This window comes from Delftia sp. (assembly GCF_059499305.1).
Window position 1 is genome coordinate 1 of record NZ_JCABYI010000009.1, and the last position, 55,732, is coordinate 55,732.

A 55,732-nucleotide genomic window follows, 5' to 3' on the forward strand; every position below is an offset into this window, starting at 1 on the left:
AACGGGGCTGTATTACAACCGGCATCGGTATTACGATCCGGTGGTGGGGAGTTATGTGAATCAGGATCCGATCGGGTTGGCAGGTGGGGTTAATAAAAGTATATACGCGACGAGTCCCATAATATTTACTGATCCTTTGGGATTGGCTCCTGTGAAAACTTGTGCAGAAAGAATTTTGCAAGCAGCGAAAAAACTAAACAATCAAGCAAGATATTCAAGTAAATCTAGCTATGGTTTTGGAGAGGATAAAAATAAATGCAACCTCTTTGTTCATGAAGTGCTCGAGGATGCAAGTGTTAAGTCACCTTCTCGTTACAAGTATGGGATTATACCAAGAGGCCCAATAAGTGCAGGAGATTGGGCTGATGAGAAAAATATCATACCAAATTTTGAAATAGTTAATTCACCAAAACCTGGGGATATTGTTGCAGTAGCATACCCTTACCCAGATGCGAGTGGGCACGTCGCAGTTGTCACGGAAAATAATACTACTATTGGTGCAGGATCAGAAAATGGGTCTCATTCAACCGGCTGGCCTTGGAATGGTGGTGCTCCTAAGGGAAATCCTGTCTACAGAAGATGCAAAGATTAATTAATGTGATTGAAAAATTTATCTATCTAACAATCGCGCTGTTTGTCATGCATATGGCGTCTTTGTTGATTTTCTTATTAATTCCGACGAAGATGGAGTTATCTGCCATCGAAGGTATGCGCATATCTAAAATATTTGAGAAATTAGGCGATCCACAGTATTCTCTTGAAGTTAAAGGTATTTTTGCCTGGCAAATAAATCATAAGATAATAAGGAATAATATAGAGATTAGAACTAGTGGGCTTGAGGTTGACTTGAATGCCTTCCCTAGATCAATAAAGATTGCAAATACATTGGGTGATCACACCCAGTATTTCAAGATTTCAAAATTTTCAAGATTCGATGAGATAAATGGAGGTTTCGTAAGAAAAACAATCATAACGGTATGGCCATACGGTGATTTCCTAATAAATAAAGAGATTATTGAAGCCAAAGATCAGAAGCCATCTTGATTTCTCAGTTGTCCAGATTCTTCGAATCAATGATTTGAAAAAGGTAGGATTCCAATCCATGCAGATCACTTGGCCATGTTGGACATTCACGACGGGCAGACCACAGAAATGCTGGCGGGCATGCCGCGTGATTTGTAGCAAGACGCTGCCCAACATCTGCGGCACACCAGTGGACCACGGCCTGCTGCCCGGCGCCCAAGGCCATGCTGGGTGAACAGGCCTGCTCAACGGCATGAAGGTAAAGCTGCAGAAACAGGAAAAAGAACAGCACGCCCGCATCGCCATCCACCACTACCAATGCGACCACCTGGGCACGCCCATGGCCCTGACCGACCAACGGGGGCTAGTCACCTGGGCGGCAAAGCTGGACCCCTTGGGGCAATGTGCTGCAGGAATACAACCCGCAGGGCATCCACCAGGCGATCCGGCTGCCGGGGCAGCACCATGACAGGGAAACGGGGCTGTATTACAACCGGCATCGGTATTACGATCCGGTGGTGGGGCGTTATGTCAATCAGGATCCGATTGGATTAAATGGAGGTATTCATATGAGCGAATACTGCCATTCGAATCCAATAAGTAATATCGACCCCGAGGGATTATTCTTCCTAAGTCTGACTACTTTTGAAGGAGCAAAAAGAGGAGTTGCTTTATCTGAAGCAATAAAAGCAGGGCAGCCATTCAGAGAAATAACTGCTCCAGCAATAATTGGTTCTGCTACTGCCCCATATATTGGTGCCATCGGAGTAGATGGCAACCGCAGGACTTGTTTCTTGCTACCGCTTACCTGGCACTCTATACCACTACACAACTAAAGAAGCCGCAAAAAAGATATCGCAGGATGGGGTTATTAATATTGGGAAAAAATTTGTATGGGAAAGGTGTTTATGCAACAAGGTTTAACAATCCGATTATCGCAAAAATACAAGGCGCAGCCAGCACTGAGGCAAAAATTGTGATCTGCAATACAGCAGGATTTAAACCAACGCCATTCCCAGGAACTTTTAGGACTGGCGGGACAACTGTTCCTGTTAAATAAATACAGATGATGAAAATAATAATTTCATATATCTTTGGATCTTTAATTTTTATGTTTTTTATATATTTCCCATGGAAAATTTATGGACAGGAAGGAATATTTTCTTATTATTTTTCATGGAGGATTGTTTTAATTCCAGTATACATATTGATTTCGTTGGTATGCATGGAGCATTTTTATAAATTAATTAATAAATTTAAATGAATTTAAATTACTCTACAAGAGTTTTTCCTTGATCTGCCCGACTTCTTCGGTCACTGACTTACAGGAAGATGAGCTCCAGTCTGCGAGGTTCCATGAAAATGACTTGATTTACTGAAATTAGTTGATAGCTCTGCTGGGCGGGGTTGCAGAGCACGCCATCAAAATACGGCAGGACACGCGAAAGGAAATAAAAGGACAGTAGGAGGTGCAACGAGGGCCATTTGCCATCCAGCGACTACGTGGGCACGCCACTGGCCGTAACGGACTCGAGCCACAAGCTGAATCGTTGAGGCAATGTGCAGCAAGAGTAAAAACCGCAGGGGATCCACTAGGCGATCCGGCTGCCGGGGCGGCACCATGACAGGAAGACGGGGCTGTATTACAACCGGCATCGGTATTACGATCCGGTGGTGGGGAGCTATATCAATCAGGATCCGATTGGATTGATGGGAGACAATAATCACTATATCTACCCTGTAAATCCCACGGGGTGGATAGATTCATTAGGCTTACAGCAAGCCTGCGTTGTTAATTTTCCAGATTATCCGGTTGAGTACGCCGAAGGTAAAACAAGCACATGGCTTGGTGGGCATAATGGTGTGTTGACATATGATACTTCAGGGAAGACACAATACTTTGAATACGGTAGATACAACCCAAATGCAAAAGGAATTATGGGCTCTAAACTACCCCAAGACGACGGAAACGTTCGGCAAACTCCAATGCCTAATCTAAAAATAGGCAAAGATGGTGTTCCAACAGATGAGTCCATGAAAAATCTGGAGGAGCAGCTTTCAAAGGGATCAGGCAAAGGGACTCCGGCAAAGTTAACCTGTAGTTCTGCCGATCCTAAAAAAGTTGCTGACTACGCAAAAGAAATTTCAGAAAATAAAGATAGAGAAAAATATAATTGGAATCCATTCAATTCCAATAACTACCGCTCTTTTGCAAGAGATGTCGCCAAAGCAGGTCAATAATTTTATGAAAATAAAAAAATCATTTATCTTGATAATTGCGCTAATTTTGGTGATTATTTATTTGGCATACTCGGTTGTCGATAAATCAATAACATTATCTTACTCAAATCAAGGCTGTGAATCAGCGCGTGCAGATATTGATAATGTAATTTCACTCATCGAGCGCGAATGGAGAGGAATGGATATGGAGCAGGTTGCATATAAGTTAAAGAATTCATCCATCAATAAAAAAGCAGTTAACCCTCAAATAAAAATGGAAAATGATATAATATGGTATAGTGATGTTAGATTTATCTTCTCTTCGGGTCGATTGGCAAAGGTTGAATATTGAAAAATGAGATTATGTTTATTGTGAAAATAAATTCCAAATTATATTGCCATCAATAGTAGTCATATAAATATTTACTTCTTCTTAATACAGCAACTTCCATGAAAACATTGGATGGTGGCTTTTTATTAAGTACTCATAGTTCAAGCGAAAATTTAAAGAATTTTTCAAATTTTTGCGCTTACTTGTTCTATTAAGTTCACCCTCGCTCATGCGATTAAGATGTACGGTCCCAGGAAGTCATGGTGCATCTTCAGCCTGGAACAGGAGAAAGCACTATGGCAATCCGCCTGCATGGCAGCGCCCGCACAACGCCGCGTATCCGCGCAGAGCTCCAGCTAGCGACCGGCTCCCATCGGTCCTTGGCCAAGCTCTACGGCATCAATCCCAAGACCGTGGCCAAGTGGCGTGCCCGCACCTCGGTGCTCTACGAGCCTATGGGTCCTCGGGACAGAGCAAGCCGGCATCTTTCTCAAGAGCAAGAACATCTGGCAATTGCGTTACGCAAGCAAGGGCATTTGTCGCTGGACGATCTCATGGGACAGCTCCTGGAGACAGCACCCAAGCTCAGCCGCAGCGCCTTGCATCGATGCCTGCAGCGTCACGGAATCAGCCGACAACCCGTAACGCACCTGCCACGAAGGCACGGAAAGTTTGAAGAAACGACGCTGGGCTTCGTGCACATCGACAGCGCTGAAATGAAGATCTCCAGTGGCAGACAGCACATGTTTGTCGCCATAGATCGCGTCACAAAATTCACGCATGTCGCGTTCTTTGACAGGGCCACGAAAGCCAATGCAGCACAGTTCCTTCGGCAGGTGCTTGTGGCCTCCCGTACCGCATACATACCGTTCTGACGGACAACGGCATGGCCTTTACGGGACAAGAACGCTTCAGAGGCGGCGTCACCGACACATGCATCGGTCACATCTTTGAACGCATCTGCAAGTTCAACGGTGTCGATAAAAGGCACACCAAGCCGTACCACCCCTGGACGAACGGCATGGCCGAGCACGAACCGGACCATCAAGGAATCCACGATAAAGGCGTACGAGTACGAGGGACTGGAGCAGCTACGGGAGCATGTCCAGGCCTTCGTTCAAAGCTACAACTTCGGCAAACACTTGAAGGCGCTCAGGTGGAAGACACCATTCCGGGCGATTTGCGAGGCATGGGAAAAAGATCCAAGCCGCTTTAGACTTCATCCGCACCATCTCACTGTGGGACTGAACATCTTAAGCCAGGAAATAGTACAACCGGGCGAGAATAGTGATCTAGGAAAAATTACAGAACAAGCTTGGAAAGATTTCAAAGGCAATAAAATCAATGCGTTCAAAATTACTTGCGGATGCGATTGGACTGATTTTCTTTCTTGCATTACCCATGCCGGCTTTCGCTTTTGCAACCGATGTGGTGTTGTATTATTTTTGGGCAATATCTTTCGTATTTTTGGTTTGCATTGTTGGATCTATATATTTTCATTCAACAAGGAAAGCAATATACGCATCAATTTGGATAATAAGCGTATTTTCCTCTGTTTATTGTGAAGTTCCAAGAAATATAAAAATGCTGGTGACGATTTATTTGCTCATTGGTCCGATAATTATTCTTGTGTTGATTTTTTGTAGAAGTAATAATAAGCAGCAGAGCGATAGAGAAAATAACACCTGACAAAGATCGTGAAAAATAATTTCCAAGATAGTACTGATGATGGTGGTGTATGGATCATAGAAAAAACTCTGGCGCGCTTAATGCAAGAAAAGACTGGTAAACTCCATGAAGATTAAATTGGTAATTATTATTTTAATCTTGCTGAGTGGATATTTTTTCTTCAGAAAAGATGGTTTTAATTATCATATAAATAAAGATTACGACTTTGTTTGTGTATTTCCGCCATATACGCCAAAATTAGTTGTTCTTGAAGATCTGAGAAAATATTCAAGTGATTTAAAGGATGATGTGGCGTACGAAGAATCAATGGACGATGGTGTTTTTACTTATTTCTTTATAAAAAATAGTGAAATAATTTCTTCTGGAGAAGAAATGGTGAGGAATAATTCGGTGGGTGAATATGGTTGTTTGGGTAGATGAAAATATTACCGCGATTTAACTTTCCTTGAAGTAAAGACTTGTGCCAATTACCATAGCCTTTTTTAACTAACACACTCGCACAGTTAAGCCAGTCTTTAAATATTGCATCCATTCTGGAGTGGGTGTGCACAGATTTTTTCTTTGCTGATGTTGGACTAGCTGTTGTTGCAAACAATAAATTGCTCTTTTTGGCCGGAGCGCTACTGTTATGCATGTTAAATTATCCAATAGTCACGGTAATTTTTGTGGCGGATGTAGATTGGTTAGGTTGTAAGGAATAGAGGCTTCACTGGAATTTTTGGGGTTTCATTCTTGGGTCTTGCGAAATAAGCGCTTGTTTTATGAGTATTGTATATATAAGCCCATGAAGAAAATAATAAAAGTATATTTCGGATCATTCGTTGTGGTTACACTTTTGGGACTTATTTTTCTTATTTCTTCAGTCGAAAATGAAAAGGAGAGCTTCTTCTCTTCCTATGATATGTTGGATGAAGATGGGCAAAGATATATCTCTTGGGTTCCTGTTTTTTTACCAAAAACTGCCTTTAATATCAGAATATATGCTGATGTGGAAACTAATCATTTTTATATGTTCTTTCAGTTGGAAAAAATTCAATCTATTGCTTTCCAGAAAAAGATGAATATGAAAGCATCAAAAAATGGAGTGGCGCTGCTTCAAAAAAAGGGCGCTGAGAAATTAAAATCAGGCTGGTGCGCTTTTCAGGATATTTCGAATGGATTTGGTGAAAATCTATATCTGGTGGGGAAAGTAAGCTCTAGTGAAGAAATTTATTATGTGACGAAGGCGACAACGGCTACTAATTTGAATTCGACTGAATACACTTCGGAAATGGCGAAGAAATATTGTGAGCATGGCGATTTCAAGCCTGAAATGCAATATCTGGACATCAGGTAATTGACGCGGGTGAATCTATAGGATGTGATTTTTGCCGTCAAAAGACCGCTTCAGCCTTGCATCGCTCCTACAAAAAAACGCTTGAATACGCACCCCATCCTCGCTGCCAAAGCACAGCACAGGCCTCATCGTGAATTAAATTCACAGATGGTGTTCCAGCAGACCGTCTAGTCCCGCGCAGCCCTTGAATCCATGATCCCGCCATCGACAGACATCGGATTCCTTGCATGCGGCAACTTTTTCCATCGCTTTCCACGGCCTCGGGCGCGGCCCTTCTGGCGCTTGTGATTTCCACGCCAGCCATGGCGGATTCGACGGTGCCGGCGGGTTCGGCTGAAGCCTCCAACTGGGCTGCCACGTGGCAGGCCAGCCCGCAGCCAGTCTGGGGGGCGGACTTCCTCTTTCCTACCAACCTGCCCGCCGTTCTGCAGGACCAGACCGTGCGCCAGGTGGCGCGCATCAGCCTGGGCGGGCCGCGCCTGCGCATCGTGCTGTCCAACGCCTATGGCGGCCAGCCTGTGACCGTGGGCAGGGCGACCGTGGCAAAGCCGTTGCCGGAGGGCGCCATTGACGCTGGCAGCCTGCAGGCCGTGACTTTTGGCGGCAGCGCGCAAGCCACCATTGCCGCAGGCGCATCCCTGGTCAGCGACCCTGTGGCCTTGCCTTTGGCGGCGCTGTCGCAGGTGGCCGTGAGCCTGTACCTGCCCGGCGCCATGCCTGTGCAGAGTTTTCACTGGGATGGGCGTCAGACCGGCTGGATCGTGGCGGGCGACCAGTCCGCGGCTGCGGCGCTGCGGACTTCGGCTCCTGGCACGCTCAGCAGCACGGCCCGCCCGCTGTTGGCGGGCATAGAGGTCGAGGCAGAAGCTGCGGCGCCGGTGGTGGCGGTGATGGGCGACTCCATCACCGACGGTGCCACGGCCAGCCTGGACAGGGACAGCCGCTGGCCGGATTTCCTGGCCGCGCGCCTTGCGCCGCACGGCGCGGCGGTGGTCAATGCCGGCATCTCGGGGGCGCGCCTGCTGTCCGATGGCATGGGCGAGCATGCCCTGGCGCGGCTGGAGCGTGATGTGCTGGCCCAGCCCGGTGTGCGCAGCCTCATCGTGCTGCTGGGCATCAACGATATTTCCTGGCCCGGCACGGCCTTTGCGCCGCGGGCGCAGCGCCCCACGCTGCAGGACATGGCAGAGGGCTATCGCCAGCTGGTTGCCAGGGCGCGCAGCCACGGCCTGCGCGTGATCGGCGCCACCTTGCCGCCTTTCGAGGGCGCCTTGCCAGGCACGCCGCTGGACGACTACTACCAGGACGGCAAGGACGACCTGCGGCGGCAGGTGAATGCATGGATACGGTTGGGCGGCGCCTTCGATGCCGTCATCGACTTCGACGCCGTGCTGCGCGACAGCGCCCACCCGGCACGCATGGCGGCGCGCTTCGACTCGGGCGACCACCTGCATCCTGGCGACGAAGGCAACCGCGCCATGGCCAAAGCGGTAGACCTGAACGCCATATTGCCCGGCCTGCCGCAGCGCTAGTGCGTCGCGGCGGCGGGGGCTGGCTTCCATATAAAATGCAAATGGTTCTCATTTGTCATACGTCCCCGGCGTGCCTGCGCCCTGGGGCACAGGGAGGGGTACTGTGGCCGCCGCCGAGTTTGCGCTTCAGCAACAAGTCGAAATTCTCTACACCGATCACCACGGCTGGCTGCGCGGCCTGCTGCGCCGCAAGCTGGGCAATGCCTTTGATGCGGCCGATCTGGCGCACGACGTCTACCTGCAGTTGCTGCGCACGGGCCGCGTTCCCCCGGCCGATGAGCGCCGCCGCCATCTCACCCAGATCGCCAATGGCTTGGTGATCGACCTGTACCGGCGCCGCCGCGTGGAGGCGGCCTACCTTGAAGCCCTGGCCCTGCTGCCCGAGCAGATGGCTCCCTCCGAGGAAGCCCGCGCCCTGGCGCTGGAGGCGCTGGTGGAGATCGATGCCGCGCTGAACGGCCTGCCGCCCAAGGCGCGCAAGGCCCTGCTGCTGTGCAAGCTCGACGGCATGGCCTACCGAGATATCGCGGCCGAGCTGGGCGTGTCCGTGTCCTCGGTGGAGAAATACATCGCTGCCGGCCTGCTGGCCTGCTACCAGGCGCTGCACGGCGCCGTGTGCTGAGTGGCCGGCATGTCTTCATCTCCGGCATCGGCTGCGTCAGCCGCATCCGCTGACGCCTGCGCAACTGCGTCCGCCAGCGAGCCGCTGGAGCCGGCCATCGTCCAGCGCGCCGCCGAATGGATGGCACGCCTGTGGGCTGACGACGCCAACGACGAAGACCGCGCCGCCTGCGCCCGCTGGCGTGCCGAGCATCCGCGGCACGAGCTGGCCTGGAGCCGGCTGCAGGCCTTTGACGACAAGCTGCGCAGCGTGCCCGGCGGCATTGCACGGCATACGCTGGCGGACACCTCCGCTGCGTCGCCGGCGCCCCGGGGCCGCCGCCGTGCCATGCAGTTGCTGGGCCTCATGGCCACGGCCGGAGGCATTGCCCATGTGGTGCGCGGCACCGATGCATGGCAGGTCGCCGCCGCCAGCCATGGCACGGCGCGTGGTGAAGTCCGAGAGATCACGCTGCCGGATGGCACGCAGGTGGTGCTGGCCTCGGCCTCGGCCATCGACCTGCGCTTTGACGAGGCCGAGCGCCTGATCCTGCTGCGCGCCGGCGAAATCCTCGTCACCACCGCGCCCGATCCGCAAAGCACACCCCGCCCGCTGCGCGTGCGCTCGCGCCACGGCACGGTGCAGGCCCTGGGCACGCGCTTCACGCTGCGCCAGGAAGAAGAGCATTCACGCGTGGCCGTGTTCGAGGGCGCGGTGGAGGTGCGTCCTGCCAGGGCGCCGGGCCAGGTGGTGCGCGTGGATGCGGGGCAGGGCGCCGTCTTCACTGGCGAGCAGGCCCGGGCTCCGGTGCCTGCGCAGGAAAGTGCCGCCGCCTGGGCGCGCGGCGTGCTGGTGGCCGACAACATGCCGCTGGGCGAGCTGGTGGCCGAACTGGCGCGCTACCGCACAGGCCTGCTGCGCTGCGACCCACAGGTGGCAGGCCTGCGCGTCACGGGCGTGTTCTCGTTGCGCGACACCGACCGCGCCCTGCACAACCTGGCCCTGGGCCTGCCCGTGCAGGTGGTCTCGCGCACGCGCTACTGGGTCACGGTGCAGGCGGCGGGCTGAGGCTTCTTTCATCGCGGCGCCTTCCCCGTCTCTCGGAATCCGTTACCGGCTGATTCAACTTTCTGCCCCTGGGGATTGAGGGTTTGGCGTTCTCGTTCGGAAGACAGGCAAGAGCCCTTGTTTTCTGTTCTTTTCTGTTCCGCCATGCCTTCCAGGAGAACCCATGCACTCACCCGAGGCCGATGACGCCCAGGCCGGCCCCGGCCCCATTGCGCAGACGCTGCAGCCCATCCGCGCGCAGCTTGTTCTTGCCGCGCTGCTGTCGTTTGCGGGCGCCGTGCTGGCGCTGGCGCCGCTGGCCGGCATCGCCCACATCGCGCGGCTGGCGCTGGCCGATGGCGGCATGGTGGCGGCAGATGCCTGGCGCGTCATCGCGCTGTGCCTTGTCTGCCTGTTCGCGGGCATGGCCCTGGTGTCGGCGGGCGAGCTGGTTGCCCATCTGACCGACAACCGCCTCACCCACGGGCTGCGCCTGTCGGCCATGCAGCGGCTGGCGCGTGTGCCGCTGGGCTGGTTCACCGAGCGGGCCTCGGGCCAGGTCAAGCAGGCCATGCAGGACGACGTGGCCACCCTGCACGAGCTGACCGCGCACTTCTACACCACGGTGGGGCGCGGCGCGGGCACGGTGGCCGCTTCTGCGGTCTACCTGGTGGCCATGGACTGGCGCATGGCCCTGGTCTCGGCGCTGCCGTTCGGCATCTTCTTTCTGGTGATGCGCCATGCCATGCAGGCCAGCGGCGCCCACATGCCGGCCTTTGGCGCGGGACTGGCGCGCATCAACAACGCGGTGGTGGAGTTTGTGCACGGTATTCCCGTGGTCAAGGCCTTTGGTGCCAGCGGGCGCGCCCATGGCAGCTACCGCGAGTCCGTCGATGGCTTTACCGATGCCTTCCTAGGCTTTGCGCGTCCGCTGGTGTCGGCGCGCGCCAATGCCAATGCGCTGATCGCGCCCGTGGCCGTGCTGGGGATGGTGCTGGCCTTTGGCACGCTGTTCACGGCCCTGGGCTGGATGGCGCCCGTGGACGTGCTGCCCTTTGCCCTGGTGGCGCCGGGCATCAGCGCGCCGCTGCAGCTGCTCAGCTTCAACCTGCATGCGCTCAACCACGCCACGGGCGCCGCCCAGCGCGTGCAGGCGCTGCTGCGCACGCCCGTGCTGGAGCAACCGGCCGCCGATCAATGCAGGCTGCCCCAAGGCTGCGAAGTCCGCTTCGAAGGCGTGGGCCATGCCTACGAGGCGGGGCATGACGTTCTCAAGGGCATGGATTTCACGCTCAGGCCCGGCACGGTGACCGCCGTGGTCGGTGCCTCGGGCGCGGGCAAGTCCACGCTCGCCCGGCTGTTGCTGCGCTTCTTCGACCCGAACGAAGGGCGCATCACGCTGGGCGGGGTGGACCTGCGGCAGATCGAGACCCGGCAGCTGTACCGCCACCTGGCCTTTGTGTTGCAGGACGTGCGCCTGGTGCATGCCAGCGTGCGCGAGAACATCGCACTGGGCCGGCCCTCGGCCAGCGCGCAGGAGGTGGAAGAGGCGGCGCGCGCCGCCCACATCCATGAACGCATCCTGGCGCTGCCGCGCGGCTATGACTCGGTGATCGGCGAAGACGCCCAGCTGTCCGGGGGCGAACAGCAGCGCCTGAGCATTGCGCGCGCCGTGCTGCTGGATGCGCCCGTGCTGGTGCTGGACGAGCCCACGGCCGCTGCCGATGCCGAGAGCGAGGCTGCCATTCAGGAAGCCCTGTCGCGCCTGGCCGCCGGACGCACCCTGCTGGTCATCGCCCACCGGCTGGACACCGTCATGCATGCGGACCAGATCCTGGTGGTGGAAGGCGGAGCCATCCTCGAGCGCGGCCGCCATGCCGAGCTGCTGGCGCTGGGCGGACGCTACGCACGGCTGTGGGCGCTGGGCGGGTACGAATCACAGCCCTCCCAATCCCTGCCTTCCACCCCCGCCCTGGCCCCGGAGCTGCCCCCATGCTGAAGACCCTGATGCAACTGCTGGGCGACGACGCCCGGCTTTTCCGCCGCTATGCCTGCATGGCCGTGCTGCATGGCCTGCTCAGCGGCCTGGTTGTCACCGCTCTTGTGCCCGTGCTGTCGAGCCTGCTGGCAGGCGATACGCGCGGCGCCGCAGCCTGGCTGGCCGTGCTGCTGGCGGGCGTGGTGCTGTGCTGGGCCTGGCAGCGCCAGGTGGAAAAAGCCGGCCTGGGCCTGGGCGCCGCCGTGCTGCGCGTGGCGCGCCATCGGCTTGGCGACCATGTGGCCCGCCTGCCCGTGGGATGGTTCACCCCCGAGAACACGGCCCGGCTCAACCACGTTGTCTCGCAGGGAATGATGGAGGTGGCCCAGCTGCCGGCCCATGTGTTCACGCCCGTGTTCAGCGGCGCCGTGGCGCCCGTTGCCGTGGTGGCCGCGCTGTGTGCCATGGACTGGCGCATGGGCCTGATTGCACTGCTGGCGCTGCCGCTGCTGGCCGGCGTGCTGCTGGTCACCGCGCACCTGGGCCGCCGTGCCGACGAACGCCTGCAGCGCAGCATGGCCGGCGCCAGCCAGCGCATGGTGGAGTTTGCCCAGGCGCAGTCCGTGCTGCGCGCCTTCAATGGCGAAGGCGGCGGCACGCGCTGGCTGGAGCAGGCCCTGGGCCGGCAGCGCGCATCGGGCGCGCAATCCATTCGCCTGGCGGCGCTGTCGGGCGTGCTCAACGGCTGGGCCGTGCAGGCCGTGTTTGCGGCCCTGCTGGTGGCCGGCGCGCTGTGGCTGGACGAGCGCCTGGGCGGCGTTGCAGCACAGGGCATGGGCATGGGAATGGAAGCCGCCATCCCCGTGATCGTGGCCCTGCTGCTGGCCTGCCGCCATGTCGATCCGCTGCTGGAGGTGGCCGGCTACGCCGACTCGCTGCGCGCTGCGCGCGTGCAGCTCGATGCCGTGCGCGACATCCTCGCGGTCCAGCCGCTGCCCGAGCCTGCCGTGCCCCAGGCGCCGCGCGATGCCTCGGTGGAGCTGCGCGATGTGGTGTTCCGCTACGCGCCGGGCCAGCCCGAGGTGCTGCGCGGCCTGAGCCTGCGCGTGGAGCCGGGCTCGATGACGGCGCTGGTGGGGGCCTCGGGCTCTGGCAAGTCGTCCGTGCTGCGGCTGGTCGCACGCTTTTTCGATGTGCAGCAGGGCAGCGTTCTGGTGGGCGGCATCGACGTGCGCCAGATCGCGGGCGAGCGGCTGGCCGGGCAGATCAGCCAGATCTTCCAGGACAGCTACCTTTTCCAGGGCTCCATTGCCGACAACATCCGCATGGGCCGCCCGCAGGCCAGCGATGCCGATGTGATGGAAGCGGCCCGCCAGGCCGGCGTGGCCGAAATCATCGAGCGCCTGCCGCAGGGCCTGGACACGCCGGTGGGCGAGGGCGGGGCGCGCCTGTCGGGCGGCGAGCGCCAGCGCATCGCCATCGCGCGTGCGCTCATCAAGGATGCGCCCATTTTGCTGATCGACGAGGCCACGGCCGCGCTGGATGCCGAGAACCAGGCCGCCATCGCCCAGGCGCTGGCGCGGCTGCGCGGCCGGCGCACGCTGATCGTGATTGCCCACCAGCTGTCCACCGTGGCCATGGCCGACCAGATCATCGTGCTGGACCAGGGCCGCGTCAGCGAGCAGGGCACGCCGCAGCAGCTGGCACAGGCGCAAGGCCTGTATGCGCGCTTTCTGGCGCGGCGGCACGCCGCCAAGGGCTGGCGCATTGCGGGAACGCGCACGGTAGCGGGCACGGGCACGGGCACGGGCACGGGTGAGGACCTCCGTTGAGCGAGCCTGCGAAGCCAAAGACCGGGACGCAGGTCCCGCGCCTGGCGCCGTGGCTGCTGCCGTTTGCCGCGCTGTGCTGCGCGTCCGTGCTCACCGGCGCGCGGCAGGTGGAATGGGGGCAACTGCTGTCGCTGTCGGGCGATGCCTGGCTCACCCTCACGGCCAGCCGCCTGCCGCGCCTGGCAGCGCTGGTGCTCACGGGGGTGGGGCTGTCGGTGTGCGGCGTCGTGCTGCAGCAGATCGTGCAGAACCGCTTTGTGGAGCCTGCTACCTGCGGCGGTCTGGACGCGGCCAAGCTGGGCATTCTGGTGTCGCTGACGGTGGCGCCCGCCTCGGCCTTTACCTCGGGCGCGTGGGGCGTGGCCTGGCGCATGGTGTTCGCGCTGGTGTTCTGCCTGGGCGCCAGCCTGCTGTACGTGGCCATCATCCGCCGCATGCGCCTGCGCAACCTGGTGCTGGTGCCCGTGGTCGGCCTGATGTACGGCAGCGTGCTCAGCGCCATTGCCGAGTTCCATGCCTTCCGCCACAACCTGCTGCAAAGCATGCAGGGCTGGCTGCTGGGCGACTTCTCGCGCGTCGTGCAGGGCCACTACGAGATCATCTACCTCATCGTGCCCATCGTGGTGCTGACCTATGCGTTTGCGCACCGCTTCACCGTGCTGGGCATGGGCGAGGGCATGGCCACCAGCCTGGGGCTGAGCTATCCGGCGCTGGCCACGCTGGGCCTGGTGCTGGTGGCGGTCACCGTCTCGGCCACGGTCATCACCGTGGGCGCCATTCCCTTCGTGGGCCTGGTCATTCCCAACCTGGTGGCCATGCGATGCGGCGAGAACCTGGGCCGCACCCTGCCCATCGTCGCGCTCAGCGGCGCCTCGCTGCTGCTGGCCTGTGACATCGTGGGCCGGCTGATCATGCACCCCTTCGAGGTGCCGATCGGCCTGACGGCGGGCAGCGTGGGCGGCGTGCTTTTCCTCGTGCTCATCCTGCGCAGAAGGCCGTGATGCGCAAGGCCTTGCCTCACACCACCGCATGGATTGCGGCTGTCGTGGTTGCCGTGGTTGCCGTCGCGCTGGCGGCCTGCTTCGTGCTGCTGGGCTCGGGGCTGGACTTCGGCTACGTCATTGCACGGCGGCTGACGCGGCTGTCGGCCATCGTCATCGGCGGCATCTGCATTGCGCTGTCGTCCATCGTCTTCCAGACGCTTGCGGGCAACCGCATCCTCACCCCCGCCATCATGGGCTACGAGGCGGTCTACCTGCTGCTGCAGGCGCTGCTGGTGCTGGCCATGGGCATGCAAAGCCTGGTGGTGCTGGGCCCCAGCGGCAACTTCTGGCTGTCGGTGGCCTGCATGCTGGGCTACTCCTGGGCCCTGCACCGCTGGCTGCTGGGCGGGGGCCGCGACAACGTGTACTTCCTGCTGCTGCTGGGCCTGGTGCTGGGCATGGTGATAGGCACCTTCACGCAGTTCGTGCAGCTGCGCATCAGCCCGGGCGAATTCTCGGTGCTGCAGGGCTACAGCTACACCTCGTTCAACCGCGCCCGGCCCGCGCAGCTGCTGTGGTCGGCACTGATCGTGGCCGTGGCCTGCGTGATCGTGCGGCGCAGCCTGCCCGTGCTGGACGTGCTGGCCCTGGGGCGCGAGCAGGCCATCTCGCTGGGCGTGCACTACCAGCGCCAGCTGCGCCTGCAGCTGGCGCTGATTGCCGCGCTGGTGGCGGTGTCCACCAGCCTGCTGGGGCCCACGGCCTTCATGGGCATCTTCGTGGCCCACATCAGCTATGCGCTGGCGGGCACGGCGCGCCACCGGGTCACGCTGCCGCTGGGCTGCGCCGTGGCCGTGGCCATCTTCCTCGCGGCGCAGCTGGCGGTGGAGCATGTCTTCAACTACCGCACCTCGGTGGGCATCCTGGTCAACCTGGTATGCGGCAGCTACTTCCTCGCGCTCATGGTGCGCGGGTGCGGGCGGGCCTGAGCCGGCCCCGGCCTCCCAAAAACACCCAACGCAATGCATCCCATTTTTCAGGAGAGAAAGCCCGTGACCCGTCTGTTCCGCGTTCCCCATCACGCTCCCATGTTGGCCCTGGCTGCTGCCCTGGCCCTGTCGGCCTGCGACCGGCCCGCCAACCCGTCGGCACAGGCCGCAGCGCCGCAGGCGGCGGGCGCCGGCGAGTTCAAGCCCGTCACCGTGCAGCACCAGCTGGGCACGACGGTGGTGGAGCGCCCGCCGCAGCGCGTGGCCGCGCTGGACATGAACGAGGCCGACTTCCTCGACCAGCTCGGCGTGCCCATTGCCGGCATGCCCAAGGACTTCGTGCCCCACTTCCTGGCCCGGTACAAGGACGATGCCAACGTGCAGGACCTGGGCTCCATCGTCCAACCCAACCTGGAGCGCGTGCATGCGCTCAAGCCCGACCTGGTGCTGATCTCGCCCATCCAGGCCAGCGCCTACCAGGAGCTTTCGGGCTTTGCGCCCACGGTGCATTTCGACGTGGACTTCAGGAACAGCGGCACCCGGCACCTGGACACCGTGCGCGATCACCTGCTGACCTTGGGCCGCATCTTCGGCAAGCAGGACCTGGCGCGCGCCAAGGCCGCCGAGATGGACGACAAGGTGGCCCAGGCCCGGCGCGCCACCGAAGGGCGCAAGGAGACGGCCCTCATCGTCATGCACAACAACGGCGCCTTCACCTCGTTCGGGCCGCAGTCGCGCTACGGCTTTGTCTTCAACGCGCTGGGCGTCAGGCCCGCCAGCACGGCGGCCGAGGCCGACCTGCACGGCCAGCCCATCTCCAGCGAATTCATCCAGCAGGCCAACCCGGACATCCTCTACGTGATCGACCGCACGGCCATCATGCAGCGCCGCCCGGGCATGGATGCTGCCGGCATGGACAACCCGCTGCTGCGCCAGACCAGCGCCTGGAAGAACAACCGCGTGGTCTTCGTCGATTCCGAGGCCTGGTACGTCACGGCGGCCAGCGTGACCTCGGTGAAGCTCATGGTCGATGACGTGCTCAAGGGCTACGGCGATGCGCCGGCAGCGGGCGCGGGCCCGGTGGCCGCTGCGGTTGCAAATTGATCGCATTCTCGATTGAGGGTTTGGCTTTCTCGTTCGGAAGACAAGGTGAAACACCCAACGCCTACCCGAATCGAAAGGAGTCCCGCATGGCACTACGCCATCCATCCCGCCCCGCGCACAACGGCGCATCGCGCCCCCTGCCGCACCCGGCCTTTGCCTGCAGGCACACGGCCATCGCCGTGCACATGCTCTGCATGGCGGGCCTGGCACTGGGGGGCCTGGCCGTGGCCATGCCGTCCGCGCTGGCGCAGGCGGCTGCCCAGGGGGCCGCATCTGGAGCCGCCTCCGGGGCGGCACCCGGCGAGGCCCGCCGCGCCTTCAGCATCCCGGCCGGCCCGCTGGGCCAGGCGCTCAACGCCTTTGCCGCATCGGCCGGCGTGGAGCTGACGGTGGATTCCAGCCTGCTGCAAGGCCGCAGCAGCGCAGGCCTGTCGGGCAGCTACAGCGTGGCCGAAGGCTTTGCCGAGCTGCTGCGCGGCCAGGGCCTGCGCGCCCTGCGCGAAGCCAACGGCAGCTACACCCTGGGCCGCGACCGCAACGCGGCAGCGCCCGTGGACGGCGGCGTGCTCATGCCTGCCGTCACCGTGCGCGCACAGGCTCAGCAGGCGCCGGAAGCCTATGCCGGCGGCCAGGTCTCCACGGGCGGCCGCATGGGCCTGCTGGGCGACAAGGACTTCATGGAGACGCCCTTCAACACCATCAGCTACACCGAGAAATTCATCGCTGATCGCCAGGCCCGCGACATCACCGACGTGATCTCCGCCGCTGACCCCACCGTGTTCAGCACGGGCATGACCGGCATCATCAGCGAGAACTACTCCATTCGCGGCTTCAGCTCCAGCATTGGCGATGTGACCTTTGGCGGGCTGTTCGGCGTGGCGCCGTTCTACCGCGCATCGCCAGAAATGTTCGAGCGCGTGGACGTGCTCAAGGGCCCCTCGGCCCTGCTCAACGGCATGCCGCCCGGCGGCTCGGTGGGCGGCACGGTCAACCTCGTGCCCAAGCGCGCGGGCGACGAGCCGCTGACACGGCTGACCACCTCCTTCATGTCCGATGCGCAACTGGGCGCCCACATCGACCTGGGCCGGCGGTTCGGCGAGCGCAAGCAGTTCGGCATCCGCTTCAACGGCGTGCTGCGCGACGGCGACGGCGCCGTGAACCACCAGGAAAAAGAGACCCGGCTGGCCTCGCTGGGCCTGGACTGGCGCGGCGACCGTGCCCGCCTGTCGGCCGACCTGTACAGCAGCGAGGACCGCACCGACGGCCTGAACCGCGGCATCAACCTGGCCGCAGGCCTGCCCGTGCCCAGGCCGCCCAAGGCCGACACCCTGCTCAACCCCAGCTGGGCCTTCTACGACACCAAGGACAAGGGCGCCATGGTGCGCGGCGAACTCGACCTGGGCGACCGCGTCACGGCCTATGCCGCCGTGGGCACCAGCAAGACCCGGTACCGCTCCACGGGCGCCTATCTGATCCAGGTCTTCAACACGGCCGGCGACTACCGCACCAACCTGGCCGACCTGGGCTTCGAGATGGACAAGAAGTCGGCCGAAGCCGGCCTCAAGGGCAAGTTCAACACGGCCGGCGTGGGCCACCAGTGGGCGCTCAACGCCACCTACTACACGCATACCGACAAGCAGTTCGGCCGCCGCAACGTGCTGGCCCAGGACTGGATCACCAACATCTACCACCCCATCTGGGGCCCGGCCACCAGCTTCAACGCCCCCCCTATCTCGCGCACCGAACTGCGGCTGACCAGCATCGGCGTGGCCGACACCCTGTCTTTTGCGCAGGACCGCGTGCAGCTCACCCTGGGCCTGCGCCGCCAGCAGGTGCTCAGCGACACCTTCAACGTGGCCACGGGCGCGCGCACCTCGCGCTATGACGAAGGCGCCACCACGCCGGCCGCCGCGCTGCTGGTGAAGGCCAGCGAGCGTGTCTCGGTCTACGCCAACTACATCGAAGGCTTGAGCCAGGGCGCCACCGCCCCCATGACGGCGGCCAACGCGGGCGAAGTGTTCGCGCCCTACAAGTCCCGGCAAAAGGAGCTGGGCCTGAAGCTGGACCTGGGCGACTTCGCCCACACCTTCAGCCTCTATGAGATCCAGCGGCCCAACGGCTACACCGATCCCGTCTCCAACGTCTTCTCCTTCGGCGGCGAGCAGCGCAACCGGGGCGTGGAATGGGGCTTCTTCGGCAACGTGGCCACGGGCGTGCGCCTGATGGGCGGCATTGCCTACGTACAGCCCAAGCTCACCCGCACGGCAGGCGGCGTGAACCAGGGCAAGCTGGCGGCGGGCGTGCCCAGGCTGCAGGGCAAGCTGGGCGTGGAGTGGGACCTGCCCGCCGTGCAGGGCCTGACGCTGACGGCCAACGCCACCACGGCGTCCAGGCAGTACATCAATGCCGACAACTCGCTGTCCGTACCGGGCCGCACCGTGTTCGACATCGGCGCGCGCTACGTGACCACGGCGGCCGGCCATCCGCTCACGCTGCGCGGCAGCATCACCAACGTGGCCAACAAGGCCTACTGGGCCACGCCGCTGTGGACCAGCCTCGGGCTGGGCGCACCGCGCACCTTCATGCTGTCGGCCACGGTTGATTTCTGAGCGATGACAGGGCGGCTTGCCTTCCATCAAGCCGCACCGAGCCTGCGCTGCCGCCCTGCGGGCTATAAACTAGCCCGGTCGGGCGGCAAAGCGTGCCAGCCCCCTTGCCCTCCCGCCGTATACCAGGATGACAGACGCCTATGGACAGCCGCAATGACAGCATGGACCTGAGCGACGACAGCGTTTTCGAGAGCGCTGCGGAGTTGTTCCGTGCCATGGCGGCGCCCGTGCGCCTGAAGATCATCAGCGTGTTGTGCAATGGCGAGAAGAACGTGACCGAGCTGCTCGCCAGCATCGCCACCACGCAGCCCAACATGTCCCAGCACCTGAACACGCTGTACCAGGCCGGCGTGCTGGGCCGGCGCCGTGAAGGCGTCAGCATCTACTATTTCATCGCCAACGAGCAGGCTGCGCAGATGTGCTGCGCCATCTGCACCCAGGTCGCCATCGAGCAGGGCTGAGTGCCGCAGCCTGGCAGGGGCGACTCGGCTAGGATGCCATCCATGCCGCCCACACCCACCCTGGTCCAGCCCCTGCCGCTCGATGCCGACGGCATCCTCGCGCTGGCAGCGCGCTCCATGTTCCAGCTGTTCTCCACCATGAGCCAGGGCATGTTCCTGGCCGACAGGGCGGGGCGCATCGTCTGGGTCAACGAGGGCTACCAGCGCTTCCTGCCCGACCTGGGCGTGGCCTCGGTGGATGAGTTCCTGGGCCACATGGTCGAGGACGTCATCCCCAACACCCGCATGCGCCGCGTGCTGGAAACCGGCGAGCCCGTGCTCATCGACCTGCTCACCAACCGCGCCGGCACCTTCGTGGTCAGCCGCATCCCGCTCAAGGACGATGCGGGCGCGGTCATCGGCGCCATCGGCATCGTGCTGTTCGACCAGCCGGAGACCACGCTGCAGCCCCTGATCAGCAAGTTCGCCGTTCTGCAACGCGACCTGGACGAGGCCCGGCGCGAGCTGGCCGCCCAGCGCAACCGCAGCCTGCGCGTGGCCGTGCAGGGCGAGCGCCGCGCCAAGTACAGCTTTGCCAGCTTTGTCGGCAGCAGCCCGGCGGCCGTGGAGGTCAAGCGCCAGGCGCGCCGCGCGGCCCAGTCGCTCAGCCCCGTGCTGCTGCTGGGCGAGACCGGCACCGGCAAGGAGCTGCTGGCCCATGCCATCCACGCCGCATCGGCCCGCAGCGGCGGCCCCTTCGTCACCGTCAACATCGCCGCCGTGCCGGACGCCTTGCTGGAGGCCGAATTCTTCGGCGTCACCCCCGGCGCCTTCACCGGCGCCGACCGCAAGCCGCGCGACGGCAAATTCAGGCTGGCCGACGGCGGCACGCTGTTCCTCGACGAAATCGGCGACATGCCCCTGAACCTGCAGGCCAAGCTGCTGCGCGCGCTGCAGGAAGGCGAGATCGAACCGCTGGGCTCCAACCAGCTCGTGCGCTTTGACGTGCGCGTGGTCGCCGCCACCTCGCGCGACCTGCCGCAGATGGTGCGCGACGGCCGCTTCAGGGAAGACCTCTTTTACCGCCTGCACGTGCTGCCCATCCGCGTGCCCCCGCTGCGCGAACGCAGGCGCGACATCCCGGCACTGGTCGAAGTCCTCTCCGAAGAACTGGCCCTGCGCAACGACATGCCCCCGCCCGAACTGCTGCCCGACGCCCTGGCCCTGCTGGCCGGCCAGACCTGGCGCGGCAACATCCGCGAACTGCGCAACGTGCTGGAGCAGGCCGCCATGCGCAGCGAAGACACCGCCATCAACGCAGAGCAACTGCGCGAAGTGCTGCGCTCATCCGGCGTGGAACCCGCCGCCCCCGCGCCCGGCCCAGAGACTGCACCCGCCCCGTCCTCTGCCCACAACAGCCCCGCCGACACCGACCTGCTGCGCCCCCTGGCCCAGCAGGTGGCCGAGCTGGAGCGCAAGGCCATCACCGCCACCCTGGCCGCCAACAGCGGCAACAAACTGGCCACGGCGCGCCAGCTGGGCATCTCGCGGGCCACGCTGTATGACCGGATGGCGGTGCTGGAGCTGCAGGGCTGAGTCACCCGCCGCCTGCAAGCCGTACCGTCGCCAGGTATCGGAGCGATGCTTTGCTGGCATGCCCATACCGCTTGCTGCCCGATGAATATTCGGCGTTCAGAGCTTTCTTGGCGTGCTTCTGGGCAACCGGGGTCTGTAGGTTCCACGGCGCAATTGCGGTGGTGAGAGTCCTAGGGAAGTTGCAATAGATGCTTCTTGCGGCATGGTGATGGGAGTACTACTTTGGCTGATAGGCACGGCCCCCGTTTGCCACCCACAATCTATGGCTCATTCCATAGTAGCCAATGACTCCTTGCGTCATCTGCTTTTTTGCGGCATCCGTGCCGTGCATCCGGTAGATGTTTCTGATGTGCTCGGCCTCGCGGATGTATTGGCTTTCCATGGCGGCATTGAGGGATGGGCGCAAGGGAATTCTTGCAGCAGGTAGCTCGTCTAGCATGGACCTGATCGAGGTCAGGAGATGTTGGTGCTCCACCAATTGTTCAGGCACTGGGTGGCCGCATGCTGCCAGTGCCAAGTCGACGATCCGGCTTGCGTATGGAAGGCTGGGGCGGCGGTCCTCCAGCATGGCGCGGTATTCAGGGGCTGGGGCCAGCGCCGCTAGGAGTGCACCCCAGTTGGACTCTCGCCAGCCGTAGCAAAAAAGCAGATCGTGTAGCAGCGATCTGTCAAAGGCATTGAGGCTGGTGCGAAGAAAATACAGCGAGTCCAGCGGCTCGCAGCGTACTTCGGGGTACAAGGACAGGAACTTGCGGTAGGTGCTGCCCCCGTGGTGGATCGTCTTGAGCAGACGAAGAATTCCACCATTGCTGATCTGCAGGGTTTGAAAAGGTGCAATGCTGATGAATCCAAGGGCATCGCCTGCGAAATAGCGTGGCGTCATGTCATGGGAATGGCTCTGGGGTAAAAATAAATCATCCTCAGGAGATAATTTTGTGAAAATTAAATATAGTAAAAAATGGATATTTATCATCCTGGGGATGGTAGTGTTTACGGTATTGCTTTTGCTGTTCATGATACCAAAGAAACAAGGTGAGAGCATCAGCCCGCGCGGTGTTTACAGGGTTGAGTACTATTACGTGCCATTAGCCCAGAAACTGATTTATCACCATATGAAAATGCCCATGACTGTGCGTCTTTATGAAGTAAAAACAGGTAGACTTATTTCTGAAAGCGCTGTGGTGGATCTTTGGCTGAATGGCTCAATATATTGGTATCTTGAACCGCCAATGAATAGCATCATGGTGGGAAATGATGTGATATTTGAAAATATTCCAAGGGAGTGCCAAGATTGCCCAAGATTAACTCTTGAGCAAATGACAAATTAGGTCATCGTTGCCAGTAGATACGGACTACCGCCCACAACACATCCCGCTGCGCCGCCGTCACCACATCCAGTCAGCTCTAGTCCCCTGCTCTGAGCTGCACCTGCCAGCGCGGCATCAGCGCGTGCAGAGCCAGCGCCACATCTTCCGGCCCCGGCCGCAAGGGCATGCCTGGCGGCAGATCCACCGACTGCCACATCTCCCGCCGCAGCACGGCAGCGCAGCGCAGCGCCGCACACACCACCAGGCGCCATGCGGATCGGCCCTGCCCGCATCCGGCTGCCCCGACCAACAGGCCCGGCCCGATGGCGCGCGGGCGGCGTACTTCCAGCGTGCGGCGAAGCGCAGGCCGGGGGTGAAGTGGTGGGTGATGTGCATGGAATAAGGGCAAGCGTGCATTCACAGAAACGATCAATCGCCATTGCATCGTTGGAATCGCTTCTTGTTAACACCCTTTGGTGTAATTCGTGGGCTCAAGTACACCCATGAGCGACACGTCAAATATCCGTTGTGCGAACTTGAATGCCTTTTGCCTGCGCTTGGGCAGGACCAGTCGGAAGGGCGACAACTCGGGCTCCCCTTTGGAGTTGATCAATCGACTTGGCCGGACATCGAGTTATTGGTCTGATCGCTTGAGAGGGAGAAAGCCAATAGGCGCGAAGCTGGCGCGGGAGATAGAAGAGGCGCTGAACCTGCCGAAATATTCCCTTGACGGGGATGAAGAACACAGCGACTTCGTTCAGGTCTCGCAGCTCAGCATTGGCGTGTCCGAAGAGCCGGATGAAGAGAGCACCCTTATGGCGGAGCTTGGCGCCTTGCAGTTCCGGCGCGATTTTTTGCGGTCAGTCGGTGTCAGTGCTGTGAATGCCGCCCTGGTTCATGTGGCAGGAACCAGCATGGAGCCAACGATCCGGGATGGGGCCGTGCTCTTGCTCAATCGTGCGGATGGAACGCCGCGCCGTAGCAGCGTCTATGCATTCGCGTGGGAAGGGCAGATGCTTGTGCGGCGCTTTCAGCGGGTGGGCGATGTTTGGCATGCAGTGGCTGACAACGCTGATAAAAGCGAGCACCCGGATATCGTCATTGCCGGGAAGGCAGAGGGCCTGGTGCAGAGGCATATGGGTTGGGGCCAAGCTCTGAGTCTGTCGTTGCTTGGTGGCTGACTCTTTCATCCGTCGCGGACACTTGAATGCTTTGTGCATGCGTTTGGGATATGGCAGTCGCAGAGCCAAGCGCTTGGCTCTCCCTTGGAACTGATCAACCGGCTTGGCCGGTCGCCCAGCTTTTGTAAATCACCGTCTCGCGACATTGCTGTCATTGAGCAACCGCACCCGCTGCGGCGAGAATGGCATCATGCCGACAGAACGGAGTGACATATGACAAGCCGGATATTGACGGTTGGACTTCTTGCGACGCTGTGCGTTGCGACAGCACAGGCACAGACCCCGCCGGACCTTGCCGATCTTGTCGGCGCGCGCGGCGCCGGCGGGGAAACCCAGATGCAGGCACGTGGCTACCAGCAGGTGCGCGCCACCCGCGTGCGGGAACAATCCTGGACCTTCTGGTGGAGCGACGCGCAGCGTGCCTGCGTGGCGATTTCCACCGACGATGGTCGCTACGCGTCGATCAACCGCATCCCTGAGCAGAACTGTCGTCCTGGAGGCGTGGCAGGCGACATACCGCCGCGCCCGCACCAGCCGGACGCGCTCACACTCATCTGTTACGGTCAGGGCGAGCATGCAGTATTCTCCAGCCACTCGGGCTACGAGTGGAACGACAGGCGCAAGCACTACGAGCCCACGCAGCGCGTGGAGTCTGCGAACGAGCAGTTCCAGACCGGCGTGCAGTTCGAGTTCCGCGATGGCCGGGGACGCATCCACCTGAGCGACAAGATGATTCCGCCCCTGAATTCCGGCGGCGTCGACGGTTGGTGGCAGCTGGAGGATGTGCAGATGTCGCCCGACCGCATCACGGCGCGCTATCAGGTCAACGGCCTCAACAGGCTCAGCGTGAACATCGACCGGCGTACCGGCATGGTCGAGATCAAGGACAAGCCCGGCTTCGTCGGCAAATGCGACCAGGGAGACTGGGGCGCGGGCCGCAAGTTCTGAAGATGGAGGCCTCCACCCCTACAACCGACAGCGGCCCTGTGCGCAGCACGCTGTCAATCCGCTTGACCACATTGCTGTGGGCAGTGCTTGTGCTTTGTTTCGTGGCGGGCCTGCCGATCCTTCTCGGTGCGAGTTGGCTCTCGCTGCCTGCTTTGCTACTAGCAGCCGCGCTGATCGCGGTTCCGCTGGTCTGGACTTGGCGGCGGATCTCGCGTTCGTCCAGGGCACGGTCCTGGGCTGCAAGTTGGCTGCATGGCACCGTCGGATTGTGGTTTTTGTTGTGCGGATTGGCGGCAGCACCGGTGTATGTCCTTGCCGTCATGACGGAGACACGTCCAGCCATCGTGCCCACCGTCACCATGTCCAACGGACCCCGCACCGTCGTGCTGCAAGGCATGCAGCACGTGGGTGCCGAGCGGTTCTTCAAGACCATCGTCTACGACCTTGAGAAGGCATTAGCCGACGGTTATGTGTTGGCCTACGAAGGCGTGGCCAACAGCGATCCGGAAGCCGACGCCTGGTTCAAGAAGGTCCTGACCCAGGGTAAAGACCTTGGCGACAGCTACCGAGAGCTCGGCCAGAACTGCGGTCTCGCCTACCAGATCGACTACTTCGGGCCGGTGGTGGCTGATGCCAAGGCCCACCCCGAACGGCACGTGACCATGGACGTGGACACGCGAGCGATGAAGCAGGAGTACGACAGATTGGTGCAGAGCGACCCAGCCTTCGCGGCAGCGATGCGCCAACGTGAAGTGCAGCAAGCCACCGACGCTGAAGACGATTCATCGGACGTCGTGGCGCGTGTGATCGAATGGCAGAAGTCTGGCGATGAGCGGCAGGTCACGCTCGCCGGCACACTGTGCCGCGGGTTCATGACCTATGTGATGCGCCGTTCCGGCCAGGGCGGCGGCGGTGACCTGGACCCGGTGGTGCTCGACTTCCGCAATCGCCACCTTGCAAGGCAATTGCTGGATGACAAGCGCCCGAAAATCTACGTCACGTATGGCGCTGCGCATCTGCCAGGCGTGATGGAAATCATGCAGCGTGAGCCAGGCTGGAAGGTGGAGTCGGTGAAGTGGATGCGCACCATCTCGGCGCCTGAGCATCTGGAGGGGCGGCTTTAACCTGGCGGGGACGCATGGCGCCGAGTGTATTGGTCGAGACTGCTGTCCGGTCTTGAAAACAGACAACACCCGCGCAGCATTTAGCCTCGATTCGCGTCTCTTGATGCACCAAGCGCGCTGATGCTTGTGCGGAGCAGGCGGCCTGTGCGGCGGCTCTTTTCCGCAGCGGTCGCTCGCGGCTTAGTGGGGTACGACTGCTGATGGCCGGTAGTGCGCGTTCGTCGGCGAAGTCTGGAAGACCGCAACCGCCGCAAAGCCGACACCGACAGGCCCGCGACGAACGACTGCAACGGGTCGATAGCCGTCGTTGGGTTGTCGCCGCTGAACGTCGTCAATCAGCCTGAAGCGGTCGCTCGAAAGTCTTCGCGCGACAACCACAAGAAAGGCAGTTGATGAAAAACCTACTGCGAGGGGCAGCGATCACGGCGTTGCTGGCAACTCTGGGTTGCAGCCAGCCGCCAAATGGCCGGTGGGAAGCGAGGCAAAGCGTCGATGTTCTGCTGAAAAAGGGCCAACCGCAGACGGTGGCATTTGTCCTCAACGCAGGGGACGTTTGCGCATTCGGCCAGCAGTGGAGCTTTGAAAAGGAACTGCGCTACAAGGAAGTGATCTGCCCCCAAGGCAAGGGCTGGATCACTTCCGACACGCCGTTCAAAAAGCTGGGCGGCTGAGTTGGCGATGGGGCGAGTGCTCGCAGCGCCCCTCAGAAGCTATGCATCAACCCCGCAGTCACCCCCGTAGCCACATCCTTGTTCTGCCCGCCCTGAAACCCTCCACTCCAATGCGTGCGGTCCAGTTCCGCATACAGCTTGCTGCGGCGTGAGAGCTTGTATTCCGCAAACAGCAGGGCGCGGGTGTAGCCGTCTGCGGCGCGGCCGCTGCGTTCGCGTTCCACGCGGTACAGGGCGGCGGTCAGGTCCAGCGTGCTGCGGGCGGACCAGGTGGCGCCCAGCGAGTGCACGCGCTGCACGGTGCGGGCGGTGGTGGCGTTGGTCTGGCCGTCGCTGCGCGCGGTGTTCAGCGCAAGGCGCAGCTTGTCCCATTGGTAGCTGGCGCCCAGGGTGGCGGCTTTCAGCTCCCACTGGTCTGCGGTCTTGAAGCGCTGGTAGGCGCCGGAGACGGTCCATGTCTTCGTGCCATAGGCCAGGCCCGCGCCGGCCGATGAGCGGGCGGAGCCGCCTTGCGCCGTCTCGCCAAAGCTGTACATGGCGCGGGCGGTGAGGCCGCCGAAGCGGCCGGTGTACTTGACCGAGTTGTCCAGCCGGTACGAGCCGGTGGTGGCGCCCGCGCTGCCGTATTCCACGCCCAGGCCGTGGCTGCTGAGCGCGGCGGTGGCGATGTTGGGGTTGAAGGAGGCAAACCGCATGCCCACGGGGTCCACGGGGCTGATGGCCTCTGCCAGCAGGTTGGTCTGGCGGCCGGCCGTGACCTGGCCCCAGCTGCCGCCCAGGCCCACGATGGCCGCGCGGTCGAAGAACTTGCTGGAGTTGGCGGTGGTGCCGGTGTCCAGGTTCAGGCCGGTTTCCAGGTTGAACAGGGCGTACATGCCGCCGCCCAGGTCTTCGCGGCCCCGAAACCCGAAGCGGCTGGTGGTGTTGACGCCGCTGGACAGCGCGGCGCCCGAGGTGTTGCTGGCCGCGTTGGCAGCGGTGAGGCCGCTGGTGTAGCGCACGCCGGTATCGGCAATGCCGTAGAGCGTGATGCTGGATTGCGCAAGGGCCGACAGCGGTGCGGCGGCGAGGGTGATCAGCACCAGGGTTTTGGTGTTCATGGGTGTGGCGAGGGTGAGAGGGCTGGGCAGCGGCATGCCGCAGCAGTGCCGTTGCAGCGCCGCTGGAAGGAGGTCGAACCGGGGAGGGGGAAGGCCCCCTGTGTGTCGAGGGCCTTGAGTGCCTAGAGAGCCTAGAGGGCCTTGAGGGCTCGGGGGCCTGCCGTCAGGGCTTGGCCGCCGGCTCCATGCCGGTGCTGCGCACGATGGGCGCAGCGGCGGGGGCTGCCAGGAAGCGGATCAGGTGTCGCGCCGTGTCAGGGCTCTTGGCGCCGGTGGCCACGCCTGCGGAGAAGAAGACGCGCTGCTGCACTTCATCGGGCAGGGGGCCGACGAATTCCAGCTCCTTGAACGGCAGCAGTTCGCTGACCTGCTGGAAGCCGATGTCCGCATCGCCACGCAGCACCACGGCGCCCACGCGCTCGCTGAGGATGCGGGTGGCCTTGCCCTTCATCTGCTCGGCCACGCCCAGGCGCGGGAACAGTTCGTTGGCCAGGTAGGTGCCGCTGGCGCTGGCCGAGTAGGCAACGGATTTGGCGTCCAGCAGGGTCTGCCTGAGCGCGTCCACGGTGCTGATGTCGGGCTTGGGCGTGCCCTTGCGCACGCTCATGCCGATCATGGAGCGCGCCAGGTCCACGCGGCTGCCCGCTTCCACCTTGCCTTGCGCTGCCAGGTTGTCCAGGGCCGAGTCGGCGAGGATGACCACGTCGAACTGCTCGCCCCGCGCCAGCCGGCTGGGAATGGAGTCCTGCGCATTGCCCATGGAGGCGCCACGCGAGGTGACGACCTTGTGGCCCGTGGCCTGCTCGTACAGGGGTATCAGCTGGTCATAGGCGGCAGAGAAGCCGCCCGAGGTGACCACGCGGATTTCATCTGCGGCGGCGGTGGAAGGCGCGGCAGCGCCCAGGGCCAGGCCCAGGCTGAGGGCGCCGCCCAGCAGCGCGCCCAGGGTGCGGCGGCGCAGCGTGGATGGCACGGAGGACTGCAGAGAGGACTGCAGGGGGGTGGAACGGATGGCGGTCATGGTTTGTCTCCTGGTTTTTTATGGTTGGGGAACGGCTAACGGCTGCCGAGAGAATCAATCGGCGGTGATTTTTCGCTCGCGGATGATGCGGCCCCACTTGGCGTGCTCGGCGGCAATGAACTGGCCCAGTTCCTCGCGGGTGCCCGGGGCGGCGGTCTGGCCGTGCTTGAGCAGGTTGTCGCGCACTTCGGGGGTGTTCAGCACCTTGACCAGCTCGGTGTTCCAGCGGTCCAGCAAGGGCTTGGGCGTCTTGGCGGATGCCACGAAGGCGTACCAGTTGGTGGCGTTGAAGCCGGGGAAGCTTTCGGCCACGGTGGGCACGTTGGGCAGGTAGGCCGGGCGCGTGAGGCCCGTGGTGGCCAGCGGAATCAGCTTGCCCGATTCGATGTGGGGCAGGGCCGTGGGCGGGGCCGCGTAGAAGGAGGTCACGCGGTTGCCCAGCACATCCTGCAGGGCGGGCGCGCCGCCCTTGTAGGGCACGTGCAGGGTGTCGATCTTGGCGACATCGTTGAGCAGTTCACCGGCCAGGTGCGATGCGGAGCCGGGGCCGGTGGAGGCGAAGTCCAGCTTGCCGGGTTCGCGCCTGGCCTTGGCCACGTATTCGCCCAGGGTCTTGATACCCGTGGCGGCCGGCACGACGAGCACGTTGGGAAAGTTCACGCCCATGGTGATGGGGGCCAGGTCCTTGAGCGGGTCGTAGCCGATCTTCATGAAGTGCGGCGCAATGGCCAGCGGGCCGATGGAGCCGAAGAGCAGCACCGAGCCGTCGGACGGACCATTGGCCACCTGCGTGTGGGCCAGGTTGCCGCCCGCGCCGGGCTTGTTTTCCACGACCACGCTCTGGCCGATGTTCTCGCCCAGCTTCTTGGCGATGATGCGCGCGGCAATGTCGGCCGAGCCGCCTGCAGCAAAGCCGACCACCATGACCACGGGTTTCTTGGGGGGGAAGTCCTGGGCCTGGGCGGTGCCCACGGCCAGGGAAAGAAGGGCTGCCAGGGCGCCGCCCGCGATCAGTCTGCGTTGGTGCATGTCGTCTCCGTTTGTTGGTCTTGCCTGCCCGCAGGGGGCAGCGTTATCAAGGGCGCCATCCTATGCAGGGGCTGCTATTCTGTGAATTGCAACTTTTGGAGGGACTGTTGCATGCAGCGCATCAAATTCGACATGGGGGAGCTGATCGCCTTCGTGACCACGGCCGAGAAGGCCAGTTTTCGCCTGGCCGCAGAAGCGCTTTTCCTGTCGCCGCCTGCCTTGAGCCGGCGCGTGGAGCGCCTGGAGTCGGTGCTGGGCGTGCGGCTGCTGGAGCGCACCACGCGGCAAGTGAAGCTGACCGAGGTAGGCCATGAATTCCTGCAGGAGGCGCGCCGGGCCCTGGCCGGCCTGGACGAGGCCGTGCAGCGCGTGGATGACCAGGTCAAGCTGCGCCGTGGCCGCGTGACGGTTGCCTGCGTGCCTTCGGTGGCCACCAATCTGCTGCCCCCGGTGCTGAAATCCTTTGCCGTGGAGCAGCCCGATGTGCAGGTGCACGTCATCGACGAGAGCGCGCACCAGGTGGTGGAGGCCGTGCTGCGCGGGGAGGCGGATTTCGGCCTGAGCTTCACGGGCAGCCAGGAGCCGTCGCTGCGCTTTGAGGCGCTCACGCGCGAGCGCTATGTGCTGGCCATGCCGCGCAGCCATGCCTGGGCCGGGCGCAGTCAGGTGGAATGGGCCGAGCTGGCGGGCAAGCGCCTGGTGTCCGTCTCCCACCAGAGCGGCAACCGGCTGCTGCTGGACCAGGTGATGGCCGGCCTGCCAGAGCAGCCCGTGGCTTGGCACGAATGCAACCACGTCACGGGCGCCCTGGCCCTGGTGGAAGCGGGCCTGGGCCTGGCCGCCGTGCCCCAGCTGGCCCTGCGCCAGGACCATGCCCAGGTCTGCGGCGTGCCGCTGACCGCGCCCGATGTGTGGCGCACGCTGGGCCTGCTGCAGCGGCGCGATCGCATGCTCGGGCCTGTGGCGCAGGCGTTGCGGGAGTGTCTGGTGCAGGCCCAGGAAGCGGGCCGCTGAGCGGGAATGCCGGTTCGGCAACGGCCCGCTTGTGCGCGATGCAGATGCCCGCCTCGCTTGTGACCCGGATGCTCCCCCGAACAGCACCGACGGGGCAGGTTTAAAGCTTTATATGAGTTTTAATCATGTAATTGTGAGATAAAACCATTTTACTTCATTGATTTGGCTCCATATCATCCGCTCCCATTGTTCGTTTGCATTTTGGGAAGCAGTCATGGCCATCACTTCACCTCGGACCGCATGGTCGCCACAACCGGCTCCCGCGTTGAACCCCGGCCATCTTGCGTGAGAGCAGCAATGACACGTCCACTTCGTCTGGTCGCCGTATCCGGCGGACTGCAGCGCCCCTCCAAGTCTGCCGCCCTGGCAGAGCATCTGTCTGATCTGATCGCCGACGAAGTTCCGTGCGAACAACGCCTGGTGGAACTGGGCCAGCTCGCGCCGCAGCTTGCCGGCGCGGTGTGGCGCTCGCAGTTGCCCGAGACGGTGGAGCGGGAGCTTGCGGCGGTGGAGGAGGCGGATGTGCTGGTGGTGGCCACACCGGTCTTTCGCGGCGCCTATACCGGACTGTTCAAGCACTTCTTCGACTTCGTCCACCAGGACGCCTTGATCGACAAACCCGTGCTGCTGGCGGCCACCGGTGGAAGCGAGCGCCATGCCCTGGTGATCGACCACCAGTTGCGGCCGCTGTTCAGCTTCTTCCAGGCACGCACCCTGCCACTGGGTGTCTACGCGACCGACAAGGATTTCTTGGACTACCGCCTGCACGACGAGGCACTGCTACAGCGGGCCGCGCTGGCGGTTCAGCGGGCATTGCCGCTGGTCGAGCTGAGGCAGCGCACCATGCCCCATCTGGCCGAATCAGCGGCTGTTGCCTGAAGAAAACAACGGTTTTCTCTCCATTCCCATGGGCCACCCGAACTCATGAAGCTGCTGGCCGGCCAGGACGTGATGGTGGGCCAGGCGCAGGGGAACATCCCAGGAATTCATGGTTTGCCCTGTATCGGATTCAGGCAGCTGTCTTGGAAAAAGACACTGAATCTGTTCAATGGCCAGACACTTTCGGCCCTGGCACGGGCTGCCTGGCCCCGGGGGGCGCAAGGCCGTCCCTGTCTTGGTGCCGCCTGGGTGCCGCCTGGGCGTGCCTGGCACAAAGCATGCATGGTCCCTTTGCAAAACGGCAGGCCCAGCCAGGCCATCAAGCCGCAAACCCCAAAGGAGACAAACCATGCACCGCCGCCCCTTCCTCCATTGCACCATCGCACTCGCCGCCATGGCCGCTGCAGCTCCTGCTGCACTGGCCCAGCAGGGCGAGATCCGCATTGCCCACGTCTACAGCAAGACCGGCGCGCTGGAGGCCTATGGCAAGCAGACCCAGGCCGGGCTGCTGATGGGGCTGGAGTACGCCACGGGCGGCAGCATGGCGGTGAATGGCAAAAAGCTGGTGGTGATCGAGAAGGACGACCAGGGCAAGCCCGACCTGGGCAAGAGCCTGCTGGCCACGGCGTATTCCGATGACAAGGCCGATCTGGCCGTGGGGCCCACGTCGTCCGGCGTGGCGCTGGCCATGCTGCCGGTGGCCGAGGAGTACAAGAAGATTTTGCTGGTGGAGCCGGCCGTGGCCGATTCGATCACGGGCGACAAGTGGAACAAGTACATTTTCCGCACGGGCCGCAACTCCAGCCAGGACGCCATCAGCAATGCGGTGGCCATCGACAGGGCGGGCGTGACGATTGCCACGCTGGCCCAGGACAACGCCTTCGGCCGCGACGGGGTGAAGGCCTTCAAGGACGCCATCAAGAAGGGCAAGCTGGCGCATGAGGAGTACCTGCCTGCCGCCACCACGGATTTCACGGCAGGGGCGCAGCGGCTGATCGACAAGCTCAAGGACCAGCCGGGCAGGAAGATCATCTGGATCGTGTGGGCCGGGGCGGGCAATCCGTTCAAGATCGCGGACATGGATCTCAAGCGCTACGGCATCGAGATCGCCACGGGCGGCAACATCCTGCCCGCCATGGCGGCCTACAAGAATCTGCCGGGCATGGAGGGCGCCACGTACTACTACTACGGCATTCCCAAGAACCCGGTGAACGAGGCGCTGGTGTCCATGCACTACAAGCAGTACAAGACGCCGCCGGATTTCTTCACGGCGGGCGGTTTCTCTGCGGCCATGGCCATCGTGACGGCGCTCAAGAAGACAGGTGGAGACACCAAGACCAACACGCTGATCAAGGCCATGGAGGGCATGAGCTTCGACACGCCCAAGGGCCAGATGACCTTCCGCAAGGAAGACCACCAGGCCCTGCAGAGCATGTACCACTTCAAGATCCGCGTGGACCCGGCGCTGGCCTGGGGCGTGCCCGAGCTGGTGCGCGAGATCAAGCCCGAGGAGATGCAGGTCCCCATCCGCAACGGCCGCTGAGCAATGTTGCGCACAGAGGATCTGACCATCCGCTTCGGGGGCCATGTGGCCGTCAACGGCGTGAGCTGCGCTTTCGAGCCGGGCACGCTGACGGCCATCGTGGGGCCCAACGGGGCGGGCAAGACCACGTATTTCAACCTGATCTCGGGGCAGCTCAAGGCCACGGCCGGGCGCGTGCTGCTGGGCGGGCGCGAGCTCACAGGGCTGGCCCCTTCGGCGCGCACGCGGGCCGGGCTGGGGCGGGCGTTCCAGCTCACCAATCTGTTCCCGCACCTGAGCGTGCTGGAGAACGTGCGCCTGGCCGTGCAGGCGCGTGACGAGGGACCGCACCGGCGCGGCCTGAACCTGTGGAGCATCTGGAGCGACCACCGCGCGCTCACGCAGCGGGCGCTGCACATCCTCGACCAGGTGGCCCTGTCCGCCCGGTGCGACGAGGCCGTGGCCGCGCTGCCGCATGGCGACCAGCGCAAGCTGGAGGTGGCCTTGCTGATGGCGCTGGAACCCCAGGTCTATATGTTCGACGAGCCCACGGCGGGCATGAGCCATGACGAGGCGCCGGTGATCCTGGACCTGATACGCAAGCTCAAGCAGGACCGCAGCAAGATCATCCTGCTGGTGGAGCACAAGATGGATGTGGTGCGCGAGCTGGCCGACCGCATCATCGTGCTGACCAATGGCACGCTGGTGGCCGATGGGCCGCCGGCCGAGGTCATTGCCTCGCCTGTGGTGCAGCAGGCCTACCTGGGTGTGGTGCCGGAGCAGGGCGCCGTGAAGGAGGCCGCATGACGCTCGACCACAGTTCCCACCCCAACCTGCTCGAACTGTCGGGCGTGCACACGCATATCGGGGCCTATCACATCCTGCATGGCGTGGACCTGGCCGTGCCGCGCGGGCAGCTGACCATGCTGCTGGGGCGCAACGGCGCGGGCAAGACGACCACGCTGCGCACCATCATGGGCCTGTGGCGGGCCAGCCAGGGGCGCATCGCCTTTGGCGGGGCCGACATCACGGCCCTGCCCACGCCCGCGATCGCGCGGCTGAACATTGCCTATGTGCCCGAGAACATGGGCATCTTCGCGGACCTGACGGTGCAGGAAAACCTGCTGCTGGCCGCGCGCGGCGCCTCGCGCGCTGACCGCATGGACGCGCAGCGGCTGCAGTGGATCTTCGGCATGTTCCCGGCCGTTGAGAAGTTCTGGAACCACCCGGCCGGCAAGCTGTCGGGCGGGCAAAAGCAGATGGTGGCGGTGGCGCGCGCCATCGTGGAGCCGCGTGATCTGCTGATCGTGGACGAGCCCAGCAAGGGCCTGGCACCGGCCATCATCGAGAACATGATCGCGGCCTTCGCTCAACTCAAGGCGGGCGGCACGACGATTGTGCTGGTGGAGCAGAACCTGGGCTTTGCGCGCCGCCTGGGCGACCGCGTGGCGGTGATGGACAACGGCCGCGTGGTGCACGCGGGCGGCATGGCCGAGTTCTCGGCAGACGCGGCGTTGCAGCAGTCGCTGCTGGGGCTTTCGCTATGAACAAGCTGAACAGGCTGGATGTGGATTTCAAGCCGCTGCTGCTGGTGCCCGTGCTGGCCCTGGTGGCGCTGCCGCTGGTGGGTTCGGGCTCGACTTGGCTGACGCTGACGGTGGCGGGGCTGGCCATGGGGATGATCGTGTTCATCATCGCCTCGGGGCTGACGCTGGTGTTCGGGCTGATGGATGTGCTGAACTTCGGCCACGGCGTGTTCATCGCGCTGGGCGCCTTCGTGGCCACCAGCGTGCTGGGCGCCATGGGCGACTGGACGGGGTCGGACCAGCTGTGGCGCAACCTGCTGGCCGTGCTGCCGGCCATGGTGGTGGCCATGCTGGTGGCGGGCGCCATCGGGCTGGCGTTCGAGCGCTTCATCGTGCGGCCCGTGTACGGCCAGCATCTCAAGCAGATCCTGATCACCATGGGCGGCATGATCATCGGCGAGGAGCTGATCAAGCTCATCTGGGGCCCGCAGCAGATTCCGCTGCCGCTGCCTCAGGGCATGAAGGGCGCCTGGCTGCTGGGCGATGCCGCCGTGGAAAAGTACCGCGTGGTGGCCGTGCTGGTGGGGCTGGCGGTGTTTGCCCTGCTGGCCTGGACGCTGTCGCGCACCAAGATCGGCCTGCTGATCCGCGCGGGCGTGCAGGACCGCGAGATGGTGGAGGCCCTGGGCTACCGCGTGCGCCGCCTGTTCGTGGGCGTGTTCGTGGCGGGCTCGGCCCTGGCCGGGCTGGGCGGGGTGATGTGGGGCATGTACCAGCAGAGCGTGGTGCCGCAGATGGGCGCGCAGGTCAATGTGCTGATCTTCATCGTGATCATCATCGGCGGGCTGGGCAGCACGGGCGGGGCGCTGATCGGCGCGCTGCTGGTGGGACTGATGGCCAACTACACGGGGTTCCTGGTGCCCAAGGTGGCGCTGTTTTCCAACATCGCGCTGATGGTGGCCATCCTGCTGTGGCGGCCTCAGGGCGTCTATCCCGTCGCGAACCGCTGAAGGAGTGATCGACATGCTCAACCGATTGCTTTCCGGCGACATGCCGCGCAGCCGCGTGCTGGCGGTGCTGCTGCTGTTGATCTTCCTGGGGCTGGCGGCGGCGCCGTTCGTGTTCCCTGGCGTGAAGGCGCTGAACGTGGCGGCCAAGGTGCTGATCTTCGTGGTGCTGGTGGCCAGCTTCGATCTGCTGCTGGGCTACACCGGCATCGTGAGCTTTGCGCACACCATGTTCTTCGGCATTGGCGCCTATGGCGTGGCGATTGCATCGTCGCGCATGGGCGCGGGCTGGGGTGCGCTGGCGCTGGGCCTGGGCGCGGCGCTGCTGGTGTCGCTGCTGCTGTCGCTGGCCATCGGCCTGTTCTCGCTGCGCGTGCGGGCCATCTTCTTTGCCATGATCACGCTGGCCGTGGCGGCGGCGTTCCAGACGCTGGCCTCCCAACTGTCGGAATGGACGGGCGGGGAGGACGGGCTGAGCTTCAAGCTGCCCGAGTGGCTGTCGCCCAGCTTCGAGCCGTTCGAGAACGAGGTGCTGGGCGTGCTGATCGACGGGCGCATCATCACTTACTACCTGCTGTTCGTGCTGGCCGTGGCGCTGGTGCTGGCGCTGCTGCGCATCGTCAATTCCCCGTTCGGCCGCGTGCTGCAGGCCATCCGCGAGAACGAGTTCCGTGCCGAGGCCATCGGCTACCGGGTGGTGGTGTACCGCACCCTGTCCAGCGTGCTGTCGGCCCTGTTCGCCTGTGTGGCCGGTGCCATGCTGGCGCTGTGGCTGCGCTATAACGGGCCAGATACCTCGCTGTCGTTCGAGATCATGATGGACTGCCTGCTGATCGTGGTGATCGGCGGCATGGGCACCATCTATGGCGCGGCGATCGGCTCGGTGCTGTTCCTCATCGCCCAGAGCTATCTGCAGGACCTGCTGCGCGTGGCCAGCGAGGCCGCGCACAGCCTGCCCTGGCTGGCCGCGCTGCTGTCGCCCGACCGCTGGCTGCTGTGGCTGGGCGTGCTGTTCGTGTTGTCGGTCTACTATTTCCCCACGGGCGTCGTGGGGCGTCTGCGTTCTTCCCGCGCCGGAGCCTGACCAGGGCCCCAGGCGCATTCGTGCATCAGAGAACTACCACAAGGAGATGGGCATGTTGAAGCGTGAAGAGATGGTGTCGTCGATTCCTGCAACCCCGTGGCGCTGGGCCGTCACGGCGCTGGCGGCGGCCGCGCTGGCGGCCTGCGGCAGCGGCGAGCATGAACCCAGCAATGACCTGCCCAAGGGCTTTACCGAGCTGGGCGCCACGGTGTATCCGGCCACGGCCACCGGCACGGGCGCCACGGCGGCCACGCAGGACTTGCTGACGGGCGGCCTGGGCAAGACGGGCCTGGGCGCGGCAGCCGCGCCCCTGTATGCGGACCCAGCCAATCCCACGGCGGCGGAGCTTCGGCGCAATGCGCTGTACTCCAACTACCGGGGCATCCTGGACCCCACGGCGGGCGGCGGCTACGGCACGCTGTACGGCCCCAACATCACGGCAGACGGGCAGGTGACTGCGGGCGAAGGGCTGATCCCCGGGCGCGAGTACCTGGCCGTGCTGGACGACGGCACGGGCCGCAAGCAGACCATGGTGGCCGTGCAGGTGCCGGACAGCTTTGACCGCAACCGGCCCTGCATCGTGCTGGGCCCGTCCTCGGGCTCGCGCGGCGTGTATGGCGCCATCGGCACGGCGGGCGAGTGGGGCCTGAAGAAGGGCTGCGCCGTGGCGCTGACCGACGCGGGCAAGGGCGTGGGCCTGCACAACCTGAGCGACGACACCGTCAACAAGCTGGACGGCACGCGCGCCACGCGCACGGACGCCGGCAGCCTGTCCTTCTTTGCCGCACGGCTGACCGATGCGGCGCGCGCCGCCTACAACGCGGCGTTTCCCAACCGCATTGCCATCAAGCACGCGCATTCCCAGCAGAACCCTGAAAAGGACTGGGGCAACGACACGCTGGCCGCGGCCCGCTATGCGCTGTACGTGCTCAATGCCCGCTATGGCACCACGCAGGACCCCGTGCCCTTCGGCAAGGACAACACGCTGGTGCTGGCGGGCTCGGCCTCCAACGGCGGCGCGGCCGTGCTGCGTGCGGCCGAGCTGGATACGGACGGCCTGATCGACGGCGTGGTGGCCTCCGAACCCGTGACCGAGATGCCCACGCGCCAGGGCTACACCATTGCCGTGGGCAATGCGACCATGCCCAACCCGGGCCGCACGCTGGCCGAGTACACCACCTACGGCAACATCTACCAGCCCTGCGCGGCGCTGGCTCCCGATGCGGCGCTGACCGAGACCTCGATCTTCAACTACATAGGCCTCACCGCCATGACGGCGCGTGCCGAGGCACGCTGCACCAGCCTGGCCGCCAAGGGCCTGGTCATCGGCGCCACCACGGCCGACCGTGCCGCCAATGCGCTGAGCAAGCTGCGCCTGTACGGCTGGACGCGCGACCACGACCGCATGCACAACGCCCACTACGCGCTGGGCAACGGCCCCATCCTGTCGGCCATGTACACCATGGCCTATGGCCGGTTTGGCGTGGATGCCAACCTGTGCCGCACCAGCTTTGCGGCCGCCAATGCCACGGGCGACGTGGTGCCCGCCACGGGGGCCGCGCTGGCCCAGAGCTTTGCCACGGCCAATGGCACGGCCAACGGCACGCCCGCCACGGTGGTCTACAACGACTCGGTGGGCGGGGCCAAGGCCTGGCAGTTTGCCGTGTCGCCCTCCACGCGCGTGGCCGACTTCGGGCTGGACAACGCGCTGTGCCAGCACGCGCTGGTGACGGGCTTCGATCCGGTGACCGGCTTCAACCTGTCCGAGAGCAGCGTGCCCACGCGCGCCCAGAGCGACGCCGTGCGCGCCGGCATCAACGAGGTGCTGCACACAGCCAAGCTGCGCGGCAAGCCCACCATCATCGTGGCGGGCCGCAGCGATGCGCTGGTGCCGGTCAACCACAATGCGCGCGCCTACACGGTGCTCAACCGTGGCCTGGATGGCTCCAGCACGCGGCTGCGCTATATCGAGGTGGTGAATGCCCAGCATTTCGATGCCTTCCTACCGTTCTCCGGCTTCGACACGCGCTTCGTGCCGCTGCACCCGTACTTCAACCAGGCCATGGATGCCGTGTGGGCCAACCTGCGCAGCAGCACCGCGCTGCCGGCCAGCCAGGTGGTGCGCACCACGCCGCGCGGCGGCCAGCCGGGCGCGGCGCCCGCCATCACGGCGGCCCAGGTGCCGCCCTTCGTGGCGCGGCCCAGCACGGCCAACACCATCGAGGTCAGCGACGGGCTGATCCGCATTCCTGAGTGAGCCAGGCCCTGGAGCGGCCGGCTGCCACGGCGGCCGGCCGCTCCTGCACAGAGATTTCTTCCATGGCTTCCACAGCATCACCCTCGTCCGCATCCCCTTTTGTTGCCGTGCCGGATTCCCGCTACGCGCACTGCTCGGGCTATGAGATCCACTACATGGACTGGCAGCCTGCGCCCGGCGCGGAGCCTGCAGGTACGGTCATCGCCTGGCACGGGCTGGCACGCACGGGGCGCGACATGGATGCGCTGGCGCAGTTCCTGGCGGGGCAGGGCTGGCGCGTGGTCTGCCCCGACACGCTGGGCCGGGGCCTGAGCCAGTGGAGCCGCGCGCCGCGCGAGGAATACCGGCTGGGCTTCTACGCCCGCATTGCGCGCGGGCTGTTCGATGCGCTGGAGCTGGAGCGCGCGCATTGGGTGGGCACGTCCATGGGCGGGGCCATCGGCACGGTCTGCGCCTCGGGCCTGTTCGAGCCTTCGCTGCGCGCCCGCATTGCGACGCTGGTGCTCAACGACAATGCGCCGCAACTGGCCGAGTCAGCGCTGGCGCGCATCAAGGCCTATGCGGGTGAGCCGCCGGCCTTCGACACCGTGGGCGAGCTGGAGGCCTTTTTTCGCCAGGCCTACCGGCCCTATGGCTGGCTCGGCGAGGCCGAGTGGCGCAAGCTCACCGAGACCAGCGTGCGCCGCCTGCCCGATGGGCGCGTCACGCCGCACTACGACCCGGCCATGATCGAGCAGTTCACGGCCCATGACGACGACTACGGCATCTGGCCGCACTACGACGCGCTGGAGATCCCCGTGCTGCTGCTGCGGGGTGTGGACTCGGACCTGGTGCTACCCGAGGTGGCCCGGGAAATGACCACGCGCGGCCCCGGCGCGCGCGGCCTGCTGCACTGGCAGGAGGTGCCCGGCTGCGGCCATGCGCCGGCGCTGAACGTGCCCGCGCACTGGCAATGGGTGCTGGAGCATCTGCAGCGCGGCTGAGCATCAACCCGGGCCGGGCGCGGATGTTGCAGCCGCGCTAGCATTTGCGACGGGTGCAGCCTCGCCTTCTTTTTCGGGTGCGGGCACCGTCTGGGCAAGAGAGGCCTGACATGGGTTTTCTGGTGGAGCTGATCCGCGAGTACGGCTTCGGCATCGTCTTTCTCAATGTGTTCGTCGAGCAATTGGGCGCGCCGATTCCGGCCTACCCGGTGCTGGTCGTGACCGGTGCGCTGGAAGGCGCCGACTGGGTGCGCCTGCTGTGGCTGGTGGCCGTGGCCGTGAGCGCGGCGCTGATTGCCGACCTGTTCTGGTACCAGGCCGGCAAGGCCTACGGCCACCGGGTGCTGGGGCGCATCTGCCGCATCTCGCTGTCGCCCGATGCCTGCATCCGCCAGACCGAGACCGTCTACGGCCGCTGGGGCGCAAGGTCACTGCTGGTGGCCAAGTTCGTGCCGGGCTTCGCCTCCATCGCCAGCGCGCTGGCCGGGGTGATGGGCACGCCGCTGCGCAGCTTCGTGCTGTATGACGGGCTGGGTGCGCTGATCTGGGTAGGCTCGGCCGTGTACCTGGGCTCGCTGTTCAGCTCCACGGTGGAAGACCTGCTGGGCGTGCTCACCGCGCTGGGCCAGTGGGGCCTGTTGCTGCTGGCCGTGGCGCTGGGGCTGTTCATCGTGCGCAAGTGGTGGCAGCGCCACCGCATGGTGCGTTCATTGCGCATGCCGCGCATGTCGGTGCGCGAGCTGGCGGGCCTGCATGCCCAGGGCATGCAGCCCACGGTGATCGATGTGCGCGCCCTGCCGCAGTACCGCCAGGGCCATATCCCGGGTGCACAGTCCTGGGAGCTGCGCCCGCGCGATGGCGGCGAGTCGCATGCGCACCTGCTGCCCCAGCACGACCATCCCCACGGGGTGGTGGTCTATTGCGACTGTCCCAATGAAATCTCGGCCGCGCGGCTGGCGCGCCAGCTGCAGCGCGCGGGCTTCGCCAACGTGCGCCCGCTGGTGGGCGGCCTCAAGGCCTGGCAGGCGGCCGGCTTCGATGTGGAAACCGCGCCGCTGCCCGTGACGGCTGGCGCGGATGAGGGGCCGGCGCCCAGCGTCCCCTGACCTTGGCCTTGGTCTTGGTCTATTTGCCCGCCGGCATCGAGCAGTGCCCGCCTTGCGTGGCCTTGCCCGAGCCGGCCGCGATCAGCGGTGCCTCGAAGCGCAGGTCCACGGGGGGCGAGTGCAGGTGGTCCCAGGCGAGGAAGAGGACCAGCACGGCCCAGAAGACCGCGCGCAGGCTGTTCTGTTGTGTCATGGCGGGTCCTTTCAGAAGTTGAAGTGGCGGCGGATGCGCAGGCCGAAGATGGTGCCGGCAAAGGCCAGCGGCACCCAGATCCAGCCGTGGATGCTGCCCGTGGAGATGCCCGAGAGCATGGCGCCCACATTGCAGCCGAAGGCCAGGCGCGAGCTGTAGCCCAGCACCAGGCCGGCCACGAGGGCCACCATCCATTGCGTTCCCGTGAGCGGCTTGGCATTGACGGGCTTGGCGGCAGCCACCCACAGGGCGCCGCCCAGGATGCCGATGTTGGTGATGCTGGTCACGTCCAGCAGCACGGTCTCGTGCAGGCGCGCGGCGTTGCCGGGCTGGCTCCAGAACCAGTTGCCGGCCAGGTCCACGGCGCCTGTGGCGTTGGCGATCTTGGCGGCCCACAGGCCGAAGCCGTAGACCACGCCCCAGGGCTGGCCCGCAATGATGAGGTTGAGCGTGGCCAGCACGGCCAGCAGCACGGCGCCCACCACCCACTTGCGCACGAACAGCGGCTTGGCGGGGCGCTTGAGTGCCACGTTGGCGCCACGCACATACCAGGCCACGCCCAGCGCGACCACGGCCAGCGCAGCCAGCGTGGCCAGCAGGGCAGGGGCCCAGCCCCAGGCCGTGACCAGGCCCACGGGCTGGGTGTTGCCCAGGTCCAGCCACCAGCCCAGGTGCAGGCTGCCCAGGAAGCTGCCGATGGCAAACACGGGCAGGATGGCCGCATTCATGGGAATGCCCATGCCGGCCTTGTACAGCGTGCCGCTGCCGCAGCCGTCCGCGATCTGCATGCACAGGCCGAAGACGAAGGCACCCACCAGCAGGCTGATGCTGGGCGGGCCCAGGGCAGCCGTGAGTTCGGGATAGTGGCCCAGCAGCGGCATGGCCAGCGCAGCGGCCAGCGCCAGCAGCAGCAACTGGCCGAAGACGCCGCTGGCGTCCTTGTCCTCGATCAGCATGCGCCAGCCGGTGGTGAAGCCGAAGCGCTTGCCCGCCAGCACCGCGCCCAGGCCCAGGCCCACGGCGAACAGCGCGGCCTGGCGCACCGAGACGCTCCACAGCAGCCAGCCAAAGAAAACGGCCAGGATGGCCGCAAGAGGAAGTCGTTTCATATCATTTTTCTCCATGCAGTCGCCCTCCCCCGCGAAGCGGGTAGAGAGGCGCCGTGCCACGGGGGAAAGGCGCGCAAGCGCCTCAGGGAGTGTTTATTTGAACTTTTTTTCCCACCACTGCTTGGCGTCGTAGGCCAGGGATTCGGCGCGGCCGGGCTGGTTGGCCATGGGCGGCGCATCGGCCTGCTGCGTCCAGTCCACCATGGAGCCCGCATACAGCTTGACGCCCGGCAGGCCCGCGACTTCGGACAGGCCGAACCAGTCGGTGGCCGCCCAGTGGCCGGTGTTGCAGAAGGCCACCATGTCCTGGCCCTGCTCGCGCTTGACCTTGGCCGCGATCTGCTTGGCCGTGGCGGTATCGACAAAGGTGGAGGTGCCGGGCACGAACCACTGGTTGAAGTCCAGCTGCTGCGCGCCGGGCAGGGTGCCCGAGAGCTTGGCGGCCGGCGCGCGCGTCTTGCCCTGGTAGAAGGCGTCGGGGCGCGAGTCCACCAGGGCCGCGTTGCTGAGCTTGACGTGCTGGCCCACATCCTCGCGCGTGGCGATCAGGCTGGTGTCCAGCTGGGGCTGGTAGCTGCTGCGGGCCACTTTGACGGCCTCGTTGTCCTGCGGGAGCTTTTGCTCGTTCCAGGCCTTCATGCCGCCGTTGAGCACGGACAGCTCCTTGAGGCCCAGCAGCTTGAGCGTCCAGTACACGCGCGCTGCGGCGCCGAAGTCGGTGGCGTCCGCGCCCGTGGAGACCACGATGGCGTGGGTGGCCGGCGTCAGCCCCAGGGACTGCACGAGTTCGGTGAGCTTGGGCAGCTCCGGCAGTTCGCCGGGATTGGTGGCGGGGCCGCGCCATTTGCCGTAGGGAGCGTTGAGCGCACCGGGAATGTGGCGCTCGCCATAGGCCTTGGGATCGCGGATGTCGATGATGCGCACGGCGTCCTGGCCGGCGGCGGCCTGCACGCCTGCGGGCGTGAGCAGGGGTTCGGCGGCGTGGGCCGTGCCCAGGGCAGTGCAGGCGAGGCCCAGCGCCAGCAGCGGGGCCGCCAGGCGCAGAGCAGGGGAAAAGGTCTTGGTCATGATGGCTGGGGCCGGCCATGGAAGACCGGCGGGACAAGCAACAGAGGTGCAATTGTCCCGCTTGCAGCATCTATATACAAAGACGCTTATGCATTCTGCTCATGAGGCAGGGTTATATGGCGCGGTGCACAGGATGCAGGACGGCCTCAGCGCTGTGCGCCCACGGCCTTGGCGCGCTCCAGGCTGGCGTCCAGTTCGGCCTGCGGCGCCTTCTGCGTGGGCCAGCCCTGCAGGTGCTGCTGGGCGATGCGGCTCAGCGCCGTGATCCAGGGCGCGCTGTCGTTGAGGCAGGCGATGTACTCGAACTGCTCGCCGCCCGCATGCATGAAGGCTTCGCGCGCTTCCTGGCTGATTTCCTCCAGCGTTTCCAGGCAGTCGCTGGTGAAGCCGGGGCAGACCACGTCCACGCGCTTGGTGCCGCTGCGTGCCAGCTCGATCAGCGAGGGCTCGGTATAGGGCTCCAGCCATTTGGCCTTGCCAAAGCGCGACTGGAAGGTCACCAGGTATTGCGAGGGCGACAGGCCCAGGCGCTCGGCCAGCAGCCTTGCGGTCTTGCGCGATTCGCAGTGGTAGGGGTCGCCCAGGTGCAGCGTGCGCTCGGGCACGCCGTGAAAGCTCATGACCAGCTTTTCGCCACGGCCGTTGCCGCGCCAATGGGCCTCGATGCGCTGGGCCAGCGCGTCGATGTAGGAAGCGTCGTCGTGGTAGCGGTTGACGAAGCGCAGCTCGGGGATGTGGCGCTGGGTGCGGGCCCAGTCATAGACCGCGTCGAACACGCTGGCCGTGGTCGTGCCCGAGTACTGCGGGTACAGCGGCAGGATGAGGATGCGCGTGGCGCCTTCGGCCTTGATGGCATCGAGCACGCTGGGGATGGACGGGTTGCCGTAGCGCATGGCATGGCGCACCAGCACGTTGTGCCCGGCCTCGCCCAGCCAGCCGCGCAGCAGCAGGGCCTGGCGCTCGCTCCAGTGCTGCAGGGGGGAGCCGTCCTTCTCATGCCAGACGGTGGCGTACTTGGCCGCCGACTTGGCCGGCCGCGTGCGCAGGATGATGCCGTGCAGGATGGGCAACCAGGCAATCCTGGGGATCTCGACCACGCGGTCGTCGCCCAGGAATTGCGCCAGGTAGCGGCGCACGGCCGGGGCCGTGGGCGCGTCGGGCGTTCCAAGGTTGCACAGCAGCACGGCGGTGCGCTGGGGTTGGTCGTGGCGGAATGGAGGTTCTGGCGCAAAGCGGGATGGCATGGCCCCGATTGTGGCAGGACGCGGCGGCCTGCCATGCGAGCCCGATGACCCGGCGGCAGCCTGCAGCGGCTGCCTTCGCTATGCTCGGACCATGTCCCAAGCCACCACCGCTCACCTCGCCGAATCCTCATTTGCCCCTGCACTGACCGCCTTGCAGCAGTTGCGCCGCAGCGGCCGCATCCGCGCCATATCCATCGATCTGGATGACACGCTGTGGCCTGTGTGGCCGGCCATCTCGCGTGCCGAACAGGTGCTGCTGGACTGGCTGCACACCCATGCGCCGGCCACGGCCGCGGCGCTGCGCGACGTGGCCGCCGTGCGCGCCATCCGCGTGCAGATCGAGCGCGATCGTCCCGACCTGGCCCATGACCTGAGCGGCCTGCGCCGCGAGTCCATCCGCCTGGCGCTGCAGCGCAATGGCGACGACGGCGCGCTGGCCGAGCCGGCCTTCGATCTTTTCTTTGCCGAGCGCCAGCGCGTGGACTTGTACGAGGACGCGCTGCCCGCCCTGCAGTTCCTGGCCGCGCGCTGGCCCGTGGTGGCCTTGAGCAATGGCAACGCCAGCGTGCATGTGGTGGGCATCGGCGAGCATTTCCATGCCGCGCTGAGCGCCACCAAGGCCGGCATGGCCAAGCCGGATGTGCGCTTTTTCCACGCGGCGGCGGCAGCGGCAGGCGTGGCGCCTGACGAGGTGCTGCACATTGGCGACGACGCGCGGCTCGATGCGCTGGGCGCCATGGATGCGGGTATGCACGCAGTCTGGCTCAACCGCACGGGCGTAGCATGGCCTCACGAGGGGTCCACGCCCCACGTCACGGTGGCCAGCCTTGCGCAGTTGTGCCAGGGGCTGGCTGACAGCTGACCCTGCCTGCCCGCGAAGCCGCGCCACGCCATGCCCATCAGCCACAGCACAGCTTTCCTCCACCCCCCCGTCCTCCCCGCCGTGCGCAGCATCGGCTGGAAACACCCTTTGAGCTGGCTGGCGCGTGGCGCGCGCGACATGGCCAGGGCGCCCTGGCTGAGCCTGGCACATGGCCTGGTCTTGACCTTGATCGGGTTTTTGATCTTGACGCTGGGGCACAATCGCTTTTGGCTGATGGCCGGGGCCCTGTCGGGGTTCCTGATCGTCGGCCCTGTCGTGGCGACCAGCCTCTACGCCATCAGCCGCGCGCTGGAGCGCGGCGAGGCTGCCGATCTATCCCTGGTGCGGCGTACCTGGACGCGCTGGCAAAACGGCCATGCGGCCAAGGCCGAGGGGCAGGGCGGCTACTGGTGCCTGGTGCAGTTCGGGCTGCTGCTGTCGCTGGCGGCCACGGGCTGGGTGCTGGTGTCGGCGTCGCTGATCACCGTGCTCTCGCCCGTGCGCATTGCCACCCCGGCGGATTTCGTGCAGCACGTGGTGCTGGCCCGCGACGGGCAGTTGTTTGCGATATGGCTGGCGCTGGGCAGTTTTCTGGCAGCGCCTATTTTTGCGTCCAGCGTGGTGGCCATGCCGCTGATGCTGGACAGGCGGGTGACGGTGCGCCAGGCCGTGCTGACCAGTTGGTTGGCCGTGCTGGCCAACCCTGTGCCTCTGGCACTGTGGGCCGCCCTCATTGTGTTGTTGACCCTGCTGGGCCTGGGCAGCTGGCTGCTGGGACTGGTGGCCGTGATGCCCCTGCTGGGGCACGCGAGCTGGCATGCGTACCGCGACCTGGTGGATGCGTCGACCTTTACGGCGCGCTGAGCCGGACCGCCCGGCCTGACCGGACTTGCAGGGGAGGAGGTAGGACGGTGTTGTCGTGATATTCGGGTATACAGAAGAACAGATCGCCCATTTCTTCCTCACCTACGGCGTGGGGGCCTTCATCCTCTTCATGGTGTTCATCATCCTGCAGCTGGCACGCCAGTCCAAGGCAGGAAAGTTCGGCACCTTCGTGATTTTCCTGGGCCTGGGCGTGGGCTTTGTCGGCTACGTCGCCAAGATCGTCATCCAGTGGTGGATGGAGAGATGACGCCGCAGGCGTCACACCCATGAGCTGGACGGACTACTACCGCTTTACCGAGGGACGCAAGATATCTCCCTTGCTGGTGCAGGCGCTTGACGCGTTGGCGGGTGATACGGCAGATAAAGCGGCCATCGATCTGGGCTGTGGCGCGGGCCATGAGTGCCGCGTGCTGCTCCATACCGGCTGGCGCGTCCACGCCATCGACAGCGAACCTGCGGCCATCGAGGGCTTGCGCCCCCTGGCATCGCAGGCGTCCGGCGCTTTGACGCTGCAGGCTTGCCGTTTCGAGGATCTTTCCTCTTTGCCTGCAGCGCATCTGATCCACGCTGGACTGAGCCTGCCCTTTTGCCATCCTGAGTGCTTCGATGCGTTTTGGTCGCTGGTGCGTTCTGCGCTGCGTCCGGACGGTGTGTTCGCCGGTCATTTTTTTGGGCCGCGCGATGCCTGGGCCGATTCGCAGTCCATGAGCTTTCATTCGCGTGATCAGGTCTTGCGCCTTTTGGATGGCATGGAGCTGTTGGCCTTCAATGAGTTCGATGGCATGGCCCCCAGCATGCGGGGTCCCAAGCACTGGCATCGCTTTGATGTCGTGGCCCGCAGGCCGGTGTCGTCGTAGTGCGGCGTTACTCGGCCTTGGCCCCCGCAGCCTTGATCACTGGGTCCCAGCGCTTGATTTCTGCGACGGTGTGCTGGCGCAGGGCGTCGGGGATGAGGCGGTCTGCGGGCGGGATGATGACGCTCATGTCCGTGAAGCGCTTGACCAGGGCGGGTTCGGCCAGGGCGGTGCGCAGCGATTTGTTGAGGCGCTCGATGACGGCTTGGGGCGTGCCTCGCGGGGCGTAGAGGCCGTGCCATACGGCAAGCTCGAAACCGGGCTGGCCTGCCTGCGCGAAGGTGGGCACATCGGGCAGGGAGGGCAGGCGTTCGCGCGTGGCGACGGCGTAGCCCTTGAGCATGCCCGCCTGTATGTGCGGGCCGGTGGCCACGGGCTGGTCGCAGATGACATCGACATTGCCTGCCACCAGGTCCTGCAGGGCCGGACCCGTGCCACGGTAGGGCACCAGGGTGGCCTCGGTGGAGGTGGTCTGCAGCAGCAGCATGGCGCACAGGTGGGAGGTGGCGCCTACGCCGGCATGCGAGAAGCGCACTTCGCCCGGCTTGGCCTTCATGTGGGCGATGAAGTCCGCCAGCGTGGCGGGCGCAAAGCCTTTGCTGCGCACCAGGATCATGGGCACGTCGCCGGCCAGCGCGATGGGTTCCAGGTCGCGCCTCACATCGAAAGCGAGCTTGCTGTAGAGCGCGGGCGCCGTGGCGATGCCCATGTTGTGCAGCAGCAGGGTGTGGCCGTCGGCCTGGGCGCGTGTGACGCGGCTGGTGCCGATGGTGCCACCGGCGCCGCCCAGGTTCTCGACGATGACCTGCTGGCCCAGGTCGCGCGTCATGGCCTCGGCCAGCACGCGGGCCAGCACGTCGGTGGAGCCTCCGGCCGCGTAGGGAACGACGATGGTGACGGGCTTGTTGGGGAAGGCCTGGGCGGCAAGGCTGGCTGCTGCCAGCGCGGCGGCGAGAAGGGTCTGGGCGAGGGGATTGCGGATGAGGGGGCGCATGGGTTTGTCTCCTGGAGGCGCGTGCAGGGGCCGCCGGCTCTGTGCGGCCGGTTGTCGGTGGCGTGTTTGGAGGCGTGAGGCAGGAAGGCAAGGGCCGCATGCGGCCCTTGACGACGGCGAGACGGCGCAGGCTCAGGCCGGGGCCACGTACCTGTACAGCTCGGTGTGGTCGGCGGCGGGTCCCAGGGACCTGGAGGCGTCGGCCGCCATGGCGCTGACCTGTTCGGCCAGTGCCATGGGCGTGTGCATGGCCTGGCCCAGCGACAGGGCAATGCCCACGTCCTTGGCCTGCAGCGCCAGCGAGAAGCCCGAGTTGAAGGAGCCGTTCAGCATGAACTGGTGGGCCTTGTTTTCGGTGGTGTTGTTCTTGCCGGTGGAGGCATTGATCACGTCCACGATGGTGGCCGGCGCAATGCCGAAGGCCGCTCCCGCATGGATGGCCTCGGCCGTGGCGATCAGGGCCGCCGCCGAGACATAGTTGTTCAGCGCCTTGAGCGCATGGCCTGCGCCCACGGGGCCGACATGGGTGATGGCCTGGCCCATGCGCTGCAGCAGCGGCAGGTGCTGGGCGAGCAGGTCCGCATCGCCGCCGACCATGATGGACAGCGTGCCCGCAATGGCGCGCTTGACGCCGCCGGAGACCGGCGCATCCAGTAGCCCGATGCCGCGCTCGCCCAGCAGGCCGGCCAGCGCCCGCGTGCGGTTGGGGTCGGCCGAGCTCATGTCGATGATGCAGGCGCCGGGCGGCAGGTGCGGGGCCAGTTCGCCCACCACGGCATCGACGATGCGGGAGTCGGGCAGCATGGTGAAGACCACGCTGCAGCCGGCAAAGTCGGCCGCGCCGGATGCCACGGCCACACCCGCATGCTCCTGCGCGAATCGTGCGGTGGCGGCGGGCACGGCGTCCCGGATGACCAGGGCGTGCCCTGCGGCGTGCAGCAGGTGGGCCATGGGCTGGCCCATCATTCCGAGGCCGATGAATCCTATGGTGGTCATGCTGCGTGCCTCAGATGTCCATCTCTTTGAAGACTTCCGACGCCACGCGGAAGGAGTCGATGGCGGCCGGCACGCCGCAGTAGATGGCGGTCTGCAGGAAGACCTCCTTGACCTCTTCCTTGGTCAGGCCGTTGTTGATGGCGCCGCGCACATGCAGCTTGAGTTCATGCGGGCGGTTCAGCGCCGTGATCATGGCCAGGTTCAGGAAGGAGCGCGTCCTGCGGTCCAGGCCCGGGCGGTTCCAGACATCGCCCCAGCAGTACTGGGTGACCAGCTCCTGCATGTCGATATTGAAGTCCGTGGCGTTCTGGATGGACGCATCGACATACTCGGCGCCCAGCACCTCGCGGCGGGTGGACAGGCCCTGGTCGAAGAGGGCGGGGTTCTTGGGGGCGTAGGCTCGGGTCATGAAAACTCCTGATGGAAGGCGGTGAAGGTGTCTTTCGGTGGAATGGATTTAATCAGATTGTCAGACAATCCTACTTGATGAAAATCGGGATTGCCTGCCGCGGCAGGTGCGTGTATGACAATCCGTCAGTCCGTCCGGCCCCTGGATTGGCAGGTAGGATTCATCCCATGAACCAGATGCTGCGTGTCCCCCGCGAAGAAACGTCGCTGCGCCAGCGCACGACGCAGACCCTGCGCACTGCCATCCTCGATGGCGTGTTTGCGCCGGGCCAGAAGCTGTCCGAGCGCGAACTGTGCGAGAGCCTTGATGTGAGCCGTTCGTGCCTGCGCGAGTCCCTGCAGCACCTGCAGGCCGAGGGGCTGATCACCATCGTTCCGCACCGGGGTCCCGAGGTCACGGACATCTCGGTGCAGGAAGTGCGCGATATCTACGAGGTGAGGGCCAGCCTGGAGGGCCTGGCCAGCCGGGGCTTTGCGCTGCATGCCTCGGCAGGCCAGCGCGCCGCGCTGCGCGCCAAGCTGGGCGAGCTGGCCGTGCCCGCCGTGGCCAGCGACAAGGTGGCCCTGCTGGCGATCAAGAACCAGTTCTACGACATCCTGATCGAGGGCTGCGGCAATCTGGTGGCCGGCCAGATGCTGCGGCAGCTGAACAACCGCGTGACGGTGCTGCGGCGCATCTCCATGTCCCAGCCCGGGCGCCTGCCGCAGACGCTGGCCGAGCTGGATGCCATCGTGACGGCAATAGAGCAGGGCGACGCGGACCAGGCCGCGCGCCTGAGCGCCGAGCATGTGCAAAAGGCCAGCCAGGGCGTGTTGCGCGCCATGGCCGAGAAGGCAGGCCCGGCCAGCTGATGCCGGGGCCTGCGCCTGTACCTGGGAGCGTCAGTTCGTGTGCGCTCAGTCCGGCTTGACCTGGGCGCGCTTGAGCACTTTCTGCCAGCGTGTCTGCTCGGAGGCAATGAACTGCGCGAACTGCTGGGGCGTGCTGCCGATGGGCTCGGCCGCATCGCCCTGCAGGCGCTTGAGCGCGTCCGGCGCCTTGACGGCCTTGGCGCACTCGGCGGCCAGCTTGTCCACGTGGGCTCGGGTCATGCTGGAGGGGGCGAGCATGCCGTACCACTGCGTCATCTCGAAGCCCGGGAAACCCTGCTCGGCCACGGTGGGCACATCGGGCAACTGGGGCAGGCGCTGGGTCGATCCCGTGGCGATGCAGCGCACCTTGCCTGCCTTGATGAAGGGCAGCAGGGCGGCGGCGCCGACCGAGGCGGCGTCCAGCCGGCCCGACATCAGGTCCGTCATCATGGGCCCCGTGCCGCGATAGGGCACGTGCAGCATGAAGATCTCGGCCGTCATCTTCAGGTACTCGAAGGCCAGGTGCCCGGCGCTGCCATTGCCGGCCGAGCCGTAGCTGAGCTGGCCGGGCTTTTTCCTGGCATAGGCGATGAGTTCACGCAGGTTCTTGACCGGCACATCGGGGTGGACCACGTACAAGCTGGGCACCTTGGCCAGCAGGCTGACGGGCTGGAAGTCCTTGTTCGCGTCGTAGGGCAGCTTGTCGAAGATGTAGGGATTGACGGCCAGGGTGCCGATGTGGCCCAGGATGACGGTGCTCTGGTCATCGGCGCGCGCCACTTCCTGCATGGCGATGTTGCCGGCCGCGCCGGGCTTGTTGTCCACGAAGACATTCTGGCCCAGGGTCTTGGACAGCTCGGCGGCCGTGGAGCGCGCCACGATTTCCGAGCTGCCGCCCGGCGCAAAGGGCACGACAAAGCGGATGGGGCGCGTGGGCCAGGCGTCCTGCGCCAGCGCGGCCGCAGGCAGCAGGCCAGACAGGGCCATGGCGCCCGTGCCGGCCAGCAGTTGGCGGCGGCTGAGCGGGGGCAGGTCTGCGTGGTGAAGAAAGTCGCGCGAAGGCATGTCTGGTCTCCTGGATATCGTTGTAGTGGATGGTCCGCAGCAGATGCGGCGCCAGCGATGGTGGCGCTGGCGGCTGTCAATCTGCTGTCAAACCGGGGTCCGCAGGCTACGGAGATACCCGGGGGTCAGTCGGTGTGTGCTGTGCGATGGGCTGCGGCCGCGGCCTCGGCAGCCTGCATGCCGCTGCGCACGGCGCCTTCGATGGTGGCCGGATACGGCCCGTCCACATGATCGCCGCAGGCCCACAGGCCGTGGCCCAGCTCCAGGCCGGGCCGCTGAAGTTGGGGCAGGCAGGCGAAGGTGGCGCGCTTGTCGATCACGGTGCGCAGCGGGATCAGGCCATGCCAGCCCAACTGGGCCTGTGCCTGGGCCAGCACCTGGGCCTGCAGGGTGTCGCGGTCCGATGCGCTGTCGCTGATGACGAAGGCCATCAGGCCCTGCGGGCCGCCGAGTTGTCCACGGTCGAAGACGAATTGCGCAGGCGCATCGGGCGTGGAGCGCAGCGCCAGCCAGGGCGCGCCCGGGGGCAATGTGTGGGAGGGATCGCCGGTCTGCGCATAGACGGTGGCAATGGGGCGGTGCTGCAGGTCCTGGGCCAGCTGCGCCCAGCGCTGCAGGGCTATGCCGTCGCGTGCAGGCAGGCTGTCGTGCTCGGCGGCGGTGAGTGCCAGGCGCGCCGCCTCGGGCGCGGGGCAGGCCAGCAGCACGGCGTCGAAGGGCGCGTCTTCGCCCTGGGCTGCGCCCAGCGTCCAGTGCGGGCCCTGGGGCTGCAGTTCGGCCACGCGGCTGCCCAGGCGCACGGCGTGCCCGCGCTCTTGCAGCCACTGCGCGGCCGGCGCGGGGAACAGGCTGCCCAGGTCACGGCGCGGCACCAGGAAATGCGAGCCGCCACGGCCGCTGAACAGCGCATCGCGCAGCACGCGGAGAAACACCGTGCCGCTGGCCAGGTGAATGGGTGTGTTGAGCGCCGAGATGCACAGCGGGTCGATGAACTCGCTGACCAGGCGCTGCGGCAGGCCTGCGCAGAGGTCGGCCACCGTGGCTTCGGCCGCACAGCGAAAGCCCGCCAGCCGCCAGCGCACGGCGCGCGCCAGCAGGGCTGCGCGCTCTCCCAGGCTCCAGCCGCGTGCGGTGGCAATGCCGGCCAGCGCATCCAGCGGCGCAGGCCAGTCGGGAAAGCGCAGGCCGCTGCCATCGGCGTAGGGCAGGGCCATGGGCTGGCGGTGCAGCGCCCGTTCAGGGTCCACGCCCACCTCGCGCATGAGGCGCAGGCTTTCGGTGTAGGCACCGATGAGGATGTGCTGGCCGTTGTCCACGCGCAGCAGGCCCTGTGGCGTGTCGAGGTCCATGCCGCGCGCACGGCCGCCGGGCTCGCGTGCGGCCTCGTGCAGGGTGATGTGCCAGCCGCTGCGGGCCAGCGCAAGGGCGGCCGCGAAGCCGGCCCAGCCTCCGCCGAGGATGGCGGCGCGCGGCGTGTCCTTGGCGCTGTCTCTGCTCACCGCGCCATGCGCCCCAGCGCCTGCATCTTCCAGGCCAGCCACAACTTGCGCAGCGGCGGCAGGCTGATGCGCTGGTGGAGCACGCGGAAGTCGTCGGCCTCGATCTCGCGCAGCAGGGTGCGGTAGATGCTGGCCATCATCAGGCCGGGCTTTTGCGTGCGGCGGTCGGCCGCGGGCAGCAGGGCCAGGGCCTCGTCGTAGAGGCGGTGGGCGCGCTCGGCCTGAAATCGCATCAGCGCGGTGAAGCGGTCCGAGTATTCGCGCTTGGTGATCTCATGCGCCTTGACGTCGAACTGCTGCAGCTCGCTGATGGGCAGGTAGATGCGTCCGCGCATGGCGTCCTCGCCCACGTCGCGGATGATGTTGGTCAGCTGGAAGGCCAGGCCCATCTTGTGGGCGTAGGCCGTGGTTTCTTCCTGTGTCTGGCCAAAGATGCGCGCGGCCACTTCGCCGACCACGCCTGCGACCAGGTGGCAGTAGCGCGCCAGGCCCGGGAAGTCCAGGTAGCGGGTCTGCTCCAGGTCCATGCGGCAGCCGTCAATGACGGCCTGCAGGTGGCGCTCTTCGATGCCGTAGACCGGGGCATGCGGCATGAGCGCCCGCATCACGGGATGGGAGGGCTTGCCTGCAAAGGCCTGGTGCACTTCGTTCTGCCACCAGCCGAGCTTGGTGGCCGCCACGCCGGGGTCGGAGACTTCGTCCACCACGTCGTCCACTTCGCGGCAGAACGCATAAAAGGCGGTGATGGCGGCACGGCGCTCGCGCGGCAGGAAGAGGAAGGCGTAATAAAAGCTGCTGCCCGAGGCGGCAGCCTTGTCTTGGACGTACTGATCCGGATTCATATGGGGCGGGATTGTCCCATGGACGGCTGGGGGCCAAAGCCTGGGTGTCGCAACGGCCGGCCCGCCATCACATGCGCAGGGCGCGCCACAGCAGCAGCGGCGCATCGGCCTTGCCGACGGTGGGGCGGCGGTAGAGGCTGGCGCCCTGCAGCGCATCGACCTTGTCCAGGATGCGCAGCCCGCCCTGCACGACCAGGCGCAGCTCCCAGCCGATGCGGCCCGGCAGGTGGTGCACCAGCGGTGCGCCGGACTGCATCAGTGCACGCGCCCAGGCCGACTGCTCGGCCAACAGTGCGCGCACGGCAGGGGTCAGTGCAGCGGGCTCGGCGCGCAGGTCTTCACGCCGCACGCCATGGGCGGCGCAGTCGGCATCGGTCAGGTAGTGGCGCTGGCGTGGCAGGTCCACGCTGAAGTCCTGCCAGAAATTGATCAGTTGCAGGGCGGTGCAGATGGCGTCGCTGCGGGCCAGCGATTCGGCATCATCCACCCCGTACAGATGCAGCAGCAGCCGGCCCACGGGGTTGGCCGAGCGGCGGCAGTAGTCGAGCAGCTCGGCGCGGTCGGCGTAGGTGGTGCCGGAATCGGTCTTGCGCACGTCCTGTGCGAAGGCGCTGAGCAGGTCGTCCATCAGCGCCAGCGGCAGCTGGTGGGCGCGTACTTGCGGCGCCAGCCCTGCAAAGACAAGAGACCAGGCCGTGCGGGCGAGCATGGAGGCCTCGCCTTCGGTGCCCAGCGCCATCAGGTCGGCACGGTAGGCGGCCAGCGCAGCCAGGCGCTCGGACGGCGTGGCGTCGCCCTCGTCGGCCAGATCGTCTGCAGTGCGTGCGAAGTGGTAGAGCGCGGCAATCGGCGGGCGCAAGCGGGGCGGGCACAGCCAGGACGCCACGGGAAAGTTCTCGTAGTGCGTGACCGGGGCGGGGGAGGCGGGCAGGGTGGGAGCGGTGGACTTCACGGTGGCCGATTGTCGATGCTGCGCGCAAGGCCATGCATTTCACTTGACGGGCTCAAGGGCTTCTCCTAAATTACTAACCCGTCAGTCAGTAAACGGCGCCAGCCAGCTGCCGCGGCATGTTGCCCGGATCTTGCAGCCCGCAGCCGCTTTTCGCACCAGCCCTCCCGGATCCACATGCCCGACTTGCCATCGAACCCTGCCGCGCGCGCTTTGCCGCGCCATCTTCTTCTTGCCCCTCTGTGCCTGGCCGCCGCGCTGGCGCTGGGCGCCTGCTCCAAGGCCGAGCCACCGCCCGAGCCGGTGCGCGCCGTCAAGCTGCTCACCGTAGGCGTGGGCGCGCTGGACACGCAACTGGAATACGCGGGCGAGGTGCGCGCGCGCATAGAGTCGCGCCTGGGCTTTCGCGTGGCCGGCAAGCTCGTGCGCCGCGAGGTGGAACTGGGCCAGCACGTGCAGGCAGGCCAGTTGCTGGCGCGGCTCGATGCCAGCGACTACCGGCTGGGAGCTGATGCCGCGCGCGCCCAGGTGGCGGCCGCGACCACGCAGCGCGATCTTGCCGCCGCCGATGTGAGGCGTTACTCGCAGCTGAAGGCGCAGAATTTCATCAGCGGTGCGGAGCTGGAGCGGCGAGAGGCCACGCTCAAGTCCGCCCAGGCCACGCTGGACCAGGCCAAGGCGCAGCTGGCATCGCAGAGCAACCAGGAGGCCTATGCCCAACTGCTGGCCGATGTGCCCGGCGTGGTGACCGGCATAGACGCCGAGCCGGGCCAGGTGGTGTCGGCCGGCTCGCCCGTGGTGCGCATTGCCCAGGACGGTCCGCGCGACGTGGTGTTCGTGGTG

At 64.7% G+C, this 55,732-nt stretch carries 56 protein-coding genes and 1 pseudogene (1 of these 57 cut by a window edge); 41 read left to right on the top strand and 16 right to left on the bottom strand.

Translation table 11 applies throughout. The features are described 5' to 3' along the window. On the top strand, positions 1–592 hold a 592-nt coding region (locus AC5I49_RS06055), incomplete at its 5' end, for an RHS repeat-associated core domain-containing protein (RefSeq protein ID WP_495788989.1). A 5-nt stretch (positions 593–597) separates the two neighbouring features. Then, positions 598–1,044 carry a hypothetical protein gene (locus tag AC5I49_RS06060; RefSeq protein WP_495788990.1) on the top strand — a complete coding sequence of 149 codons (447 nt, stop codon included), beginning with the start codon at positions 598–600 and terminating at the stop codon, positions 1,042–1,044. Positions 1,045–1,048: 4 nt separating this feature from the next. Here the strand turns inward: AC5I49_RS06060 and AC5I49_RS06065 are convergent, their stop codons facing one another. Continuing rightward, complete coding sequence (locus AC5I49_RS06065; RefSeq protein ID WP_156815058.1) at positions 1,049–1,351, bottom strand: hypothetical protein; 303 nt, start codon at positions 1,349–1,351, stop codon at positions 1,049–1,051. Here AC5I49_RS06065 and AC5I49_RS06070 point away from each other — a divergent pair. The 18 genes and pseudogenes from AC5I49_RS06070 (at position 1,277) to AC5I49_RS06155 (ending at position 21,310) form a co-directional block, all read left to right on the top strand. Further along, complete coding sequence (locus AC5I49_RS06070; protein WP_415829817.1) at positions 1,277–1,492, top strand: RHS domain-containing protein; 216 nt, start codon at positions 1,277–1,279, stop codon at positions 1,490–1,492. The two genes, AC5I49_RS06065 and AC5I49_RS06070, sit on opposite strands and share 75 nt — an antisense overlap. Continuing rightward, positions 1,428–1,859 carry an RHS repeat-associated core domain-containing protein gene (locus AC5I49_RS06075; protein ID WP_495788991.1) on the top strand — a complete coding sequence of 144 codons (432 nt, stop codon included), beginning with the start codon at positions 1,428–1,430 and terminating at the stop codon, positions 1,857–1,859. The genes AC5I49_RS06070 and AC5I49_RS06075 overlap by 65 nt, the downstream gene beginning before the upstream one ends. A gap of 769 nt (positions 1,860–2,628) precedes the next feature. After that, positions 2,629–3,264, top strand: a complete 636-nt coding sequence (locus tag AC5I49_RS06080; RefSeq protein WP_495789171.1) for an RHS repeat domain-containing protein — start codon at positions 2,629–2,631, stop codon at positions 3,262–3,264. Between the two features lie 4 nt (positions 3,265–3,268). After that, positions 3,269–3,595 (top strand): Imm58 family immunity protein, encoded by a 327-nt coding sequence (locus AC5I49_RS06085; RefSeq protein WP_495788992.1) that lies wholly within the window; start codon positions 3,269–3,271, stop codon positions 3,593–3,595. Between the two features lie 275 nt (positions 3,596–3,870). Beyond that, positions 3,871–4,818, top strand: a pseudogene (locus tag AC5I49_RS06090) (integrase core domain-containing protein); the annotation flags it as partial. 550 nt (positions 4,819–5,368) lie between these two features. Then, entirely contained in the window at positions 5,369–5,683 is a 315-nt protein-coding gene (locus AC5I49_RS06095; RefSeq protein ID WP_495788993.1) for a hypothetical protein, read from the top strand. 364 nt (positions 5,684–6,047) lie between these two features. Beyond that, positions 6,048–6,599, top strand: a complete 552-nt coding sequence (locus tag AC5I49_RS06100) for a YbbD-related protein (RefSeq protein WP_495788994.1) — start codon at positions 6,048–6,050, stop codon at positions 6,597–6,599. A gap of 227 nt (positions 6,600–6,826) precedes the next feature. Further along, positions 6,827–8,131, top strand: a complete 1,305-nt coding sequence (locus AC5I49_RS06105) for an SGNH/GDSL hydrolase family protein (RefSeq protein ID WP_495788995.1) — start codon at positions 6,827–6,829, stop codon at positions 8,129–8,131. Between the two features lie 103 nt (positions 8,132–8,234). Then, on the top strand, positions 8,235–8,753 hold the full coding sequence (locus AC5I49_RS06110) for a sigma-70 family RNA polymerase sigma factor (RefSeq protein WP_016449637.1): 519 nt from the start codon (positions 8,235–8,237) through the stop codon (positions 8,751–8,753). Positions 8,754–8,762: 9 nt separating this feature from the next. Next, complete coding sequence (locus tag AC5I49_RS06115) at positions 8,763–9,800, top strand: FecR domain-containing protein (RefSeq protein ID WP_495788996.1); 1,038 nt, start codon at positions 8,763–8,765, stop codon at positions 9,798–9,800. A 163-nt stretch (positions 9,801–9,963) separates the two neighbouring features. Continuing rightward, positions 9,964–11,778, top strand: a complete 1,815-nt coding sequence (locus AC5I49_RS06120; protein ID WP_495788997.1) for an ABC transporter ATP-binding protein — start codon at positions 9,964–9,966, stop codon at positions 11,776–11,778. Next, complete coding sequence (locus tag AC5I49_RS06125; protein WP_495788998.1) at positions 11,772–13,589, top strand: ABC transporter ATP-binding protein; 1,818 nt, start codon at positions 11,772–11,774, stop codon at positions 13,587–13,589. The genes AC5I49_RS06120 and AC5I49_RS06125 overlap by 7 nt, the downstream gene beginning before the upstream one ends. After that, the gene (locus AC5I49_RS06130) at positions 13,586–14,590 is read left to right on the top strand and encodes an ABC transporter permease (protein ID WP_043792727.1); all 1,005 of its coding nucleotides are present in this window, start codon (positions 13,586–13,588) and stop codon (positions 14,588–14,590) included. Before AC5I49_RS06125 ends, AC5I49_RS06130 begins: the two co-directional genes overlap by 4 nt. Then, the gene (locus tag AC5I49_RS06135) at positions 14,590–15,561 is read left to right on the top strand and encodes an iron chelate uptake ABC transporter family permease subunit (protein ID WP_495788999.1); all 972 of its coding nucleotides are present in this window, start codon (positions 14,590–14,592) and stop codon (positions 15,559–15,561) included. Before AC5I49_RS06130 ends, AC5I49_RS06135 begins: the two co-directional genes overlap by 1 nt. A 63-nt stretch (positions 15,562–15,624) precedes the next feature. Then, positions 15,625–16,665: a siderophore ABC transporter substrate-binding protein gene (locus AC5I49_RS06140; RefSeq protein WP_154834836.1), complete on the top strand. Its 1,041-nt coding sequence runs from the start codon at positions 15,625–15,627 to the stop codon at positions 16,663–16,665. 86 nt (positions 16,666–16,751) lie between these two features. After that, a complete protein-coding gene (locus AC5I49_RS06145; RefSeq protein WP_313284273.1) occupies positions 16,752–19,274 on the top strand; it encodes a TonB-dependent siderophore receptor in 2,523 nt (840 codons plus the stop codon). A 140-nt stretch (positions 19,275–19,414) separates the two neighbouring features. Next, a complete protein-coding gene (locus tag AC5I49_RS06150) occupies positions 19,415–19,735 on the top strand; it encodes an ArsR/SmtB family transcription factor (protein WP_016449629.1) in 321 nt (106 codons plus the stop codon). Between the two features lie 42 nt (positions 19,736–19,777). Beyond that, entirely contained in the window at positions 19,778–21,310 is a 1,533-nt protein-coding gene (locus AC5I49_RS06155) for a sigma-54 interaction domain-containing protein (protein WP_074923840.1), read from the top strand. Between the two features lie 217 nt (positions 21,311–21,527). On the opposite strand, the gene AC5I49_RS06160 is transcribed toward AC5I49_RS06155, so the two are convergent. Beyond that, entirely contained in the window at positions 21,528–22,193 is a 666-nt protein-coding gene (locus tag AC5I49_RS06160) for a hypothetical protein (RefSeq protein WP_016454040.1), read from the bottom strand. Here AC5I49_RS06160 and AC5I49_RS06165 point away from each other — a divergent pair. The 5 genes from AC5I49_RS06165 to AC5I49_RS06185 all read left to right on the top strand — a co-directional run bounded on the left by AC5I49_RS06165 (position 22,192) and on the right by AC5I49_RS06185 (position 26,541). After that, positions 22,192–22,638 (top strand): hypothetical protein, encoded by a 447-nt coding sequence (locus AC5I49_RS06165; RefSeq protein ID WP_495789000.1) that lies wholly within the window; start codon positions 22,192–22,194, stop codon positions 22,636–22,638. The genes AC5I49_RS06160 and AC5I49_RS06165 overlap by 2 nt on opposite strands. Positions 22,639–23,120: 482 nt before the next feature. Further along, on the top strand, positions 23,121–23,798 hold the full coding sequence (locus AC5I49_RS06170; protein ID WP_473210642.1) for a S24 family peptidase: 678 nt from the start codon (positions 23,121–23,123) through the stop codon (positions 23,796–23,798). A 213-nt stretch (positions 23,799–24,011) separates the two neighbouring features. After that, entirely contained in the window at positions 24,012–24,746 is a 735-nt protein-coding gene (locus AC5I49_RS06175; protein ID WP_016449620.1) for a hypothetical protein, read from the top strand. Positions 24,747–24,748: 2 nt separating this feature from the next. Next, positions 24,749–25,870 (top strand): TraB/GumN family protein, encoded by a 1,122-nt coding sequence (locus AC5I49_RS06180; RefSeq protein WP_310039205.1) that lies wholly within the window; start codon positions 24,749–24,751, stop codon positions 25,868–25,870. 392 nt (positions 25,871–26,262) lie between these two features. Continuing rightward, the gene (locus tag AC5I49_RS06185) at positions 26,263–26,541 is read left to right on the top strand and encodes a hypothetical protein (RefSeq protein ID WP_203399715.1); all 279 of its coding nucleotides are present in this window, start codon (positions 26,263–26,265) and stop codon (positions 26,539–26,541) included. Positions 26,542–26,573: 32 nt separating this feature from the next. Here the strand turns inward: AC5I49_RS06185 and AC5I49_RS06190 are convergent, their stop codons facing one another. From AC5I49_RS06190 to AC5I49_RS06200, 3 genes are all read right to left on the bottom strand, one after another. Beyond that, the gene (locus AC5I49_RS06190) at positions 26,574–27,641 is read right to left on the bottom strand and encodes a porin (protein ID WP_495789001.1); all 1,068 of its coding nucleotides are present in this window, start codon (positions 27,639–27,641) and stop codon (positions 26,574–26,576) included. A 163-nt stretch (positions 27,642–27,804) separates the two neighbouring features. Further along, the gene (locus tag AC5I49_RS06195) at positions 27,805–28,662 is read right to left on the bottom strand and encodes a substrate-binding domain-containing protein (RefSeq protein ID WP_017405477.1); all 858 of its coding nucleotides are present in this window, start codon (positions 28,660–28,662) and stop codon (positions 27,805–27,807) included. A gap of 54 nt (positions 28,663–28,716) precedes the next feature. Further along, positions 28,717–29,691 (bottom strand): Bug family tripartite tricarboxylate transporter substrate binding protein, encoded by a 975-nt coding sequence (locus tag AC5I49_RS06200; RefSeq protein WP_013803335.1) that lies wholly within the window; start codon positions 29,689–29,691, stop codon positions 28,717–28,719. Positions 29,692–29,802: 111 nt separating this feature from the next. On the opposite strand from AC5I49_RS06200, the gene AC5I49_RS06205 reads away from it, so the two are divergent. From AC5I49_RS06205 to AC5I49_RS06250, 10 genes are all read left to right on the top strand, one after another. Then, on the top strand, positions 29,803–30,705 hold the full coding sequence (locus tag AC5I49_RS06205) for a LysR family transcriptional regulator (protein WP_016449615.1): 903 nt from the start codon (positions 29,803–29,805) through the stop codon (positions 30,703–30,705). A gap of 297 nt (positions 30,706–31,002) precedes the next feature. After that, positions 31,003–31,584 carry an FMN reductase gene (gene msuE / locus AC5I49_RS06210; RefSeq protein ID WP_495789002.1) on the top strand — a complete coding sequence of 194 codons (582 nt, stop codon included), beginning with the start codon at positions 31,003–31,005 and terminating at the stop codon, positions 31,582–31,584. A 349-nt stretch (positions 31,585–31,933) separates the two neighbouring features. Further along, positions 31,934–33,127: a substrate-binding domain-containing protein gene (locus tag AC5I49_RS06215; RefSeq protein ID WP_392443709.1), complete on the top strand. Its 1,194-nt coding sequence runs from the start codon at positions 31,934–31,936 to the stop codon at positions 33,125–33,127. A gap of 3 nt (positions 33,128–33,130) precedes the next feature. Beyond that, positions 33,131–33,913 carry an ABC transporter ATP-binding protein gene (locus AC5I49_RS06220; RefSeq protein WP_495789003.1) on the top strand — a complete coding sequence of 261 codons (783 nt, stop codon included), beginning with the start codon at positions 33,131–33,133 and terminating at the stop codon, positions 33,911–33,913. Further along, entirely contained in the window at positions 33,910–34,653 is a 744-nt protein-coding gene (locus AC5I49_RS06225) for a branched-chain amino acid ABC transporter ATP-binding protein (RefSeq protein ID WP_046240153.1), read from the top strand. The genes AC5I49_RS06220 and AC5I49_RS06225 overlap by 4 nt, the downstream gene beginning before the upstream one ends. Continuing rightward, the gene (locus AC5I49_RS06230; RefSeq protein ID WP_047218323.1) at positions 34,650–35,642 is read left to right on the top strand and encodes a branched-chain amino acid ABC transporter permease; all 993 of its coding nucleotides are present in this window, start codon (positions 34,650–34,652) and stop codon (positions 35,640–35,642) included. The genes AC5I49_RS06225 and AC5I49_RS06230 overlap by 4 nt, the downstream gene beginning before the upstream one ends. A gap of 13 nt (positions 35,643–35,655) precedes the next feature. Next, the gene (locus AC5I49_RS06235; RefSeq protein ID WP_065347063.1) at positions 35,656–36,723 is read left to right on the top strand and encodes a branched-chain amino acid ABC transporter permease; all 1,068 of its coding nucleotides are present in this window, start codon (positions 35,656–35,658) and stop codon (positions 36,721–36,723) included. 52 nt (positions 36,724–36,775) lie between these two features. After that, positions 36,776–38,980: a 3-hydroxybutyrate oligomer hydrolase family protein gene (locus AC5I49_RS06240; protein WP_495789004.1), complete on the top strand. Its 2,205-nt coding sequence runs from the start codon at positions 36,776–36,778 to the stop codon at positions 38,978–38,980. A 62-nt stretch (positions 38,981–39,042) separates the two neighbouring features. Then, a complete protein-coding gene (locus AC5I49_RS06245) occupies positions 39,043–39,963 on the top strand; it encodes an alpha/beta fold hydrolase (protein WP_495789005.1) in 921 nt (306 codons plus the stop codon). A gap of 110 nt (positions 39,964–40,073) precedes the next feature. Continuing rightward, complete coding sequence (locus AC5I49_RS06250) at positions 40,074–41,069, top strand: rhodanese-like domain-containing protein (protein WP_016449606.1); 996 nt, start codon at positions 40,074–40,076, stop codon at positions 41,067–41,069. A gap of 19 nt (positions 41,070–41,088) precedes the next feature. Here the strand turns inward: AC5I49_RS06250 and AC5I49_RS06255 are convergent, their stop codons facing one another. From AC5I49_RS06255 to hemH, 4 genes are all read right to left on the bottom strand, one after another. Then, positions 41,089–41,262, bottom strand: coding sequence for a hypothetical protein (locus tag AC5I49_RS06255; protein WP_016449605.1), 174 nt, complete (start codon positions 41,260–41,262; stop codon positions 41,089–41,091). An 11-nt stretch (positions 41,263–41,273) separates the two neighbouring features. After that, entirely contained in the window at positions 41,274–42,371 is a 1,098-nt protein-coding gene (locus tag AC5I49_RS06260) for a YeeE/YedE thiosulfate transporter family protein (protein WP_016454056.1), read from the bottom strand. 93 nt (positions 42,372–42,464) lie between these two features. After that, positions 42,465–43,439, bottom strand: a complete 975-nt coding sequence (locus AC5I49_RS06265; protein ID WP_495789006.1) for a sulfurtransferase — start codon at positions 43,437–43,439, stop codon at positions 42,465–42,467. Between the two features lie 146 nt (positions 43,440–43,585). After that, positions 43,586–44,683, bottom strand: a complete 1,098-nt coding sequence (gene hemH / locus AC5I49_RS06270) for a ferrochelatase (protein WP_495789007.1) — start codon at positions 44,681–44,683, stop codon at positions 43,586–43,588. A 91-nt stretch (positions 44,684–44,774) separates the two neighbouring features. On the opposite strand from hemH, the gene AC5I49_RS06275 reads away from it, so the two are divergent. Genes AC5I49_RS06275 through AC5I49_RS06290 form a run of 4 tightly spaced genes read left to right on the top strand, consistent with a single transcriptional unit; the run spans position 44,775 to position 47,287 of the window. After that, entirely contained in the window at positions 44,775–45,545 is a 771-nt protein-coding gene (locus AC5I49_RS06275) for an HAD family hydrolase (protein WP_495789008.1), read from the top strand. A gap of 30 nt (positions 45,546–45,575) precedes the next feature. Next, positions 45,576–46,409 carry a DUF2189 domain-containing protein gene (locus AC5I49_RS06280; protein ID WP_495789009.1) on the top strand — a complete coding sequence of 278 codons (834 nt, stop codon included), beginning with the start codon at positions 45,576–45,578 and terminating at the stop codon, positions 46,407–46,409. A gap of 55 nt (positions 46,410–46,464) precedes the next feature. Then, positions 46,465–46,677, top strand: a complete 213-nt coding sequence (locus AC5I49_RS06285; protein WP_016449600.1) for a DUF2788 domain-containing protein — start codon at positions 46,465–46,467, stop codon at positions 46,675–46,677. Between the two features lie 19 nt (positions 46,678–46,696). Beyond that, positions 46,697–47,287, top strand: coding sequence for a class I SAM-dependent methyltransferase (locus tag AC5I49_RS06290; protein WP_154834819.1), 591 nt, complete (start codon positions 46,697–46,699; stop codon positions 47,285–47,287). A gap of 7 nt (positions 47,288–47,294) precedes the next feature. On the opposite strand, the gene AC5I49_RS06295 is transcribed toward AC5I49_RS06290, so the two are convergent. From AC5I49_RS06295 to AC5I49_RS06305, 3 genes are all read right to left on the bottom strand, one after another. Next, positions 47,295–48,278, bottom strand: coding sequence for a tripartite tricarboxylate transporter substrate binding protein BugD (locus tag AC5I49_RS06295; protein ID WP_279492895.1), 984 nt, complete (start codon positions 48,276–48,278; stop codon positions 47,295–47,297). Between the two features lie 132 nt (positions 48,279–48,410). After that, a complete protein-coding gene (locus AC5I49_RS06300; RefSeq protein ID WP_310039165.1) occupies positions 48,411–49,274 on the bottom strand; it encodes an NAD(P)-dependent oxidoreductase in 864 nt (287 codons plus the stop codon). A gap of 10 nt (positions 49,275–49,284) precedes the next feature. Continuing rightward, positions 49,285–49,683 carry a carboxymuconolactone decarboxylase family protein gene (locus AC5I49_RS06305; RefSeq protein ID WP_012204485.1) on the bottom strand — a complete coding sequence of 133 codons (399 nt, stop codon included), beginning with the start codon at positions 49,681–49,683 and terminating at the stop codon, positions 49,285–49,287. 167 nt (positions 49,684–49,850) lie between these two features. Here AC5I49_RS06305 and AC5I49_RS06310 point away from each other — a divergent pair, with 167 nt between their 5' ends. Next, the gene (locus AC5I49_RS06310; RefSeq protein WP_016449595.1) at positions 49,851–50,534 is read left to right on the top strand and encodes a GntR family transcriptional regulator; all 684 of its coding nucleotides are present in this window, start codon (positions 49,851–49,853) and stop codon (positions 50,532–50,534) included. 45 nt (positions 50,535–50,579) lie between these two features. Here AC5I49_RS06310 and AC5I49_RS06315 read toward each other — a convergent pair whose 3' ends face one another. From AC5I49_RS06315 to hpnC, 4 genes are all read right to left on the bottom strand, one after another. Further along, positions 50,580–51,599 (bottom strand): Bug family tripartite tricarboxylate transporter substrate binding protein, encoded by a 1,020-nt coding sequence (locus tag AC5I49_RS06315; protein ID WP_047327071.1) that lies wholly within the window; start codon positions 51,597–51,599, stop codon positions 50,580–50,582. 125 nt (positions 51,600–51,724) lie between these two features. Beyond that, positions 51,725–53,098 (bottom strand): hydroxysqualene dehydroxylase HpnE, encoded by a 1,374-nt coding sequence (gene hpnE / locus AC5I49_RS06320; RefSeq protein ID WP_495789010.1) that lies wholly within the window; start codon positions 53,096–53,098, stop codon positions 51,725–51,727. Then, complete coding sequence (gene hpnD, locus AC5I49_RS06325) at positions 53,095–53,940, bottom strand: presqualene diphosphate synthase HpnD (RefSeq protein WP_017404285.1); 846 nt, start codon at positions 53,938–53,940, stop codon at positions 53,095–53,097. The genes hpnE and hpnD overlap by 4 nt, the downstream gene beginning before the upstream one ends. Positions 53,941–54,007: 67 nt before the next feature. Then, the gene (hpnC, locus tag AC5I49_RS06330; protein ID WP_495789011.1) at positions 54,008–54,892 is read right to left on the bottom strand and encodes a squalene synthase HpnC; all 885 of its coding nucleotides are present in this window, start codon (positions 54,890–54,892) and stop codon (positions 54,008–54,010) included. A gap of 174 nt (positions 54,893–55,066) precedes the next feature. On the opposite strand from hpnC, the gene AC5I49_RS06335 reads away from it, so the two are divergent. Continuing rightward, on the top strand, positions 55,067–55,732 hold the 5' portion of the coding sequence (locus tag AC5I49_RS06335; protein ID WP_016449590.1) for an efflux RND transporter periplasmic adaptor subunit. It continues 558 nt past the right edge of the window; 666 of the gene's 1,224 nt are visible here — the first part of the coding sequence; its start codon is at positions 55,067–55,069; the stop codon falls past the right edge of the window.

Coding starts and splice junctions, on each gene's coding strand:
- AC5I49_RS06070 (WP_415829817.1), top strand. CDS start 1,277: ATGAAGGTAAAGCTGCAGAAACAGGAAAAAGAACAGCACGCCCGCATC.
- AC5I49_RS06085 (WP_495788992.1), top strand. CDS start 3,269: ATGAAAATAAAAAAATCATTTATCTTGATAATTGCGCTAATTTTGGTG.
- AC5I49_RS06095 (WP_495788993.1), top strand. CDS start 5,369: ATGAAGATTAAATTGGTAATTATTATTTTAATCTTGCTGAGTGGATAT.
- AC5I49_RS06100 (WP_495788994.1), top strand. CDS start 6,048: ATGAAGAAAATAATAAAAGTATATTTCGGATCATTCGTTGTGGTTACA.
- AC5I49_RS06105 (WP_495788995.1), top strand. CDS start 6,827: ATGCGGCAACTTTTTCCATCGCTTTCCACGGCCTCGGGCGCGGCCCTT.
- AC5I49_RS06115 (WP_495788996.1), top strand. CDS start 8,763: ATGTCTTCATCTCCGGCATCGGCTGCGTCAGCCGCATCCGCTGACGCC.
- AC5I49_RS06120 (WP_495788997.1), top strand. CDS start 9,964: ATGCACTCACCCGAGGCCGATGACGCCCAGGCCGGCCCCGGCCCCATT.
- AC5I49_RS06125 (WP_495788998.1), top strand. CDS start 11,772: ATGCTGAAGACCCTGATGCAACTGCTGGGCGACGACGCCCGGCTTTTC.
- AC5I49_RS06135 (WP_495788999.1), top strand. CDS start 14,590: ATGCGCAAGGCCTTGCCTCACACCACCGCATGGATTGCGGCTGTCGTG.
- AC5I49_RS06145 (WP_313284273.1), top strand. CDS start 16,752: ATGGCACTACGCCATCCATCCCGCCCCGCGCACAACGGCGCATCGCGC.
- AC5I49_RS06150 (WP_016449629.1), top strand. CDS start 19,415: ATGGACAGCCGCAATGACAGCATGGACCTGAGCGACGACAGCGTTTTC.
- AC5I49_RS06155 (WP_074923840.1), top strand. CDS start 19,778: ATGCCGCCCACACCCACCCTGGTCCAGCCCCTGCCGCTCGATGCCGAC.
- AC5I49_RS06165 (WP_495789000.1), top strand. CDS start 22,192: ATGTCATGGGAATGGCTCTGGGGTAAAAATAAATCATCCTCAGGAGAT.
- AC5I49_RS06160 (WP_016454040.1), bottom strand. CDS start 22,193: ATGACGCCACGCTATTTCGCAGGCGATGCCCTTGGATTCATCAGCATT.
- AC5I49_RS06170 (WP_473210642.1), top strand. CDS start 23,121: ATGAGCGACACGTCAAATATCCGTTGTGCGAACTTGAATGCCTTTTGC.
- AC5I49_RS06175 (WP_016449620.1), top strand. CDS start 24,012: ATGACAAGCCGGATATTGACGGTTGGACTTCTTGCGACGCTGTGCGTT.
- AC5I49_RS06180 (WP_310039205.1), top strand. CDS start 24,749: ATGGAGGCCTCCACCCCTACAACCGACAGCGGCCCTGTGCGCAGCACG.
- AC5I49_RS06185 (WP_203399715.1), top strand. CDS start 26,263: ATGAAAAACCTACTGCGAGGGGCAGCGATCACGGCGTTGCTGGCAACT.
- AC5I49_RS06190 (WP_495789001.1), bottom strand. CDS start 27,641: ATGAACACCAAAACCCTGGTGCTGATCACCCTCGCCGCCGCACCGCTG.
- AC5I49_RS06195 (WP_017405477.1), bottom strand. CDS start 28,662: ATGACCGCCATCCGTTCCACCCCCCTGCAGTCCTCTCTGCAGTCCTCC.
- AC5I49_RS06200 (WP_013803335.1), bottom strand. CDS start 29,691: ATGCACCAACGCAGACTGATCGCGGGCGGCGCCCTGGCAGCCCTTCTT.
- AC5I49_RS06205 (WP_016449615.1), top strand. CDS start 29,803: ATGCAGCGCATCAAATTCGACATGGGGGAGCTGATCGCCTTCGTGACC.
- msuE (WP_495789002.1), top strand. CDS start 31,003: ATGACACGTCCACTTCGTCTGGTCGCCGTATCCGGCGGACTGCAGCGC.
- AC5I49_RS06215 (WP_392443709.1), top strand. CDS start 31,934: ATGCACCGCCGCCCCTTCCTCCATTGCACCATCGCACTCGCCGCCATG.
- AC5I49_RS06220 (WP_495789003.1), top strand. CDS start 33,131: ATGTTGCGCACAGAGGATCTGACCATCCGCTTCGGGGGCCATGTGGCC.
- AC5I49_RS06225 (WP_046240153.1), top strand. CDS start 33,910: ATGACGCTCGACCACAGTTCCCACCCCAACCTGCTCGAACTGTCGGGC.
- AC5I49_RS06230 (WP_047218323.1), top strand. CDS start 34,650: ATGAACAAGCTGAACAGGCTGGATGTGGATTTCAAGCCGCTGCTGCTG.
- AC5I49_RS06235 (WP_065347063.1), top strand. CDS start 35,656: ATGCTCAACCGATTGCTTTCCGGCGACATGCCGCGCAGCCGCGTGCTG.
- AC5I49_RS06240 (WP_495789004.1), top strand. CDS start 36,776: ATGTTGAAGCGTGAAGAGATGGTGTCGTCGATTCCTGCAACCCCGTGG.
- AC5I49_RS06245 (WP_495789005.1), top strand. CDS start 39,043: ATGGCTTCCACAGCATCACCCTCGTCCGCATCCCCTTTTGTTGCCGTG.
- AC5I49_RS06250 (WP_016449606.1), top strand. CDS start 40,074: ATGGGTTTTCTGGTGGAGCTGATCCGCGAGTACGGCTTCGGCATCGTC.
- AC5I49_RS06255 (WP_016449605.1), bottom strand. CDS start 41,262: ATGACACAACAGAACAGCCTGCGCGCGGTCTTCTGGGCCGTGCTGGTC.
- AC5I49_RS06260 (WP_016454056.1), bottom strand. CDS start 42,371: ATGAAACGACTTCCTCTTGCGGCCATCCTGGCCGTTTTCTTTGGCTGG.
- AC5I49_RS06265 (WP_495789006.1), bottom strand. CDS start 43,439: ATGACCAAGACCTTTTCCCCTGCTCTGCGCCTGGCGGCCCCGCTGCTG.
- hemH (WP_495789007.1), bottom strand. CDS start 44,683: ATGCCATCCCGCTTTGCGCCAGAACCTCCATTCCGCCACGACCAACCC.
- AC5I49_RS06275 (WP_495789008.1), top strand. CDS start 44,775: ATGTCCCAAGCCACCACCGCTCACCTCGCCGAATCCTCATTTGCCCCT.
- AC5I49_RS06280 (WP_495789009.1), top strand. CDS start 45,576: ATGCCCATCAGCCACAGCACAGCTTTCCTCCACCCCCCCGTCCTCCCC.
- AC5I49_RS06290 (WP_154834819.1), top strand. CDS start 46,697: ATGAGCTGGACGGACTACTACCGCTTTACCGAGGGACGCAAGATATCT.
- AC5I49_RS06295 (WP_279492895.1), bottom strand. CDS start 48,278: ATGCGCCCCCTCATCCGCAATCCCCTCGCCCAGACCCTTCTCGCCGCC.
- AC5I49_RS06300 (WP_310039165.1), bottom strand. CDS start 49,274: ATGACCACCATAGGATTCATCGGCCTCGGAATGATGGGCCAGCCCATG.
- AC5I49_RS06305 (WP_012204485.1), bottom strand. CDS start 49,683: ATGACCCGAGCCTACGCCCCCAAGAACCCCGCCCTCTTCGACCAGGGC.
- AC5I49_RS06310 (WP_016449595.1), top strand. CDS start 49,851: ATGAACCAGATGCTGCGTGTCCCCCGCGAAGAAACGTCGCTGCGCCAG.
- AC5I49_RS06315 (WP_047327071.1), bottom strand. CDS start 51,599: ATGCCTTCGCGCGACTTTCTTCACCACGCAGACCTGCCCCCGCTCAGC.
- hpnD (WP_017404285.1), bottom strand. CDS start 53,940: ATGAATCCGGATCAGTACGTCCAAGACAAGGCTGCCGCCTCGGGCAGC.